44 protein-coding genes are annotated in these 56097 nt (G+C 43.3%); 18 read left to right on the top strand and 26 right to left on the bottom strand.

The genetic code is table 11. The annotated features are described in order from the left end of the window. The first annotated feature begins 1153 nt into the window (after positions 1 to 1153). The gene (locus tag MICAI_RS11905; protein ID WP_008202090.1) at positions 1154 to 1336 is read left to right on the top strand and encodes a type II toxin-antitoxin system HicB family antitoxin; all 183 of its coding nucleotides are present in this window, start codon (positions 1154 to 1156) and stop codon (positions 1334 to 1336) included. A 28-nt stretch (positions 1337 to 1364) separates the two neighbouring features. Here MICAI_RS11905 and MICAI_RS11900 read toward each other — a convergent pair whose 3' ends face one another. Beyond that, complete coding sequence (locus tag MICAI_RS11900) at positions 1365 to 3443, bottom strand: thioredoxin domain-containing protein (protein WP_008202089.1); 2079 nt, start codon at positions 3441 to 3443, stop codon at positions 1365 to 1367. 77 nt (positions 3444 to 3520) lie between these two features. Here MICAI_RS11900 and MICAI_RS11895 point away from each other — a divergent pair, with 77 nt between their 5' ends. After that, positions 3521 to 4129 carry a chromophore lyase CpcT/CpeT gene (locus MICAI_RS11895; protein ID WP_008202088.1) on the top strand — a complete coding sequence of 203 codons (609 nt, stop codon included), beginning with the start codon at positions 3521 to 3523 and terminating at the stop codon, positions 4127 to 4129. On the opposite strand, the gene hemB is transcribed toward MICAI_RS11895, so the two are convergent. From hemB to def, 3 genes are all read right to left on the bottom strand, one after another. Further along, the gene (gene hemB, locus MICAI_RS11890) at positions 4126 to 5106 is read right to left on the bottom strand and encodes a porphobilinogen synthase (protein WP_008202087.1); all 981 of its coding nucleotides are present in this window, start codon (positions 5104 to 5106) and stop codon (positions 4126 to 4128) included. The genes MICAI_RS11895 and hemB overlap by 4 nt on opposite strands. A 235-nt stretch (positions 5107 to 5341) precedes the next feature. Further along, positions 5342 to 5998, bottom strand: a complete 657-nt coding sequence (gene folE / locus MICAI_RS11885) for a GTP cyclohydrolase I FolE (RefSeq protein WP_008202086.1) — start codon at positions 5996 to 5998, stop codon at positions 5342 to 5344. A 423-nt stretch (positions 5999 to 6421) separates the two neighbouring features. After that, the gene (gene def / locus MICAI_RS11880; RefSeq protein ID WP_008202083.1) at positions 6422 to 6964 is read right to left on the bottom strand and encodes a peptide deformylase; all 543 of its coding nucleotides are present in this window, start codon (positions 6962 to 6964) and stop codon (positions 6422 to 6424) included. Between the two features lie 120 nt (positions 6965 to 7084). Here def and dnaA point away from each other — a divergent pair, with 120 nt between their 5' ends. After that, the gene (gene dnaA / locus MICAI_RS11875; RefSeq protein ID WP_008202069.1) at positions 7085 to 8419 is read left to right on the top strand and encodes a chromosomal replication initiator protein DnaA; all 1335 of its coding nucleotides are present in this window, start codon (positions 7085 to 7087) and stop codon (positions 8417 to 8419) included. Positions 8420 to 8649: 230 nt separating this feature from the next. On the opposite strand, the gene MICAI_RS11870 is transcribed toward dnaA, so the two are convergent. Further along, positions 8650 to 9600 carry a heme o synthase gene (locus MICAI_RS11870; protein ID WP_008202059.1) on the bottom strand — a complete coding sequence of 317 codons (951 nt, stop codon included), beginning with the start codon at positions 9598 to 9600 and terminating at the stop codon, positions 8650 to 8652. A 126-nt stretch (positions 9601 to 9726) separates the two neighbouring features. Then, a complete protein-coding gene (locus tag MICAI_RS11865; RefSeq protein ID WP_008202058.1) occupies positions 9727 to 10638 on the bottom strand; it encodes a COX15/CtaA family protein in 912 nt (303 codons plus the stop codon). 314 nt (positions 10639 to 10952) lie between these two features. Here MICAI_RS11865 and MICAI_RS11860 point away from each other — a divergent pair, with 314 nt between their 5' ends. The 3 genes from MICAI_RS11860 (at position 10953) to MICAI_RS11850 (ending at position 14405) form a co-directional block, all read left to right on the top strand. After that, positions 10953 to 11918, top strand: a complete 966-nt coding sequence (locus MICAI_RS11860) for a cytochrome c oxidase subunit II (protein WP_008202057.1) — start codon at positions 10953 to 10955, stop codon at positions 11916 to 11918. Between the two features lie 29 nt (positions 11919 to 11947). Then, the gene (gene ctaD / locus MICAI_RS11855; protein ID WP_008202056.1) at positions 11948 to 13624 is read left to right on the top strand and encodes a cytochrome c oxidase subunit I; all 1677 of its coding nucleotides are present in this window, start codon (positions 11948 to 11950) and stop codon (positions 13622 to 13624) included. Positions 13625 to 13781: 157 nt separating this feature from the next. Beyond that, positions 13782 to 14405 (top strand): cytochrome c oxidase subunit 3, encoded by a 624-nt coding sequence (locus MICAI_RS11850; protein WP_002738397.1) that lies wholly within the window; start codon positions 13782 to 13784, stop codon positions 14403 to 14405. Positions 14406 to 14742: 337 nt separating this feature from the next. On the opposite strand, the gene MICAI_RS11845 is transcribed toward MICAI_RS11850, so the two are convergent. Beyond that, positions 14743 to 15933 (bottom strand): WG repeat-containing protein, encoded by a 1191-nt coding sequence (locus tag MICAI_RS11845; protein WP_008202055.1) that lies wholly within the window; start codon positions 15931 to 15933, stop codon positions 14743 to 14745. 235 nt (positions 15934 to 16168) lie between these two features. Between MICAI_RS11845 and MICAI_RS11840 the strand changes: the two genes are divergently transcribed. After that, the gene (locus MICAI_RS11840; protein ID WP_008202054.1) at positions 16169 to 17041 is read left to right on the top strand and encodes an FkbM family methyltransferase; all 873 of its coding nucleotides are present in this window, start codon (positions 16169 to 16171) and stop codon (positions 17039 to 17041) included. Positions 17042 to 17401: 360 nt separating this feature from the next. Further along, positions 17402 to 18472, top strand: a complete 1071-nt coding sequence (locus tag MICAI_RS11835) for a hypothetical protein (protein WP_008202052.1) — start codon at positions 17402 to 17404, stop codon at positions 18470 to 18472. A 364-nt stretch (positions 18473 to 18836) separates the two neighbouring features. Here the strand turns inward: MICAI_RS11835 and MICAI_RS11830 are convergent, their stop codons facing one another. The 5 genes from MICAI_RS11830 to sufB all read right to left on the bottom strand — a co-directional run bounded on the left by MICAI_RS11830 (position 18837) and on the right by sufB (position 25800). Then, positions 18837 to 20342: an RluA family pseudouridine synthase gene (locus MICAI_RS11830; RefSeq protein ID WP_008202050.1), complete on the bottom strand. Its 1506-nt coding sequence runs from the start codon at positions 20340 to 20342 to the stop codon at positions 18837 to 18839. Positions 20343 to 20375: 33 nt separating this feature from the next. Further along, positions 20376 to 21638: a SufS family cysteine desulfurase gene (locus MICAI_RS11825; protein WP_008202048.1), complete on the bottom strand. Its 1263-nt coding sequence runs from the start codon at positions 21636 to 21638 to the stop codon at positions 20376 to 20378. A gap of 55 nt (positions 21639 to 21693) precedes the next feature. Further along, the gene (gene sufD, locus MICAI_RS11820; protein ID WP_008202045.1) at positions 21694 to 23019 is read right to left on the bottom strand and encodes a Fe-S cluster assembly protein SufD; all 1326 of its coding nucleotides are present in this window, start codon (positions 23017 to 23019) and stop codon (positions 21694 to 21696) included. A 378-nt stretch (positions 23020 to 23397) separates the two neighbouring features. Continuing rightward, positions 23398 to 24168: a Fe-S cluster assembly ATPase SufC gene (gene sufC, locus MICAI_RS11815; RefSeq protein ID WP_008202043.1), complete on the bottom strand. Its 771-nt coding sequence runs from the start codon at positions 24166 to 24168 to the stop codon at positions 23398 to 23400. Positions 24169 to 24357: 189 nt separating this feature from the next. After that, positions 24358 to 25800 carry a Fe-S cluster assembly protein SufB gene (sufB, locus tag MICAI_RS11810; protein ID WP_008202041.1) on the bottom strand — a complete coding sequence of 481 codons (1443 nt, stop codon included), beginning with the start codon at positions 25798 to 25800 and terminating at the stop codon, positions 24358 to 24360. Positions 25801 to 26023: 223 nt separating this feature from the next. On the opposite strand from sufB, the gene sufR reads away from it, so the two are divergent. Beyond that, a complete protein-coding gene (gene sufR / locus MICAI_RS11805; RefSeq protein ID WP_008202039.1) occupies positions 26024 to 26662 on the top strand; it encodes an iron-sulfur cluster biosynthesis transcriptional regulator SufR in 639 nt (212 codons plus the stop codon). 10 nt (positions 26663 to 26672) lie between these two features. Here the strand turns inward: sufR and MICAI_RS11800 are convergent, their stop codons facing one another. The 5 genes from MICAI_RS11800 to MICAI_RS11780 form a co-directional block, all read right to left on the bottom strand. Beyond that, positions 26673 to 27383 carry a Uma2 family endonuclease gene (locus MICAI_RS11800; protein WP_008202036.1) on the bottom strand — a complete coding sequence of 237 codons (711 nt, stop codon included), beginning with the start codon at positions 27381 to 27383 and terminating at the stop codon, positions 26673 to 26675. 360 nt (positions 27384 to 27743) lie between these two features. Beyond that, a complete protein-coding gene (locus tag MICAI_RS11795; RefSeq protein ID WP_008202035.1) occupies positions 27744 to 29300 on the bottom strand; it encodes a type II CAAX endopeptidase family protein in 1557 nt (518 codons plus the stop codon). 125 nt (positions 29301 to 29425) lie between these two features. Then, positions 29426 to 30652 (bottom strand): glycosyltransferase family 4 protein, encoded by a 1227-nt coding sequence (locus MICAI_RS11790; protein ID WP_008202032.1) that lies wholly within the window; start codon positions 30650 to 30652, stop codon positions 29426 to 29428. 210 nt (positions 30653 to 30862) lie between these two features. Next, entirely contained in the window at positions 30863 to 32128 is a 1266-nt protein-coding gene (gene purD / locus MICAI_RS11785; RefSeq protein WP_008202030.1) for a phosphoribosylamine--glycine ligase, read from the bottom strand. 227 nt (positions 32129 to 32355) lie between these two features. Further along, positions 32356 to 33624 (bottom strand): hypothetical protein, encoded by a 1269-nt coding sequence (locus MICAI_RS11780; RefSeq protein ID WP_008202028.1) that lies wholly within the window; start codon positions 33622 to 33624, stop codon positions 32356 to 32358. A 350-nt stretch (positions 33625 to 33974) separates the two neighbouring features. Here MICAI_RS11780 and murF point away from each other — a divergent pair, with 350 nt between their 5' ends. The 5 genes from murF (at position 33975) to nusB (ending at position 40214) form a co-directional block, all read left to right on the top strand. After that, the gene (gene murF, locus MICAI_RS11775) at positions 33975 to 35345 is read left to right on the top strand and encodes a UDP-N-acetylmuramoyl-tripeptide--D-alanyl-D-alanine ligase (protein ID WP_008202026.1); all 1371 of its coding nucleotides are present in this window, start codon (positions 33975 to 33977) and stop codon (positions 35343 to 35345) included. 114 nt (positions 35346 to 35459) lie between these two features. Continuing rightward, positions 35460 to 36410, top strand: coding sequence for a hypothetical protein (locus MICAI_RS11770; RefSeq protein ID WP_008202024.1), 951 nt, complete (start codon positions 35460 to 35462; stop codon positions 36408 to 36410). Positions 36411 to 37096: 686 nt separating this feature from the next. Then, entirely contained in the window at positions 37097 to 37684 is a 588-nt protein-coding gene (gene hemJ, locus MICAI_RS11765) for a protoporphyrinogen oxidase HemJ (RefSeq protein ID WP_008202023.1), read from the top strand. Positions 37685 to 37959: 275 nt separating this feature from the next. Next, a complete protein-coding gene (locus tag MICAI_RS11760; RefSeq protein ID WP_008202022.1) occupies positions 37960 to 39423 on the top strand; it encodes a DNA phosphorothioation system restriction enzyme in 1464 nt (487 codons plus the stop codon). Positions 39424 to 39560: 137 nt separating this feature from the next. Next, complete coding sequence (gene nusB, locus MICAI_RS11755) at positions 39561 to 40214, top strand: transcription antitermination factor NusB (protein WP_002789075.1); 654 nt, start codon at positions 39561 to 39563, stop codon at positions 40212 to 40214. A gap of 18 nt (positions 40215 to 40232) precedes the next feature. Here the strand turns inward: nusB and MICAI_RS11750 are convergent, their stop codons facing one another. Together MICAI_RS11750 and gloA are read right to left on the bottom strand one after the other, a co-directional pair. Further along, on the bottom strand, positions 40233 to 40706 hold the full coding sequence (locus MICAI_RS11750; protein WP_008202019.1) for a CYTH domain-containing protein: 474 nt from the start codon (positions 40704 to 40706) through the stop codon (positions 40233 to 40235). Positions 40707 to 40716: 10 nt separating this feature from the next. Beyond that, complete coding sequence (gene gloA / locus MICAI_RS11745) at positions 40717 to 41127, bottom strand: lactoylglutathione lyase (RefSeq protein WP_008202018.1); 411 nt, start codon at positions 41125 to 41127, stop codon at positions 40717 to 40719. Positions 41128 to 42378: 1251 nt separating this feature from the next. On the opposite strand from gloA, the gene MICAI_RS11740 reads away from it, so the two are divergent. Continuing rightward, positions 42379 to 43635, top strand: a complete 1257-nt coding sequence (locus tag MICAI_RS11740; protein WP_008202016.1) for a PulJ/GspJ family protein — start codon at positions 42379 to 42381, stop codon at positions 43633 to 43635. A 106-nt stretch (positions 43636 to 43741) separates the two neighbouring features. On the opposite strand, the gene trpE is transcribed toward MICAI_RS11740, so the two are convergent. Further along, positions 43742 to 45262, bottom strand: a complete 1521-nt coding sequence (trpE, locus tag MICAI_RS11735; RefSeq protein ID WP_039900045.1) for an anthranilate synthase component I — start codon at positions 45260 to 45262, stop codon at positions 43742 to 43744. A gap of 51 nt (positions 45263 to 45313) precedes the next feature. Here trpE and MICAI_RS26425 point away from each other — a divergent pair, with 51 nt between their 5' ends. Next, positions 45314 to 45460, top strand: coding sequence for a hypothetical protein (locus MICAI_RS26425; protein ID WP_172969748.1), 147 nt, complete (start codon positions 45314 to 45316; stop codon positions 45458 to 45460). A gap of 298 nt (positions 45461 to 45758) precedes the next feature. On the opposite strand, the gene MICAI_RS11730 is transcribed toward MICAI_RS26425, so the two are convergent. The 6 genes from MICAI_RS11730 to MICAI_RS11705 form a co-directional block, all read right to left on the bottom strand. After that, positions 45759 to 46184 carry a photosystem I reaction center subunit II PsaD gene (locus tag MICAI_RS11730; protein ID WP_002740397.1) on the bottom strand — a complete coding sequence of 142 codons (426 nt, stop codon included), beginning with the start codon at positions 46182 to 46184 and terminating at the stop codon, positions 45759 to 45761. A 168-nt stretch (positions 46185 to 46352) separates the two neighbouring features. Beyond that, on the bottom strand, positions 46353 to 47990 hold the full coding sequence (locus tag MICAI_RS11725) for an ABC transporter permease (RefSeq protein WP_008202010.1): 1638 nt from the start codon (positions 47988 to 47990) through the stop codon (positions 46353 to 46355). A gap of 79 nt (positions 47991 to 48069) precedes the next feature. Then, positions 48070 to 48879, bottom strand: coding sequence for an MBL fold metallo-hydrolase (locus tag MICAI_RS11720; protein ID WP_008202008.1), 810 nt, complete (start codon positions 48877 to 48879; stop codon positions 48070 to 48072). Between the two features lie 61 nt (positions 48880 to 48940). Continuing rightward, complete coding sequence (locus MICAI_RS11715) at positions 48941 to 49528, bottom strand: anthranilate synthase component II (RefSeq protein ID WP_039900043.1); 588 nt, start codon at positions 49526 to 49528, stop codon at positions 48941 to 48943. Between the two features lie 127 nt (positions 49529 to 49655). Beyond that, on the bottom strand, positions 49656 to 50156 hold the full coding sequence (locus MICAI_RS11710) for a pentapeptide repeat-containing protein (RefSeq protein WP_008202006.1): 501 nt from the start codon (positions 50154 to 50156) through the stop codon (positions 49656 to 49658). 2 nt (positions 50157 to 50158) lie between these two features. Then, positions 50159 to 51547, bottom strand: a complete 1389-nt coding sequence (locus MICAI_RS11705) for an LCP family protein (protein ID WP_008202004.1) — start codon at positions 51545 to 51547, stop codon at positions 50159 to 50161. 579 nt (positions 51548 to 52126) lie between these two features. Here MICAI_RS11705 and MICAI_RS11700 point away from each other — a divergent pair. Both MICAI_RS11700 and MICAI_RS11695 read left to right on the top strand, forming a co-directional pair. Further along, on the top strand, positions 52127 to 52804 hold the full coding sequence (locus MICAI_RS11700; RefSeq protein WP_008202001.1) for a C40 family peptidase: 678 nt from the start codon (positions 52127 to 52129) through the stop codon (positions 52802 to 52804). A gap of 151 nt (positions 52805 to 52955) precedes the next feature. After that, a complete protein-coding gene (locus tag MICAI_RS11695) occupies positions 52956 to 56060 on the top strand; it encodes an efflux RND transporter permease subunit (RefSeq protein WP_008201999.1) in 3105 nt (1034 codons plus the stop codon). Positions 56061 to 56097 lie beyond the last annotated feature (37 nt).

Below are 56097 nucleotides of genomic sequence, written 5' to 3'. Positions count from 1 at the left end.
TCCTTAATTTTTTTACCTTGCAGTGTGGCACTTGTGTACCCGATAGCTATAACAATTAAGTAGGGAGGCACAATTATTTGTAGGATGGGTTAGCGGTAGCGTAACCCATGCAGGCGTTGGGTTTCATGCTTCAACCCAACCTACGTTCATCTTATATTTAATTCCACCCACCCACTTATCAGCTTTGATAAGTAAGCTATGACGCATTTAAAGTGCTTATTCTTAAGATTAGCCGAATCTCCCTCAATCCCTTTACTGTTGCCTCTTGCAAGAGTGCCTCTTGCCTCGTCTCAACAAGCAATTTAAATTACGAACAACTTAGCTAGGCAGAATTAAACTTAAAACAGTGAGTTTCGTATCCTCCTTTTTGAGCGCGAGCTTCGATCCCTTGTTTAACAGCGATCGCTAAATCGGACTCATCGGGAAAAATTTGACCTGCCAGTTCATGCGTTTTTCATTGATGCCATTCAATTTCAATAAGATTCATTTCAGAGGAATATTTGGGCAGTTGAAAGAAAAATCATCCTTGCTGCTGCCACTTATCCCAATATTCTCTGACTTGCTTGCTCCTATGAATGGGATGATTATCTTGAACGATGACGGTAATCTCCCCCGTCTTTTCAAAATGTTGGGCAGCGAGTTGGGCTTGCCATTCGAGAAGCTTAATATAAGTACCTAAGCAAAATTAATTACACATATCTAACCGCCTTTTGCCTTTTGCCTATCTTCACTAGGAAATTAATTTTGCACGACTACTTAGTTGGAATCCCAGAGTTTGCAAAAAAGTTGTATCAAAAAAAGTTGATGGATTAGCTTTTGGTAATGCTTTTAGCAATTTTACTTGAGAGTCAGTCGCGAAAAAAAACAACAGTTGAGAAAAAAAGTTTCAAGTTAGCCCGAAATAGTTTCAACTTAAAAAACGTATCAAAATATACAGATTGACTGCATAAAATAGGAATTTGTCTAAAGTGGCAAAATTTTGCCCGAAAAATAACCCCTGATTTTTTGTCCCAGATCGATTCTTGACACTCCCCAGTCACGAGTAGGGTGCGTTCCCTGAGGCCATCCTTGTTACTGCATTTTCTGATGATGGGGAACGCACCATCCTTAAGTTAAAATTTGGGCAGACAAATAAAGCTAAGTCAAGAAAGCAATGAAAATCAAAGCCATTATCGATCCAGCCCAAGAAGAAGGTTACTGGGCGGAAGTTCCTGCACTCCCCGGTTGCATAACAGAAGGGGATAGTATTTATGAACTCATCAATAACCTTCAAGAGGCCATCCAAGGCTGGTTAGAAGTTGCCAACGAAAGCCAAACACCAGAGCCTATTTCCTAGTAGAGCGGGGAGCAGAGAGAAAAAAACCTTAACCGAGTAGTATTGACGGCCCCGCCATCACCCCGGCAATTTGTCGGTCTAACTGTTCTAAATTTTCCGCCGGTTCAAGGCAGCATAACCCTTGACAAATTAACCCAAATGTGCTAGACGGCAAACTGCCATCGACGCGATACACCGCAGTGGGCAAATAGCGACCTAACAACGGCTCGATCGAGCTTTCCGGGGCCCGCAGACAGAAACCGTGACGATAGTGATCGAGGGCAACAAATAAACTGGGGCAAGCGGTGGGGGACTGTTCTAAGATGGTAGTAAAAGATTGCAAGGCCTTTTCGGCCCGATCGAGATATTCTAGATTTTCCGTCAATCGCGACAGACGCAATAAATTAGCGATCGCAATTCCGTTAGCCGAAGGGGTGGCATTATCCGTATAACCTCGCTCCCGCACGATCAGATCGAGACTATGATCGGAAGCAGTATTAAAATATCCCCCCTCATCCTCGGCCCAAAACCAGCGATCGAATTCCCCCTGTAGATCGATAGCCGCCTCTAACCAGCCAGTTTCTTGGGGATTAGCCGTTTGCAAGTCCAGTAAAGCCTTAATAAAATAGGCAAAATCCTCCGATTGGGCTAAAACCGAGGCCTGACCCTGATAATTCAAGCGCTGAAAACGTCCATCTAACCACTGATGCTTGAGAATAAACTCGGCCGCGACCGTAGCCATTTGCCAGTACAAAGGTTCGCCAAAGACGGCAAAGGCCCGGGCTAAACCGGAAATCATCAAACTATTCCAAGCGACGATCATTTTCGTATCCGTTACCGCCGGAATTCGTCCCGGCCAAGAGACGGTTTTCGCCTCCTGATTGTCTCTGGCCGGGGGAAAAAGAGCTAATTGGGACTGAGAACTGCCATAACGCCGAATAAATAACTTATCGAGCATATTTTCTATCTCCTTCCCTAATTTTCCCCCTTGCCGACGTTGCAGCACATTACGACCCTCAAAATTCCCCTCCGCAGTAACGGTAAAATTAGCCTGCAGCAGCCCCAATTCCTCGGTCGAGAGATAATCCCTTAACGACCGATCCGACCAGACATAAAAGGCCCCTTCCTCCGGTTCCCCATCCGTGGCCTTCTCAAAACTATCGGCATCTTGGGCCGCATAAAAATAACCTTCTGGGGCGGTCATTTCCCGTTTTAGCCAGTTAACCGTGCCTTTAATCCCTCTCTCAAAGGCCGCCTCTCGATTACCCGCACTCCACAAATTGGCTAAATATTCGACAATTTGCCCGTTATCGTAGAGCATTTTTTCAAAATGGGGAACTGTCCACGTCGAATCCACTGTATAACGATGGAATCCTCCCCCCACATGGTCATAGATTCCCCCCAGGGCCAGATCTTCCCCCCGTTGATAGGCCGCTTGCCGGAGGGAATCGTCAAAATCGTCACCAAAGCGACTACCCTGCAAAGCCAGATGAGAATATGGAATCATCGGAAAACTGGGCCGACCGTAGTTATTGGGATTAACCCGAATCACCTTTGTATTTGTCTCGATTCCTGTGGCTAAAAGGGAAGGTTCGGCTAAATTGGTCTCTGCTCGCGGTAAAATAGCTGATTGACGCAGTGCGCCCAGCATTTCGGCCGTGAATTTGCTTAATTTCTCCTTTTCCTCGTCATAATAACGACGTACCGATTGCAACACTTGCAGAAAACCGGGCCGGTTAAAGCGCGGTTGCACGGGAAAATAGGTGCCACCATAGAAGGGAATTAAACTATCGGGTGTTAGGAAGACATTCAGCGGCCAACCCCCTTGACCGACCATCATCTGCAATGCTTGCATATAGATGCTATCGATGTCTGGTCTTTCCTCGCGATCAACTTTGATCGGCAAAAAATACTGATTGAGATAATCGGCAATGGCCCGATCGGAAAACGCTTCTCCTTCCATAACCGTACACCAATGACAGCTAGAATAACCGATCGACAGAAAGATCGGTTTATCTTCTCTCCTGGCAATTTCTAGGGCGCTGTCACACCAATACCACCAATCGATCGGGTTTTCGGCGTGTTTTCGCAGATAAAGACTTTCGGATGCAGCCAGATGATTAGCCATGGGAAAAGGGGTATTTTTGCTCTTGCTGCTTATTAGTTTAAGCTAATTAGAGACTAACCGGAATCAAGCCTCTGCTCATGCTGAAAACTTCGATCGCCCTAGGATTTTTTCTCACTCAATCTTTGCCCCTTAATCCGCAAGTGCAGGGGGTGGCTAATCATTTAATTGGGGTGATGGATACGACGCAACAAGCGCAGACTAACCCCCGCATTGCTAAGGTGCAAATGACCACCTGTGCCGTGGATTTTTCCCCCAAACAGGATAGTATTTATCTTTATCAGGAACAGGCAATTATCGATCGCTTAAATCAACCCTATCGTCAAAGAATTTTAGTCATTCAACCTAGCCCCGATAATTCCACTGTGGAATCAAAAGCTTATAAGTTAAATAATGCCGCCAACTTTATTAATTTTTGTAACAAAGACTTGACAGAAAGAAAATTAAATGTATCAGATTTGGGCGAGTCGGTGTGTACTGTGTTTTTAAAACCGATAGCGGGGGGGTATCGGGGAGAAACTCCCCCCCAGGGTTGTTCCACTAATGCCAGAGGTGCGGTGAAAATAACTAATACAATTATTCTACATTCCCAGGGCATGGATACCAGCGATCGAGGTTATGATAGCCTTGGTCGGCAGGTATGGGGAGCGCAGGATAATGTCTATCAATTTCGCTGGCAAAAACCCTAAAATCGGCTTTCCTGTTTCATTAATGCCACATCGAGAGCAAAATAGGTCAAAATCAAATCGGCCCCCGCTCGTTTCATACTGATTAAAGTTTCCAAAATCAGACTTTTTTCGTCAATCCAGCCCTGTTTTGCCGCCGCTTTAATCATTGCGTATTCACCACTGACGTTGTAAGCGGCGACGGGAAGATGACTACTATCGCGCAGACGACGGATAATATCGAGGTAGGCCAGAGCGGGCTTAACCATAATAATATCTGCCCCTTCTGTTATATCTAAACTGGCTTCCCGTAACGCTTCCCGACTATTAGCCCCATCCATTTGATAGGTTTTCTTATCACCAAATTTTGGTGCTGATTCTAAGGCATCTCGGAAGGGACCATAATAAGCAGAGGCATATTTAGCCGTATAAGCGAGAATTCCCACATCTAAATAGCCAGCCGCATCTAAAGCTCGACGGATCGCCCCAACCCTACCATCCATCATATCGGAAGGAGCGACGAAATTAGCCCCGGCTGCCGCTTGTGAGAGCGACATTTTCACTAAAACTTCTAGGGTTTCATCGTTGAGAATTTTACCGTCCTCCACAATACCATCATGACCATAAATCGAAAAAGGATCGAGGGCTACATCGGTGATAATAATTATTTCAGGGACTTCTTTTTTGATCGCTTTCACTGCCCTTGGCACTAAACCATCGGGATTATAACTTTCTCTGCCGAAATTATCTTTTTTATCTTCGGCAATCAAGGGGAAAAGAGCGATGGCATTAATGCCTAAGTTATAGGCATTAACCACTTCTTTGAGCAATAAATCGAGGGAATAACGATAACAATCGGGCATAGAAGGAATAGCCACCTTTTGATTTTCTCCCTCCATGATAAAGAGGGGATAAATCAAGTCATTAACGGTTAATTCGGTTTCACGAACAAGACGGCGAATCGCTGGAGTATAACGAAGACGACGGGGACGAATCAGCATGATAAGTAGTTGAACAAAAGTAAAGTTAACCGTGGGGTAAGGAGTCGGTCGTCAGGAGTCAGTAAGAATTGCGGCAATTTACATTTCTTAAGATAGACAACAGAATTTATGTCCGACTACTTAACAGCGCGTCAAAAATAAAAAGTAAACAGTAAATAGCTGCCTTGACTCTGGTTTTTTACCTAGGAAAAAACTGGGGATAGGATGATCAAATAATCCCAATCCCCCTGAGTAATTAGTGAAAATCGGGACTATGACGAATCAAACTCATAAACTCTTGACGAGTCTTAGCAGAATCGGCAAAAATACCGCGCACGGCACTCGTAGAAGTCCAAGAACCGGGTTTTTCAACCCCGCGCATTACCATACACATATGAGTCGCTTCAATCACCACAGCTACCCCTTGAGGTTGTAGTAATCCTTGCAAAGCATCGGCAATTTGTGCGGTTAAACGTTCCTGTACTTGCAGTCGTCTGGCGTACATTTCACAGATGCGGGCAATTTTCGATAAACCGATCACTTTCCCGTTAGGAATATAGGCAACATGAGCGCGGCCGATTATCGGTAAAATATGGTGTTCACAGGAGCTAAAAATATCGATGTCTCGGATTAAAACCATCTCGTTAGCCTCCTCATGAAAAACTGCCCCATTCAGCAATTCATCGAGGGATTGCTGATAACCAGAAGTGAGAAATTTTAGGGCTTTTACTACTCGTTTAGGAGTGTCTCGTAAACCTTCGCGATCGGGATCTTCTCCTAATCCTAACAGCAGTGTTCTTACCGCTTGCATCATCTCGGCTTCCGATACCGGCGATTTAGGTTCGGTAATCACTTCGGGAAAGTGATTGTAGTCATCATTGTCGAAAATTGCTTTGGACTTAGCTAAGGTCATAGATATTTTTACAGACTGCAATAGTTAATTGATCGGCCAAGTTTTCTGATTTTACCAATGTTAATAAATACCCTTTGCTAGAGTATTTATTTTTCTGGGCATCTAGACGATAACTAATGAAAGCTATCGGGTTATTCCCTCGTCTTTGGGGTTATCTCCGTGGCGAAACTTGGAAAAATTGATTTTCCTAGTCACCGAAAAAGTCTTGAGTATCTCCCTAGTTAATTGAGGGTAGAATTCCAAACCACAATTAGTTTATTTTGTCAAGTAGTTCATTTGTTTGCTTGGTCGTCCTACCTAAAATGATAATCGTTATCATTTTAACAAAAAATTTAGATTTACCAACAAAAATTTTGTCGCGAGATAAAATATTCCCGTTAGGTTATTTAACTTATTTTGAAGAGATAGGCAGATTTTGCGATTTTATCGCTTATATTCAGCAATATTCCTGATTTTTTGGTATTCTTCCTCCGAGTATAAATCCGCCGGAGAAGCAAGGCGATTGAGAAAGAGGATTCCTTCCAGATGATCGTATTCGTGTTGAAAGATGCGCGCCACAAAATCCCCGAAAACTTGACGGATTTCCTGACCATTGCGATCATAATAGGCCACCTCGATCCACTGATGACGGGGGACAAAACCGCGCCAATTGGGGACACTGAGGCAACCTTCCCAACCCTTGACCATTTCCTCGCTCACCTGCAAAATGCGAGGATTAATCATGGCAGTGGCCGGCATGATCGGAGCGTCGGGATAACGAGGATTGGGACCAGAAGCAACGATAAACAGACGTAGAGACCGAGCAACTTGGGGCGCGGCAATTCCCACCCCGTGGGCAGCTTGTACGGTGGTAATCAGGGAATCGATCAAATTTTGACAGTCAGCATCGAGAAAATTATCGATCTCCGGTGCTTTTTGCTGTAAAATTGGATTTCCTAATTGGGTGATCGTTAAAACTTGTGTCATCTGTCTAAAGATTAATTGTTTCCCTCTGAAAAATATTTTATCGTCAACGGCAAAATCTCGCTAAACTGATAAGGTTTCCCCACAGCAGCACTAGAGCAACTTTGTTAATCAAAATTAATCGTGGATAGCAGCGCCCAACAACTTTGGCATAATCTCCTAGAGCGTCTAAAATTACTATTAACCCGTCCCGCTTTCGAGACTTGGTTTCAAACGGCGACGGTTAAAGAATGGCAAAACGATCGCTTAGTAATTCAGGCTGCCAATCCTTTTATTCTTAACCATCTTCAGAAAAATTATCTGTCAACAATTGCCGAAGTAGTGGAGGATATCGTCGGTTATCCCGTCGAGATTCAACTAACGGCAGAACAGGGCGATTCGATTGCTATTTTCCAGCCTAACAGTAGCTTAGAATCAGAATTACCCCCCAGTAATCAACTTAACCCTAAATATAATTTTTCCCGTTTTGTTGTCGGTCCAACTAATCGCATGGCCCACGCGGCTGCTTTAGCGGTGGCGGAATTACCCGGACGCGAATTTAACCCGCTTTTTCTCTGTGGTGGGGTGGGATTGGGTAAAACCCATTTAATGCAGGCCATCGGTCATTATCGTCTGGAATTATATCCTCAATCTAGGGTTTTTTATGTATCGACGGAACAATTTACGAATGATTTAATCACCGCTATTCGTCAAGATAGTATGGAAAGTTTTCGTAATCATTATCGCCATGCTGACATATTATTAGTAGATGATCTGCAATTTATTGAAGGAAAAGAATACACTCAAGAAGAATTTTTTCATACCTTTAATACCCTGCACGAAGCGGGAAAACAGGTGGTTTTAGCCTCCGATCGCCTGCCCAAACAGATTCCCAGTTTACAGGATCGTTTAATTTCTCGCTTTTCTATGGGATTAGTCGCCGATATCCAAGCACCGGATATCGAAACTCGTATGGCAATTTTACAAAAAAAGGCCGAGTACGAAAATCTGCGTCTCCCACGAGAAGTTATCGAATATATTGCCGTTAATTATACTTCTAATATTCGCGAATTAGAGGGGGCATTAATCCGGGCTACTACTTATATTTCTATCTCCGGATTGCCGATGACGGTGGAAAATATCGCGCCGGTTTTAAATCCACCAATGGCCAAAATTTCCACTTCTCCTGAGATTATTATGGCGGTAGTAGCGGAAAAGTTTCAACTCTCGATCGCCGATCTAAAGGGAAATTCCCGCCGACGAGAAATTAGTTTTGCCCGACAGATTGGGATGTATTTAATGCGTCAACACACGGATTTAAGCTTACCGCGCATTGGCGAAGAATTTGGCGGCAAAGATCACACCACCGTTATTTATAGCTGTGATAAAATTAACCTTTCCCAGCATCAAGACCGACAATTACAAGACATCTTAGCCCAAGTAATCGAGCGAATTAACTCCCTGAGTCGCAATCAATAGTCGGGGGTAATTATGAATTATGAATTATGAATTATGAATTGGGGAGATGGGAGAATTATGAATTATGAATTATGAATTATGAATTGGGGAGATGGGAGAATTATGAATTATGAATTATGAATTATGAATTATGAATTGGGGAGATGGGGTTTTTCAGTAAACAGTAATCAGTGAACTGAAAACTCACATCTGATAACTGATAACTGATAACTGATAACTGATAACTGAGATTAACTACAGGAGAATAAACTGGCAATTGTAGCGAGGAGACGAGAGGTCATGGGTAAACTATCGATCACCATAGCTGTACATAATAACATCATGTAAAGAATGGAATATTTAAACAGCGATCGAGCCATGTCCCGGTCAAAAGGATTCTGTTTTAATCGCCAAGCTTTTTTCAGGAAAACAAACCCTAAAATTAAAGCCGCTACACCATAAACCACACCACAGGCAGCCAAGGGATAAATCAGGAGGAAAGTGAAAGGAACGACGATTAAAGTATAGAGCCAAATCTGCTCGCTAGTGGCTTCTTCCCCTTTAACCACGGGCATCATCGGGATATCCACTTCTGCATAATCATCCTTGATCATTAAAGCTAAAGCCCAAAAATGGGGAGGAGTCCAAAGGAAAATAATGGCGAATAAAATCCAAGGAATCCAACCGAGATCGCCCGTTACTGCCGCCCAACCGACGAGGGGAGGAATCGAGCCAGCCGCACCGCCGATAACAATATTTTGGACACTATGACGCTTGAGCAGATGAGTATAAATCAGCATATAAAATGCGATGCCGGTCATTGCTAAAAATCCGCTCAAAGTATTGACAAAAAAGACAAAAAGTGCTAAGGAAAGGGAGGCTAAAACGAGGGCAAAAATGAGGGCGTGGAGGGGTTGCACGCGACCGGAGGGAATAGGACGGGCGCGGGTGCGAAGCATGGTGTGATCGATGTCGCGATCATAGATGCAGTTTAAGGTTTGAGCGGCGGCGGCGGCGAGAGTGCCACCGAGGAGGGTAAGAAAGAGTAAGAGGGGGGAAACCTGACCTTTAGAGGCGATTTCCATAGAAGCGGCCGTAGTAATCAGCAGTAGAGGAATAATTCGGGGTTTGGTGAGTTGATAATAACTTTTAGCGACTTGTAAAAAATTATCGTGGTGGCGAAGGGCTTGAGTTCCAGTCATCGTGATTAAATCCTTAGAGATGGCTTATAAGTAATGGGACAAAATTAACTTCTTGGTTAGGATGGGCAAAAGGCAAGAGGCACTCATGCAAGAGGTGGTTAGATATGTGCAATTAATTGTGTCTGGTTACTTAGGCGCGAAAGAACGATCGCGAAGGGCGAAAGTGGTAAAAGCGACGAGGGTTGCCACCAATAGCGCACCGATGCTATGGTGGGTAATGGTTAAGGGTTCCACCTGTAGATGCAGTTTCAGGGTGGCAACGCCCAAAAATACCTGTAGGGCGACTAATCCCCCGGCACTAAAAGCTAGTTTTCTGAGGAGAGGATGGATAGCGGCAGTTCGCCAAGCGAAGAAAACTAGGGTTAAAACCGAGATAGTGGCGGGAAAAACCCCGATAATGTGGCTATTCATCACGGTGCAGAGTTGGGAAACCGTTAAACACTGATGGGCAGCCCAACGGGAACCGACGAGACCGCCGAGGAGACATTGCAGATAAACTAGACCGGTGGCGACCATTCCCATCCCGGTTAGTTTTCCGACCGTACCTGTGCCACGGTAGGGAGTCAGACCGATAGCAATGACGATTAGGGTGGCAAAAAAGAGCAAAGCTGTGGCTAAATGGGCCGTTACGATGTCAAATCGCAGTAATTGGGTGACGGTTAATCCTCCCAGGACTCCTTGCAGGAGAATTAAAGACAAGGCAGCGATCGCCGAGGGCAACAGCCAAGGGGGAAGATGGCGACGATACCACCAAGACAGACCGACGAGAGCGAGCGTACTAAACCCGATCAAAGAGGCATCGAGACGATGAAACCACTCCAGAAATACCTGTAGATTCATCTGCTGACTGGGAATCCATTGACCGTAACAGAGAGGCCAATCGGGACAAGCTAAACCGGCGTTCATAACTCTGGTGGCAGCGCCCACCACCATGAGGGCGAAAGTAGCGATCGCAATTTTCCAGACTAAGCGGCGCATCCACACCTGAATATTGCCGGTTTCTCTTAGGGGTGTCGGGTTAAAAACAGATTCGGTCATCGGTTTGCCTGTTCTCCAGGAGTCTGTCATCAAAGATCATGGCTTTGTTTGCCAGTTAGTTATCACTGTGAATGAGTTTTTTTACGACCGGTAAAACCTTTTAGATATTCTTTAGATTTCTGGCCATTTCCGTTACATTTGTTTACATAAACTCAGAATAAGATATAAAAATTAGTTATTTAAAATACTTTCCCCGAAAACGATCCCAAAGAAAAGATGAAATTCTCAGAAGATGCCGGTTAAATTTCCCATCTATAGGGGAATCATGTTTTAGCCTTGAATAAGTAGCCACTATTGAAAATATTGAAAAGACCGTGAAAATTCCCAGCAGTATCCTGACGCTCGTACTCGGGATCACCCTAACCTTAATTAGTCTCTGGTATGGCCAAAATCATGGCTTAATGCCTGTGGCCGCTTCCGAAGATGCTCAGGAGATAGATAATATCTTTAATCTGATGATGACCATCGCCACGGGACTATTTTTAATAGTTGAAGGCGTGATTATCTATATAGTGATTCGCTTTCGCCGTAAACCGGGGGATCAAACCGACGGACCGGCAGTGGAGGGCAATGTCCCCCTAGAAATCTTCTGGACAGCCATCCCGACGGTAATCGTTTTTATCCTTGCCGTCTATAGCTTCGAGATTTATAACAATATCGGCGGTCTCGATCCCTTGATTTCCAAGGGTGGCAAAGGAGAAATCGCCCACCACGGTCATCACCACGGCACGATGATGGCCATGGGCGGCGATCGCAGAGTAGCCCTAGGTATCGGCAATTCCTACGATGGTGAAGGAGTTCCCCCCCTAGTGGTCAATGTTAAAGGTATTCAATACGCTTGGATCTTCACCTATCCCGAAACTGGCATTGTTTCTGGGGAACTGCACGCTCCCGTCAATCGCCCCGTGCAACTGAATATGGAAGCGGGAGATGTGATCCATGCTTTCTGGGTTCCCCAATTGCGTCTAAAACAGGACGTTATCCCCGGACAGGAAACGGTGTTATCGTTCACATCCAACCAAATTGGTCAATATCCGATCATTTGTGCGGAACTTTGCGGGGCTTATCACGGCGGTATGAAATCTAGCTTTGTGGTTCACTCCCAAGGGGATTACGACCAATGGGTGCAGGATAACACGATCGCCGAAGTTGACAGCGATCAAACCGTAGCTATGACCGCTAAAGATCGCTCTGATAGTCAATATTTGACCCCCTACACCGAAGAAATGGGCATAAATGGTGAAATCCTCGCCCAAGTTGCCCATCAGCAGCAAATGTAATTTTTCTTGTCATCTAAAATCTTGGTATTATGACAGCATCAACGGAAATAACCACCCCAGCAACCGTTCCCGAGGTGATCCATCACCGCAAGTGGACCGATTACTTTACTTTCTGCACCGATCATAAAGTCATCGGGATTCAATATCTGGTGACTGCCTTTCTTTTCTTCTTTATTGGCGGTGCTTTCGCGGAAGTGCTGCGGACGGAATTAGCCACTCCTGACCCCGATTTTGTCTCCCCGGAACTATATAACCAATTCATGACCATGCACGGAACGATCATGATCTTTCTTTGGATCGTTCCGGTTGGGGCAGGTTTTGCCAATTATCTCATTCCCCTGATGATTGGGGCGGAAGATATGGCTTTTCCTCGTCTTAACGCTGTGGCTTTCTGGCTTAACCCCCCCGGCGGGCTGCTATTATTATCCAGTTTCTTTGTCGGCGCACCCCAGTCCGGTTGGACTTCCTACCCACCTTTGAGCTTAATTAGCGGCAAATGGGGGGAGGAATTGTGGATTTTGAGCCTTTTATTGATCGGGACTTCTTCGATTTTAGGCTCGATTAATTTCATCACCACGATCCTGAAAATGCGGATTCCTGAGATGGATTTGTACAGTATGCCGCTATTTTGTTGGGCAATGCTGGCCACCTCGACTCTGGTACTGCTTTCCACCCCCGTTCTCGCTTCTGCTCTTGTTCTCTTGTCCTTTGATTTAATCGCCGGCACGAGCTTTTTTAATCCCGCTGGCGGCGGCGATCCGGTGGTTTATCAGCATATGTTCTGGTTTTACTCCCATCCTGCCGTTTATATCATGATCTTGCCCTTTTTCGGCACGATATCGGAGATATTACCGGTTCATGCGCGTAAACCGATTTTTGGTTATCGAGCGATCGCCTATTCCAGTCTCACCATCTGTTTCTTGGGTTTAATCGTTTGGGCCCACCATATGTTCACCAGCGGCACCCCCGGCTGGTTACGGATGTTTTTCATGGCGGCAACCATGTTAATCGCCGTTCCCACGGGCATTAAAATCTTTAGTTGGTGTGCCACCCTTTGGGGGGGTAAACTTAGTCTCAATACGTCTTTATTATTTGGGATCGGTTTCCTGTCTTCTTTCCTCATCGGTGGTTTGACCGGGATTATGTTGGCTTCCGTTCCCTTCGATATCCACGTCCACGATACCTATTTTGTCGTCGGTCACTTCCACTATGTACTATTTGGTGGTACGGCAATGGCCCTATTTGCTGCCGTTTACCATTGGTTCCCGAAAATGACCGGACGGATGTATAACGAAACTCTCGGTCGTATCCACTTTGTTCTCACTTTTATCGGTTTGAATTTAACTTTCATGCCGATGCACGAATTGGGATTATTGGGTATGAACCGTCGTATTGCTCTGTATGATGTGCAGTTTCAGGGTTTAAATGTTCTTAGTACCGCAGGGGCTTATATTCTCGGTATATCGAGTATTCCCTTCGCTATTAATATGGTCTGGAGTGCCTTTAAAGGTCAACCCGCCGGCCGTAATCCTTGGCGCGCTTTAACCCTAGAATGGCAAACCTCCTCTCCCCCAATTATCGAGAATTTCGAGGAAATGCCGATTCTTTGGTCCGGCCCCTACGATTACGGTATTGATATGGAGGAATCGGAAGAAGAGGAATCAGTACAAGATCTGCTGGCCGAAGTGGGCGCAGAATCGCAATAATCAGTTATCAGTTATCAGTTATCAGTTATCAGTTATCAGTTCACTGATTGCTGTTTACCGAAAAAAAGCTTCCCACTTCCCACTTCCCACTTCCCACTTCCCACTGATCACTGAAAAAAAGCTTCCCGTCTCCCGTGTAAACTAAGGATATTCAATTATGCAAGGTTCAACGCTCGAAGATTCTCAACTCTCTGTCAATTATCATCAGGAAACGGTGGAACACGGACATCATGGCCACCCAGATCATCGCTTATTCGGTGTGGTTTTGTTTCTAGTGGCGGAAAGTTCCATCTTTTTAGGCTTATTTGCCGCTTTCTTGTTCTACCGTACCATGTTACCCGTTTGGCCCCCCGCCGGCACGCCAGAATTAGAGTTAACCCTACCGACAATTAACACGATTATTCTGGTGTCCAGTAGTTTTGTTATGCACATAGGACAAAAGGCGATTAAACAAAACAATAATGCCGGTTTACAATTGTGGTTCGGCATTACTGCTCTGATGGGAATTATCTTCCTTTGTGGTCAAGGATACGAATATTATCACGCTGAATTCGGTCTGACAACTAATGTTTTCACCAGCGCTTTTTATGCCTTAACCGGATTCCACGGTCTCCACGTTACTTTTGGTTTAGTGCTGATTCTATCTGTTCTCTGGCGTTCTCGTCAAAAAGACCACTATTCTAGTCAATCTCACTTTGGTGTGGAAGCAGCAGAATTATACTGGCATTTCGTCGATGTGGTCTGGATTATCCTGTTTTTACTGGTGTATATCTTGAGATAATTTTGGTTATTTAGTAGGAGAAAAGGGCGATCACTTGATCGCCCTTTTTTGTATATGAGGATCGCCTAAGTCTTTTTCCAGTGCTTCAGCAGTCCAGTATTGCTTAAGCTTTTTCATAGTGCCTCTAGGACAGATACAATGTGTTTTTCGTCAATGCCTTCGGTTAGAAGACCCGACCATGCACAAAAATTAATGACCATTCTAGACGTTTGGTTGTAGAATGGCAACAATTCTTAATTTCCCCTTTACCTTAAATGTGCTAGAAGCTGCTCGGTTGGGGTGCTAGACTACCCTCTGCGGTAATTATGCCCAAATTGAGGTGATTAAACCGCCCTAGTTAAGGGGGTGGAGGACACTTTTTATCAATACAGTATTTTACTACTTTGTCAATTTTGAGAATTCTTGCCCCAAGAGCAATATAACCGTACTTCCCTTCAATTTTTACTGGTGCTAGACCTTCAGCAAAACTGCCCGCATCATCAAATTGGGGGGAAATAACAAATTTGCCGTTTCTGTCGAGATAACCCCAATTAGTAGCAGGATACCAGCCGCCGGCATCTCTACCTCCACCACTGGTGGCTACAGCAGCTAACCCTTCAGAAAAACTCTGCGTCCCTGTCAAATCTACATCATCTTCGGGATCATCTTCGGGCGATTTAATAACTACATTCCCAGTTTTATCGATATAGCTATAATCGCAATAGTTGGCAGCCGAGCAAGCTCCCTCATTCAGTTCTACAGAGGCTAATCCTGATGAGAAATTTCCCGAAACAAAAGTATCAAAATCAGGACGATTAATGACAAATTTGCCTTCTTGATTAATATATCCATTACCAGATTGAGATTGTGCGGCGGCTAAGTCTTCAGAAAAGTTATAAGCAATAGAGAATTTAAAAGGAAGCACTAGCTCTCCTTTTTGGTTAATATAACCGTACTTTTGTTGGTAAGAATAATCTGGTTCTTCTGTCTCTTTTCCTACCACAGCTAACCCTTGAGCAAATTCTGAGGCTGAATCAAACTGAGGGGAAATCATTATCTTCCCTTGCTTGTTAATATAGCCCCATTTATTATCAATTTTCACTGGTGCTAATCCCGATGAAAAGTTACCAGCGTCCTCAAATTGTGGCTCAATTACAGTTTTTCCTGTTTGATTTATGTAACCATATCGCTCTACACTTCCATTCCCATCAGAATCTATGCCAATCCAAGCCAAACCTGATGAAAAATCCCCCGCTTGTTTGAATTGGAGGGGAATTACTATTTTACCTTTTAAGTCAATATAACCATAGTTATCGATCTCTTTGAAACCATAATATGTATCTATATCTAAGGGTTTTCCTGTTCCGACCTTAGCTAATCCTTCCGAAAAAGAGCCAGCATCATCAAACTGTGGAGCAATGACAATTTTCCAATTTATTGGCTGCTGTGTTGCCAAGTTCGTTGTCGCAAGTGAGAACACAGAATAAACAATAGTTAACAATAAGGCTGTCAACAACAATCGGAAGAAAAGCCTAACATTCTTTAACATGACATTTAACGATTCATAACTATAGTCATTTTAATTAAAATCGAGAATATCAATGCCATAGTTCATAAGTACCTAGGCATCGATAGTGATTAGACCCCACAGTGCGGTATTGGGTTTTATTGAGGGGGTGTCGGACCGATGGGGTAGGATAGTAGGACAGAGGAGGAGGCTCGACCGCAGAGAGCGGTATAATTAATATTTAGATGCCTCCATGGCTAACTTGAAGTGAGAGTATATGTTTAAAGAAACTACTTATTTGCATAAGTTCAGTTATTTTCTTGGATTGGTTCGAGAGATTGGCGGCTGGGATTTCCTATCCCGCTATGTAGTACGAGCATTTTATAAAATAACCAAGCTCAACCAGAAAATGGTTCTATTTAATAATGTAGAAATGACTCTGCCCTATAATAGTCGATTCGGAACGGAAATTTTCCTCGAGGGAAGCAAGTTAGATTGGGGATATGAAATTATCCTTCATCGGTTCTTAGATATTAATAAAGACTTTATTGATGTTGGGGCTAATATTGGTTATTACAGTTTACTGGCTGCTCCTTCATCTAATCAGGTTTATGCCTTTGAACCCGATCCGAGAATGGTTGAACACTTAAAGAGAAATCTTTCCCAGTTTCCCAATTGTCATGTTCTAGAAGAAGCACTTTTTCCCGAGCCTGGCACTATGGATCTTAATTTGAACTCAATACCTGAACTAAATTCGCTGGTTAGGCATAGTACCCAAGAGAACAAGGTGACAGTCAAGGTAAATACTTTAGATCAATTGATGTCTGATTATCCGTCACTGAGTGTTTCCTGTATCAAAACAGATGCTGAAGGGGCAGACTTCGATATACTAATTGGTGGCAAAAATCTTCTAATTCGAGATCAACCTTTGGTCTTGTCGGAAATTTATCCGACAAACAAGCTCCTTGAATTCCTTAAATCTATTGAATTTACCTGTTTTGCTTTCGTCAAATCTAAGGATGAGAATGGAGATAATTTCCAACCAAAATTCATCAAGATTGAAACAAAACCGATCAACTCTCGCATTAAAATGATTTTCTTAGTTCCTCCTAGGCTCTTGTCAAGGTTTGAAGAGCTAAAAGATGTCTAACACTGCTTATTCCTAGGAGTGCGATTGCCATAGCTGTAGAGTGCCTTCCCTGATGTGGCTCCTACTGCCGCACCGATAGTTTTTTGGGAATGCACCATGCTCATTCATTCGAGCAATTGAGCGAAAAAATCGGGTCGAAAACCTCACCTTAAGGCGAAAAGTTTTTGAAGCAGGGCATAAATCCCCGTTACAAAAACTGACCCCTGCCCCCTGCCTTCGTTAACCGTTCTGTTGAAGTTATCAAGGAGTCAAAAATATGAAGATTTGCCAACCATTGAATCAAAGGAGGTAAAGGGCATAATTGAACCTAAAACCCCATACATCGCTCCAGTTTTAGCCAGGAAAAAGAGGTGAATAACAATGAAAAAATCAATTGTTAAATCGATACTTGCTGTATTATTAGCTACTGTTTTTCTGACTTTTCCCTATGGATTAGTTAACAGTGCCTTAGCCCAAACTCTCCCCCCAACTGTTACTATAACACCTTCCCCTCAAACTACCTCCCCAACTGTTACGACAACACCTTCCCCTCAAATTCAATGTGGGACTGGTGCAAAGTTTTCTCTCTTCCCGTTCCTCATAGCATTAGGGGGTGTTTTGGGTTTCTATACAATTACTGTTTTGTCGGTAAGCTTGGACAACAACTATAATTTTAGCAAATTATGGGTTAAGCCTGTAGCTTTGACAGCAGGACAGTTTGGTCAAGCTAGTCTTTCCAATTTTCAAATTTTTGGTTTCACCTTAGTGGTGCTATTTCGACTTCTATACACCCTGGCCAGTTGTGGAGCGCTGAGTGGGCTATCAGATGACATTCTTTTACTACTAGGTATCAGTGCCGTTGGCACAACTGGTTCCAAGGTTATCGCATTGGGAAATAAACGACTGACATTCTCTAATTGGGCCTGGTTGCGAAATCATCAATGGCTGACCATTGGTGAAAAAGGTTACGAGGGGGGAAAACCAAAATTAGACGATGCAAAATGGAGCGACTTAATCAAAAGTGGTGGATCATTGGATGTTTACAGCTTTCAACTATCAGGTTTTAGCTTGTTGGTGGCTGCTAGCTTATTGGTCGGTATTGGTTCAGATCTGGCGAATTTTACTTTACCATCAAACTTTCTTTCTATTCTTGGACTGAGCAACGCTGTCTATCTAGGAGGAAAAGTTACAGAGCCAAATTCTTACGAAGAACTCAACCAAAAAATCGATGAATTACGGACGGAAGAAACCGACTTAATTTCTCAACACCCTAATATTCAACCCGAAAGTTATGGAAAGTATATTGCCAAAGCGCGTATTGTTGCAGCGATGCTCAGGTCATTTTACGGTCAGCAAGGAACTTTTAGTGGTAATCCTACCATTGACCTTAGTAACCTGATGCCATATATTCCTCAAGAAGATCAGAAGTTTCAGTCAGCGATCCCTAAATGACCAAATTGCGCTCCCTAGGGAGCTTGCCCTATTTATTGTCTGGCTGACCTTGTACCCATGTCAGTAAGTGGCTGGTTATAATTAGGGGCTGCTGAATAATGGTAAAACCCTTTTAAAATAAGGCTTTTGACCTGTTAAAGTCCGATGTTAGTGCTGCGAAAATAGGATTGGGACTTTCAAAAACCTTGCATTATCCTTCTTGTGGTACATCGCTTGGTACAAAAAACAAGGGCAACAAAGCCTGAAACGACCGGCCACTGACTCCTGACTCCTGACTCCTACCCCCACCAACAAACTTTTTGCCGCAAACCCTACTTAAATCGGGTTATTATAGCTAGTTTTTGGCTGTTAGCAATTATAGCTCTCAAAAGGGGGTGGGAATGATTAGATCAATTTTAGTTTCGGTCTGAGGATGACGAAAAGATAATTGTTTAGCGTGTAGGTATAAACGGTCAGACTGCTTACCATTATACAAAAGATCGCCTAAAATTCCTATCCCTAATCCCGCTTGACTATGAACGCGAATTTGATGGGTTCTTCCCGTATAGGGAATAAATTCGAGGCGAGAATAATTGCCTTCTTTACCGACAACTTTAAAATAGGTTTGACTAGCTTTCCCCCTTTGCCAATCCACAGTTTGATAGGGTCGATTTTGCGGATTTCCCCAGAGAGGTAGGTCAATTATACCCGATTCTCGCTCAATAATTTCTGATAGTATAGCTTCGTAGATTTTCTCCACTTCTCGCCGTTGAAATTGTTGGGATAAACAACGATAAATATCTAAACTTTTAGCCAGTAATAATATACCAGAAGTTTCTCGATCTAAACGATGAACGGGAATGAGATTTTTTCCCTGACGACGAAAACGATTGACCACGGCATCTTGACTATCTTGATAACGTCCTGCTACCGATAATAATCCCGCAGGTTTATTAATAGCAATTATTCCCTCGTCTTCGTAGATAATTTCTAGGGATGAACGTAAACCAGAGAGTAAAAAACCCATGAGAGGTTGACATCTTTCTTGACAAGCGCCATAAAATTCTCCCTGTTTTCTATCTCGATTCGATTCTCCCCACCAAAATTCGGCCATAGCGATGGGTTTTAATCCTTTCATAGCGGCATAATTTAATAATTTTGGGGCGCAACATTCTCCTGTTCCTGTTGGTAACAAATTACTGCCCATCAATTTAGCCAAGGAGAGAGATTGTCCAGAAAAGTTATTTAAACAGTAGGATTGATACAGCAATTCCTGTAACTGTTTGGAGAGGTTCCTCCGCTGTTGCTTAAGTTCAATAATTCTCTGATTGGCGAAGTTTATTTTCTCAATTAAGGGTTTTAAAACTTGTTTTTGTTCCTGTTTTAATTGCTTTCTTGCTCTTTTTTCCTGACGACTGATATTATTTAAATTTTCTAATTCTTCTGGGTTTAAATCTCCTAAATTTCTTAACCTATATCGTTCCTGTTTATGGTTTTGATGTTGTTGCTGTAAAGCTTGTATTTTGCACTCAAAATTTGCTTGATTGAGTCGATATAAATTAAGTTCGGGAATTGATTGTAGGTCAATAATTTCCTGTTTAATTGTTTCTAAAAGTTGCAAAACTCGCTTTTCTTCCAGCACAATTTTTTCTCTACCCACCAGAGACGGAACCCAGCCATCGGCTTCTCCCTGTCCAGAAAAAGCTTTTAAAACTTCTATTTCGCCAGCGGCATTTTCTCCTAACAAAATTCCATACATTTTACCTTGAGGATTGGTGATAGTTGTCATCAAATCTTGGGCTATTTTTTCAGCCAAAAGAGTGCGGGGCAAGCGCAATAACTCGCCCGTTTCGGGACAAATTCCTTGATAATAATAGGTAACTTCCTTCACTCTTTAAGAACGGGAAAAGGGCTAGAGATACCCCTAAGAAAAACAATTGGCAAAGAAATCGATAGTTTCCTGTAAAGCGACAATAAAGCTATCAATTTCTTCGCGGGTATTATAAAAATATAGACTTGCCCGAGCGCTGCCGGAAGCATCAAAAAGGCGGTGTAGAGGTTGGGTACAGTGATGACCGGAACGAATAGCAATTCCTTCGTGGTCTAATAAAGTGGCTAAATCACTAGCATGAATCCCTTCCACATTAAAGGCGGCTAAACTAGCCCGACCCTGGCCCGTTAAACTAGGTGATGGCCCGTAAATTCTTAAACCCTCAATTTCTCCTAATTTTTTGAACAAATGGGCGGTTAATTCTTCCTCGTAGGCATGAATATTATCCATCCCTAAACCCATTAAATATTCTACCGCAGCACCGAGAGCAATCGCTTCGCCAATAGCGGGGGTTCCCGCTTCAAATTTGTGGGGCAGTTCGGCACAGGTAAAATGGTCTAAATAGACTTCTGCAATCATTTCGCCACCACCAAAAAAGGGCGGCATTGCCTCTAAAATGGCCTCTTTGCCGTACAAAAATCCAATACCGGTGGGGGCGCACATTTTATGACCACTAGCCACCAACCAATCACAATCCATGGACTGCACATCAATGGCTAAATGGGGGACACTTTGACAGGCATCAATTAATACTTTCGCCCCGACTTGATGGGCAAGGCTGACTATTTCGGCAACGGGATTAATACAGCCTAATGTATTAGAAACATGGAGGACAGCCACTAATTTAGTTTTGTCCGACAATAAGGATTTATATTGTTCTAAATCAAAGCTTTCTTCGCTAGTTAACTGCACATATTTAATCACTGCCCCCGTCTTTTGGCAGACAATTTGCCAGGGGATTAAATTACTGTGGTGTTCCATCACCGAGAGAATAATTTCATCCCCTGCTTTCAGGGTATTTAACGCCCAACTGTAGGCGACTAAATTAATCGCTTCCGTGGCGTTGCGAGTATAGACAATTTCCTGACGAGAAGCGGCATTAATAAACCTAGCCACCTTATCTCTGGCCCCTTCGTAGGCTTCCGTTGCCCGGACACTTAAAGTATGCGCCCCCCGATGCACATTGGCGTTATCTTTTTCGTAATAGTTTCGCAGGGTTTCTAATACTTGAATGGGTTTTTGAGAAGTGGCGGCACTATCGAGATAGATAAGGGGTTTATCGTGTACGTTTTGATGGAGGATAGGGAAATCGGCGCGGACTTTTTGGGCGAGGGTTTTTTCTTGGATAATTGTCATTTTAGTCAGGAGTCAGAGGGGTACTTTGGGCAGGTTGACACCCACCCCGGCAGAGTTATTCCACACTGCGACAGGCGACACATTGCCCCAATCTTTGGCGGAGGGATTCTAGAGGAATTTTAGCTAAAATCTCGGCCGAGAAAGCATCAATTAACAAACTGCGGGCAGTGTCGGCACTTAAGCCCCGGCTTTGCAGATAGAATAAATCATCTGCTTCCAGTTGGCTAACGGTTGCCCCGTGGGAACATTTGACGTTATCGGCGGTAATTTGTAATTCCGGTTTGGTGTTGACTCGTGCCTTGTTAGAAATTAACAAATTCCGATTTAACTGGGAGGCGTTGGTTAATTGGGCAGGTTTGGGAACAAACACTTTACCATTAAAGATGGCGTGAGCGCTACCATCAACGATACATTTATGCAGTTGGTTGGCGATGCCGTGGGGATGGTTGAGATAGATGGCGCTGTGGGTATCGGCGGTTTGTTGTCCGGTAATCATGGCTAATCCGTGCAGATTTGTCTCGGTTTGTTCCCCTTTTTGCAGGATATCGAGGTTATGACGGCAGAGTTTAGCTCCTAGATTTATCTCGTTGAGAGTGTAACGGCTATCGCGTCCTTGTTCAATTATCGTGCGTCCGATGTGAAAACCATCTCCCGATTCCCGTTGTACTCTGGTATGGATGACCTCGGCGTTGGCTTCGAGGTAAATTTCTGTGACAGCGTTGGTAAAATAAGAGTAATTTACAGGTAAATCGGAGCAATGTTCGGCTAAAGCCCCGTAATTCTCGATAATATTGACACTAGCTCCTGTTTCCGCCACGATTAGGCTATGGGGCTGATAAAAGCGGGGAATTTCCTCCACAACGGTGATAAATAGGAGATGTATCGGGGTTGTGACGACGGTGTTAGCGGTGACGTGAATTACTGCCCCATCGCTTAGTCCAGCTTGGTTGAGTGCGGTAAAAAATTCGGGGGTTTTTTCTTTCCCTAGATAGTTGACAAGAACATCTTTTTGTGCATTGGCGAGATTGCTGACGCTGACACCGGGGGGTAAAGCGGAGATATCGGACAATTCAGGCTGATAAATGCCGTTAACGAAGACTAGGTGGCTGTTTTTGGCTTCGGGCAGTAAAAAAACAGCTAGGGCATTTTTATCGATTGTAACGGTTTGGGGGGCGCGAAAATCGATCGCCCAGAGTTGACTTAAATCGGTGAATTGCCATTCTTCGTCTTTTCTGCCAGGAATGGCTAATTCTTGAGCTTTACTGGCTCCCGATTCTCTTAATTCGAGAATTTTACCGTTATCGATAGTGGGAACCGTTTCTCGCGACAATTTTAACAATAATTCTCCTGATTGTTCAGGTTTCGTGATTATGGCTGTCATTGGTAGGTGGGGGTGGGGGTTGGGGTGTGGGAATTATGAATTATGAATTATGAATTATGAATTGGGGAGAGGGTAGAGAGGAGAGGGGGAGAATAAGTAAAAATAATCTCCTGACTTGAAAGAGGGTGTAGGGTGTGGGGTGTGGGGTGTGGGGTGTGGGGTAGTGGGGTAGTGGGGTAGTGGGGTAGTGGAGCATTTGGCTGAAATTTCCCTAAACCCCTAAATCCCCCCGTAACGCGCACGCAGTGACCACCCTATCTCCCGACTCCTGAATACTGAATACTGAATACTGAATACTGAATACTGAATACTGAATACTGATAACTGATAACTGAATACTGATAACTGGTAACTGGTAACTGATAACTGATAGCTAGATTATTTAACGGCTAATACTTGTTCATCGAGGAAATCGTAGCCAGTTCTTTCTAATTCGAGGGCTAATTCTTTACCGCCACTGGTGACAATGCGCCCATCGTACATAACATGAATAACATCGGGTTCAATGTAGTTGAGCAGACGCTGATAGTGAGTGATAAGTAAAAAAGCGTTATCGGGAGTAGCTAAGTGATTGACTCCCTGGGCAACAATTCGCAAAGCATCGATGTCTAAACCGGAGTCAATTTCATCGAGAATTCCTAAAGTAGGTTCTAATAAAGCCATTTGTAGGATTTCATTACGTTTTTTCTCACCACCGGAGAAACCTTCGTTTAAACTTCTGCCAAGAAAGCTAGGATTCATCTGGACAACTTCTAGTTTTTTCTCGACTAATTCCTCAAAGTCAAAACTATCTAATTCTTCCGAGCCTAGATGTTTTTGTCTGGCATTATAGGCAACGCGAAGAAAATCGAGGTTACTAACGCCGGGGATTTCTAAGGGATATTGGAAAGCGAGAAAGATACCCATAAGCGCTCGTTCATCGGGTTCTTTGTCTAAAAGATTTTCACCTTTATAAATTATTTCTCCCCCAGTTACTTCATAATCGGGATGTCCAGCGATTACTTTGGAAAAGGTACTTTTTCCTGAGCCATTGCGCCCCATAATTGCGTGGGTTTCCCCTGCTTTAATTTCTAGGTTAACTCCTTTGAGAATCTGGTTTCCGTCAATACTAGCGGTCAGATTTTTTACCGATAAAATTACTTCACTCATGAGATGTTTTTCTAGAACAAAAATATTAGTTTTGGTGGTTGACGGCGAATCATCAATTGATGGATAAATTGTCTTAGCTTTTGGTGGGTTACGGCTATCGCCTAACTTAGCTTTTGGTGGGTTACGGCTATCGCCTAACTTAGCTTTTGGTGGGTTACGGCTATCGCCTAACCCACCCTACTTTATTGATTATCCGACGGTTCCTTCTAGCTTGAGACTGAGGAGTTTATCAGCTTCGGCGGCGAATTCCATCGGTAATTTACTGAGGACATCTTTACAGAAACCACTGACTAACATAGAGACAGCATCTTCCTCGGAAATGCCCCGTTGTGCGAAGTAGAATAATTGGTCTTCACCGATTTTAGAAGTAGAAGCTTCGTGTTCTACTTTAGCACTGTTGTTATCCACCTGAATATAGGGAAAAGTGTTAGCTTCGGCATTATCTCCAATCAGCATAGAATCACACTGGGAGTAATTTCTTGCTCCCTTGGCTTTCGGTCCCATTTTCACTAACCCGCGATAACTATTTTGGGAATTACCCGCCGAAATTCCCTTAGAAATAATGGTACTCTTGGTGTTGCGGCCAATGTGAATCATTTTCGTCCCTGTATCGGCCTGTTGTTTGTTATTAGTTAGGGCAATTGAGTAGAATTCCCCGACGGAATTATCGCCGACTAAGACACAACTGGGATACTTCCAAGTAATCGCTGAACCAGTTTCCACCTGCGTCCAAGAAATTTTAGAATTAACTCCTTTACAAAGACCCCGTTTAGTGACGAAATTGTAAATACCTCCCTTACCATTGGCATCGCCAGCGTACCAATTTTGCACCGTCGAATATTTAATATCCGCATTATCGAGGGCGACTAATTCCACGACGGCGGCATGAAGTTGATTACTATCGTACATCGGAGCGGTGCAACCCTCTAAATAACTTACCGATGCCCCTTCTTCAGCGACAATTAAAGTTCTTTCAAATTGTCCGGTCTCACCGTTATTAATCCGAAAATAGGTGGACAATTCCATCGGACAGACGACACCTTTGGGTATAAAAACAAAGGAACCATCGCTAAAAACGGCCGAATTAAGAGCGGCAAAATAATTATCACCCACGGGGACTACACTGCCGAGATATTTTTGTACTAATTCGGGATGTTCCTGTAAAGCTTCCGAAATAGAACAGAAAATAACCCCTTGTTCTGCTAGTTTTTCTTTAAAAGTTGTGGCGATAGAAACGCTGTCAAAGATAGCATCGACGGCCACGTTAGAAAGGCGTTTTTGTTCCGAAAGGGGAATGCCTAATTTTTCAAAGGTTTCGATTAAAGTGGGGTCAACTTCTTCAAGACTGTTGAGTTTTTCTTTTTTCTGTTTGGGTGCAGAGTAGTAGATAATATTTTGATAATCAATGGCAGGATAGGAAACGTGCGGCCAACTGGGTTCGGTCATCTTTTGCCATTGATGGTAGGCCCGGAGACGAAAATCGAGCATGAATTCCGGTTCCTTTTTTTTCGCCGAAATTAGGCGAATAATCTCCTCATTCAAACCGCGAGGGATGGTTTCCGATTCGATATCGGTGATGAAACCGTACTTGTAGGGTTGGTTAACGAGGTTTTTAACGGTGGTTGCACTCATGGGGGTTAGTGTTCTCTCTACGCGGTAGGCAGGGGAGGCAGTTAAACAACTTTCTTGTTGTTTAAATTGATTATATAATAGATTAACAACAAAGCTGTTGTCAAAGTCACGGAAAATTTGAGAGGATGCTGGTAAACCTCTGTTATTCAGGTTACTCTGGAAGGGTAATTGGCCGCTCCTTGACCCTCAGCAATTGTACGCTAAAGCCTCTGTTTTTGGTATCATGACCACGACTCAACCCGCCTCGACGAAAGACGATATTCTACAATATTTGCTCAAAAACGGTCAATCTACCGCCCAAGACTTGGCTGAAGAGTTAAGTATTAGTCCGCAAGCGACGCGCCGCCATCTTAAGGATTTGGAGGGGGAAGGACTGATCGAATATTTTGCGGTACAAAATAAGATAGGACGGCCTCAGCACATTTATCGTCTCAGTCGTCAAGGTCGTAGCCGTTTTCCCCATAATTACGATAATTTCGCCGTTTCTTTCCTCAATACTCTCGTGGAGACGGTGGGAGAGCAACAGGTGGGGGAAATTCTCAAAAAACAGTGGCAACGCAAAGCGGCAGAATATCAATTACGCCTCGGTAAGGGGTCTTTAGGGGAAAGAATGAGAAAATTGCTAGAAATTCGCCAAGAGGAGGGTTATATGGCAGAATTAGTGGCACTGGAAGCAGAAAATAGTTATGTCCTGGCCGAGCATCATTGCGCTATTGCTGAGGTGGCTGGTTCCTATCCCAGTATCTGTGGCCATGAATTAGAAATGTTTGCCATGCTGCTGCCCGATTGTACGATCGAACGGACTCACTGGATCAATCAAGGTGAGCAACGATGTGGTTATCTAATTAAGTGCAAGGGTTGAAAGGGGGAGATTAGAGATTTTCATCGGGATTTATGCCCAATTCCCGCAGTTTAGCCGCTAATTTTGCGGATTTCTGCCTTTCGTGTTCAACTTGGGTTTCTGCCTGTTGTGCCGCTTCTGCGGGAGTGGGTACTAATTCGCCTTCGGGGGTAAAATAGCGCAATTTATTGGCGAATAAACCCAAATATAAGCCTAATTGTTGACTCCAGAGCCGTCCCTGAGCATTGGGGGTAATCGGTTGATATTGACCGCTAATTAGAGTAAATCCTTCAAATTCTAAGCTTTCTGGGTCAAACCAAAAATAATCGGGAGTGCGAAATATATCTTGATAAATTTGTTTTTTCTCCTCTCGGTCAACTTTGGCGGTACTATCGGAGAGAATTTCGATAATTAAATTGGGATATTTGCCCTCTTCTTGCCAAACTACCCAACTTCTGCGGTTAGGATTGGGATTTGTCCCCAAAACCACGAAAAAATCAGGACCACGGCAGAATTCTGACTTTTTCTGGTTGGGACTGTAATAAATGGTTAAATTGCCGGCGGTAAAATAATCTTCTCGCTCGCGCCACCACCATTCTAAACACTGAATTAATAAAATAATTTGTTGTAGATTTAGGTTACTTTCCCAGGGTGGTTCATCACTCCAAAATTCGCCTTCTGGGAAGATTATCTCAGGGTTGACATGGGACTCGACTAGGGGTAAGCTTTCAGCGATAGTCATGGTTTGTCCAACAGAGATAGGTTGATAATTAGGGTCTGCTGAAAAAGTTTTTCCTGGGGGTAGGAGTCAGGAGTTAGGAGTCAGGAGTCAGTAGCCGGTCGTTTCAGGCTTTGTTGCCCTTGTTTTTTGTACCAAGCGATGTACCACAAGAAGGATAATGCAAGGTTTTTGAAAGTCCCAATCCTATTTTCGCAGCATGAACATCGGACTTTAACAGGTCAAAAGCCTTATTTTAAAAGGTTTTTACCATTATTCAGCAAACCCTAATTATAAATTACAGTGTTTCTCATAGAAATGAAGTACGGCGGTATTTGTCATCATCTCTAGACTACCCCGAAAACCAGAGACTTTTGACCTCACCTAACCCGCACCGCTGCCCAATAAAAATAAACTTAACAGGGTGCCACCATTCCAGAGACTATGAACCAACATCGAGGATAATAAATTTTTCGAGCGGGTGTAAACAAAGCCAAGAACACAACCTAGGACAGTTAAAGGCAGCACTTCTGACAAATTTTGGTGAGCAAGGGCGAAAATCAAACTACTAAGCGCAATTGCACCCCAGACGGGTAGATAACGAGTCAAAGAAGCTAGTAAAAAGCCGCGAAAGACGATTTCCTCGAAAAAAGGAGCGGCAAGGGAAGCAGTAAAGCCAAAACAGAGCAAAGCGAAGGTATTCTGTGATTCTAGGGCTAAAGTCAGCAGCGGATTACTACCCCCTTGTCCTTGCCAAATTAGTTGATTGAGCAAAGAAACGATAATAACCAGGGGTAAAGCGACGAAATAGCCAGCTAACCCCCAGAGAAGCCAAGGACTAAAGAGGTTAAAACGAAACCAATCGGGAGGTAAAGGGCGAAAAGGCTTGATTGCTAGATATAAAACCGATAAACTGCTCACTGTTAAGGCTAAATAACTAACTACAACGTATATTGCTTTAGCTTCTAGGTTAAATTTTTCGGGATTGAGACTCAAGAAACTCGATAAAATCCCGAAAATTACCGGTAAAACAATTTGTCCGACGAAAAAGAAACCAATAATTATTCCCCACCAGAGGGTTTCTCCTCCCCACTTAGTTTGCCAAGCGAGACTATCATCTAAAAAGAGCAGCGATTGCCGTTTGCGGAGCAGCCACTGCACTAATAAAAAGACCAACAGCAGAAAACCGATTAAACCGCCGATAAGAGGCAACACAGCCAGTAAAATTAGTTTAATTAAGGCATTAGCCGCCACTTCACTCTGTTCTTCCTCTAAAGCGAGTAAATCCTCTTGACGATTTTCGAGACTATATAATTTTTCCAGAATGGTATAACGAAACCATCCTTGAAAATTGCGCTCGATTCTCGCTTCAGCATCGGGGGCAATTTGGGGGGGTTCACTGTACAATCCCTCTAACAGCAGCGCATTTTTTAAAACAGCAGGTTTATAGTTCTCAAATTCTGATTTTTCCTTGATGTTTTGCCAGATTTGCCTTGCCGCATCCAAGTCACCTTGACTAGCTTGAATGAGACTTAATTTTAGCTCTAAATCCTTTAGGGAATTGATTTCCCGCTCAAGGGATTTTTTTTGTTCGGGATTAACTGCTGATTTTTTTAGTTCGGTGATTGTTTTTTTGGTACTTTTCTGGGCTGATAAATACTGTTCCTCGGCAGTGATATAAGGCTCTTCACCGATCAGGGAAGTTTGAATTAGTTTAAGATTAGCAAATTCCTCGCTATTAGGATCAGCATCGCTGCTTAGAGTCGTAGCTTGTAGATTGAGATTGGTTTGATACAGTTGAATATTCGATTGGATTTGAGGCTGATTAACACTAGAAATTAAAGCTGTAACCACTGGAGTTAAAGCAATAATTGTTAAGACAAAAGCGATCACTTGTTTGAGACTTTGCCAGGGGAGTTTTTTTGAAAAATTATCGAACATGAAAATAGGGAATTGGGAGTTAGGGATTAGATGGTGGGGTTTTAGGGTTTTAGGGTTTTGGGGTTTTGGGGTTCTAGGGTTTTAGTTGAATTTCCCCATTTCCCCATTCCCCTATTCCCTAATTATTAACTAACTACTTGAGAAAAAAGCTTTTCGTATTGATCCAAAGTCTTTTCAAAGGCATAATTTTCCTCCGCGTATTGTCGTCCCTTTTCTCCTAGTATAGTTGCTAAATCTGGGTTTTTGTATAGCTTTAAAATAGCTGTAGCTAATGCCTCCGGATCTTCAGGATTAACCACCAAACCACCACCACTACGCTCGATCGCCCTAGCAGCAGTTCCATCGGCGGGAACAGAAGCAATAATAGCACGACCACTAGCTAATAATACCTGAATTTTGGACGGCATATTAAAGGAAATAACGTTATGTTTTTGCATCACCATACCCACATCAGCAGCGGCTAACATTTCTGGTAATTTTTCCCGGGGTTGAAAGGGTAATAAAAGCACATTACTGGCCCCCTGTTGTTGGCGATACTTTTCTAGGCGATCGAGGGCTTCTTTTTTACCAACAATTACCACTTTAATCTCAGGAATATTAACTAATTGAACTGCGGCATCGATCAGGGTTTCTAAGGGTTGAGTTAGGGCAATATTGCCAGAATATAAAACAATAAACTTGCCCTCAAGATGATTTTCTTGGCGGAAATAATTATGGTTTTTCGGCAAAGGTTTAATAAAGCTGACATCCACCCAATTAGGAATTTCAATAATTTTCTGACTCGGCACATTTTTAGTGAGGAGATTTTTGGTAAAACCATCGGCAATAACTGAGATTTTGCTGGCAGTTTTGTAGGCAAATTTTTCGAGACGACTAAAAACTTTAATCATTTTCTGATTAGTTAATAATCCCACATGAACTGCCGCATCAGGCAGAATATCCTGCAAATTTAGAATGATCGGTACCCCGTATAATTTACTCAATAAAGCGGCGGGAACGCAAACGGGTAATCCGGGGACAGTTAAGAAAATTAGATCGGGTTTTTCGCCTTTGAGAGCCTGAAAGAAACTCAAAAAAACAAAGCTCAATTCAAAGAAAATTCGATTTTTTAAACTTCTTTGGGGACGGGCCCAGACGTAGGAACGTTGAATTTTAACACCATTTCGTTCTTCTTCTAGATAGATTTTTCCTCGGTATTCGGGATCGATTTCACTATTAGGATACCAAGGAAAAGCGGTTAAAACCCTGACTTGATGACCTCTTTTAACCAATCCCTCCGCCAATTCTGTCATTAGGGGAGCAATGCCGATCGGTTCGGGATAATAGTTATAAGAATAGAGCAAAATTCGCATAGGGATGGCAATTTGGTTGGGCGATTCAGTTTCATGATTTTATCAATAGTTACTGGTTTTTTGACAAATCGGATTCGCCTTTGTCAGGGATTACCCTAGAAAGAGGTGAGGATTAGCGGTGGGAGATGCGGAAAAAAAGGGAAATTAGCTGATCAATTAATGCTCAAAACCCCTAACTATTCCTCCTTACCCCGGCCTAAATACTGACCCTTATTTTTCTCGTACCCGGTGGCCGATATCACGACGATAATAAATGCCCTGAAAGTGTATCCTTTTCACCGATTGATAGACAAGTTCGATCGCCTGATTAAAATTAGACCCCATAGCCGTGACACCCAAAACCCGGCCGCCATCGGTGAAGATATCGCCGTGTTTTAAAACCGTGCCGGCGTGGAAAACGAGCGCTCCTGCGGTTTCAGCGGCCTTAATTCCCGTGATTAACTGGCCTTTTTCGTAGTGGTCGGGATAACCGGCAGACGCAGCCACCACACAAACGGCACTACCGGAGCGCCATTGTAAAGAGGGGAAGTCAGTTAACTTTTGTTGAGCGCAAGCCAGCAGCAGCGGTGCCAGGGGAGTTTCCAGTAGGGGTAAAACCGCTTGGGTTTCGGGATCGCCAAAACGACAGTTAAATTCGAGAACTTTTGGCTCTCCGGCGGGGGAAATCATTAAACCCGCATAGAGGACTCCCCGATAGTCAATGCCGCGTTTTTGCAGGGTAGCGACGATGGGAGCAAGGATGTCTCGGTCCACCGCTTCGATAATGGCGGCGGTGGCTATGGGTGCGGGGGCATAAACTCCCATACCGCCGGTATTTTTGCCGGTATCGCCTTCACCGATGCGCTTATGATCTTGGGCGGGTAGCAGGGAACGAAAGCTGATCCCATCGGTGAGGGTGAGGATGGACACTTCTTCCCCCTCTAGGAATTCTTCCACCACGACTTTAGTAAAGCCACTGGTAAAAAGATCATCGATCGCTTCTAGGGCCATATCTACGGTTTCGGCGACAATTACTCCTTTTCCTGCGGCTAATCCGTCGGCTTTCACCACGATGGGCGCTCCTTGCTCTCGGATATAAGTTTTTGCTAATTCTGCATCGGTAAAGGTTTCCGAGGCGGCGGTGATCACTCCGGCTTCGCTCATTAATTCTTTGGCCCAGGATTTGCTCGATTCAATTAGGGCCCCAGTTTGCGTGGGGCCAAAAACGGCAATTTCTTGGGCGAGAAGATGATCGGTAATGCCGAGGGAGAGGGGATATTCTGGCCCGACAACCACCAAATCGACGCTATTTTCCTGGGCAAAACGGCTAATTTCGGCAAAAGCCTCCATTGCTAGGGGGATATTTTCACATTGAGGCAAAATTGCCGTTCCCCCATTACCTGGAATACAGAACACTTGTTCTACTTGAGGCGATTGCAGCAGTTTCCAAGCTAGAGCGTGTTCTCGACCACCACTGCCGATAACGATAATTTTCACGGATAAACGCAGCCTAAATGACGATGGTTCAATTATCCCCTAGCTCTGGGGTGCCATGGGCTAGAAGTTGAGATTACTTAACTTTTTTCGATTTGACGGATTCAGGAGTCAGGAGATAGGAGTCAGGAGATAGGAGATTATTTTATTTATTCTCCCCACTCCCCCACACCCCACACCCTGCACCCACGAAAAACTTTTTCAGCAGACCCTAGATAGGGAACAGCTGATCACTGGATTTGACGGAGACAGGACAAATCAACTTGGCCGAAATGAATACTAAAAGCTACTTGCAGATTTTCTAGGGATTTAACCAACCAAGGCACCCGATCGCAAGAATAACTCTCGTAGTGGTTAAACAGAATCGAAAAACGTTTATCTAAGTGGGGTTTTGCCTGGGGACAGATCAAAACCAACTTGAGCAATAACCCCACAGTGCGAGTTACCCCCATATTGGTGATCATATCCATAAAAAGGTAATGATCGGGTTTTTGGCCGCTTTCCACCACCAGATAATTTAACAGTTGGCTAGAAGTACGCAGCATCAGAAATTGACTCGGTTTTTGTTGATCGCAATGGGGTAGGGTATTTTGCAGGATATCGTCGAGTTTTTGGTTAAATTGCCCCTTACCGTAGTCTAAGCAGGTAATCAGATAATCGTAGAGATCATTTTTAAAATCTTTATAGGTGCGGGTATAAACTGTATTCGCCAGAAAATTTTGCGAGAGAGCTTTATAAGTATAATTTCCTGCTACCTTCCCCAGATAATGCTTGAGGGCCCGATTTAGTTCCTTATCATTGAGCAGGGTGGGATTTTCTACCGGTTGAATGATTCTCACCGCTTCTTCCCTGATTTTTGGGCTATGGGCCGCCTGTGCCAAACGTACCTGATAGGTGACATAACGAGAGAGATTGACCTCGAAACGGTCCTCGGTTTTTACTTTAATACGTCTAACGGTTTGTCGCTGTTCTCGGGGGCTGTCATCACCGAGTAAATAGTAATCATAGAGGTCGGGATAACGATTAATCAGGGTTCCCAGGGAAGCGGCGGTGTTTTCGCTGTATTTGCCGCTAATAATTCTCGCCAGACGCTGCAGCTTAACGTAGTCATCCGAGAGGGTAAAATTTTTGACCAGATGGCGCAAAGTATTGGGGCTGCTGTAATGTCCCAGACGTGCGGAGGGCAAATTCTCCAGCAGCGATAGCAATTCGGGAATTGCCGGCTGATGGGTGGGCTGGGTTTGCCATCGATTCACTAAAATATGACAGCAGCGGTTAAAGAAATGATCAAAACGAATTTCGGCATCTTTGCCCTTGACAAGACGCTCTAGGGCTAAATAAATAGGAGCTTCTCGATGGCCCCCACCTTCGATAAACAGACGGCGAAAATCCTCGATTAATTGCTCGGGGGAATCGGTCCTGGCGCGGTCGAGCCAATAATCGCACAGTAGCTCTTCTTCGTCTCTTGTTTGTCTTTGTTCAGTGTTTAGACTAGCCATGGTTATTTGATTTAGCCCTCCTAAATCAGTAAGCGGATGGATTTTAGGGCTAGGACCATAAAGGGGTCAATTGTGATTAGATAGTAGATGGTCCCTTCTGATGATGCCCCTTTTTGGGTCATTATACTGATTGAGTCGATCGATTTTAGCTTGGCAAGTTTGGGAAAATTCCCTTTGGCTTACCTAGCCCAGCTTGCGGACTATGCCCAGATTAATAAAATTTTCGGCAGCGTCCCCTACTAATTAAGTTAACAAAAAGAAACCCCGACTAGATGTGATCTAAGTTACCGTTAAACCAAAATCCATGCTCTAGATCATTCGGAATTTACTCCTAAGTATTTTTATTGTCTATGCCCTGTCATTTATCCCTCAATCAACTAGATCAATTATTGTCCTTACAAGATAATTGTGACATAAGTTTTAGTCCCGATAGTTTAGTATCTGGCATTAATACCGATAGTCGTAGTATTAAGTCTGGACAAGCATTTTTGGCATTAAAGGGTGATAATTTTAATGGTCATGATTTTATCGATATGGCTATCGAAAAAGGAGCGGCGACCTTGATTGTCGATCAGCCAGTTTCGGTAAATTCCTCTAAAAATATTCCCGTATTCCTAGTCCAGAATACCCTAGAAACCTATCAGCAATTAGCCCATTGGTGGCGGAATCAATTTACTATACCCGTGATTGCTATTACGGGATCGGTGGGGAAAACCACCACTAAAGAATTAATCGCCTCCCTACTAGCCTCCCGGGGAAAGGTACACAAAACCCTGGCTAATTATAACAATGAGATCGGAGTGCCGAAAACTCTCCTGGAACTGGATGAAACTCACGATAGTGCCGTAATCGAGATGGGAATGCGCGGACCGGGAGAAATTGCCCTGCTCGCTCAAATCGCCCAACCGACGATCGCGGTGATTACTAATGTGGGAACCGCTCACATCGGTCGTTTAGGCTCAGAAGCGGCGATCGCCGAGGCTAAATGCGAGTTATTGGCCGAGTCTCCTTCTAGTAGTATAGCTGTTCTTAACCACGATCACCCTTTACTTACTGAAACGGCTAAACGGGTATGGCAGGGGGAAACAATTACCTATGGCTTCTCTGGCGGCGATATAGTCGGAGAATTACTCGATTTAACTACTTTACGAGTCAATGGACTAGATTTTAACTTACCTTTATCTGGTCGTCATCATGCTTTAAATTTTATGGCGGCCTTGGCTGTAGCGAAAATTTTAGGCATCGATTGGACTTCTTTGCAAGAGGGAATTAAGGTTAATTTACCCGGTGGTCGGGCCAAACGTTACCAATTAGAGCCAGATATCCTACTCCTCGATGAAACCTATAACGCGGGTCTAGAATCAATGTTAGCGGCCTTGGATTTACTGAAAGCTACCCCCGGTCAGCGTCATATTGCTGTTTTAGGCACGATGAAGGAGTTAGGGTCTTTTTCGGAGCAATTACATCGCCAAGTGGGTGAGAGGGTGCAAAAACTAGGCATAGATCGCTTGTTTGTCTTGGTAGATGACCCAGAAGCTAAGTTTATTGCTGAGGCCGCTACTGGGGTCGCTTGCGAATGTTTTCAAACTCACGCAGATTTAATTAATCGTTTAAAGGAAGTGATCGCTTCTGGCGATCGCATTTTATGCAAGGCTTCCCATTCCGTCGGGTTAAATCGGGTGGTGGAGGAGTTAATCAGTGATAAGCTGTTCGTAATTTAAATTGCCTGTTGAGATGAGGCAAGAGGCAACACCCCCCCTTGCCCCCCCGACGTCGGGGGGGTGTGCTAATCTAAGAATAAGCGGTTTCTTAGCTGATTGGGGGTTAGGGAATAGGTGTTAGATAATAGAGCATTTTTTAGCAAGAATAGCCGATTAAAAACTGTTTTTTCAGGGATTTTAGGGCTAGTTTTCTTTTTTTCGGCCGTGCAAGTCTCTTTTGCTCAACAATCGAGACGACTGGAGACTTATCTCCCGGATCTCAGTGGTTTAGCTTGGGTAGAAGCGGATATTTTTCTAGGGGTTCACGATGCCAAAAATAAGGGCAAAAACAGAGAGCCATCTCAACCAAGACTGAGTCTTTTACAGCTACCTACGCAGGAAAAACCGCTATTATGGCAGGTTTTAAGGGTAGATTGGCCAAATCCAGAGGGATTGAGTAACGATCTCGAAAGTATTACTCATATCCCAGAAACTAATTTATTTTTGTTGGCTGAAAGTGGCGAGAAAAAACCTTTTCAAAGACTATTTTTACTAGCATATAACCAGCAAAAAGTCAAGATAGTTGAGCAAATAAATTGGCCCACTGCGGTGGAAAATGTAGAGGCGATCGCTGTTAGTCGCCAAGGCGATCGTTATCTATTTATCTACGCAGAACGGGCCGATAGTCAAGAGAGTACAAAAATTCGCTGGACGGATATCTCGTTCAATCCCTTAAAATTCGGGGAATTTCAGTCGGTAACTTTTCGGAGTCCTTTTGGTAGCGGTAAAAATATTCGCCCCATCTCCGATTTAGCCGTAGATAAGCAAGGTAATATCTACATAGCTTCTGCTGACGATCCAGATAATGCGGGAGTGTTTAGAAGTGCTGTTTACCGTATTGGTCAAGTTACAGCCGATAATAGTCTAATTATTGCCCCTAATCCCCTAAAAATCGCAGAAATCGACGGCTCCAAAGTGGAAGCGGTGACCACCAGAGAATCTCCTAGAGGTAAAATAGAAGTCTTTATCGGTACGGATGACGAGAATTATGGCGGTTTTCTGCGACCTTTGCTCTTAGATAATTAGCTATGGGTCGTCAGTATTCTCCGAGTAAGGAGTCGGTCGTCAGGAGATTATTTTTATTTATTCTTCCCACTTCATAATTCATAATTCATAATTCATAATTCATACTTTGTGCTTTTTGTCAAAAAAACTTTTTTTTTGCAATAAAACTACACAAAAAAAAGATCATCGTTGTGGGTGAAATTGACTCATTTACCTGTCTTAATTAGGATCACCTTCTAGATGTGGCAAGGGTTTCAGACATTGCTGGCCAAAAAAGCACAGGACAACCCATTATGAAATTCAGTAAAATCGCTGTAACTAGCATAACATCGTTGTTAAATAAAAATCTTTCTCAATTAATTTTTAAGAATTTATAAATATTGCGGAATGTTAATTTAAATATTCTCAAGTTTTTGGAGTCAATCAATAGTTTTTGCTTATCTTTGTCCAACATTGGGTTAGGAGACAGTTATCAGTTATCAGTTATCAGTTATCAGTTATCAGTTATCAGTTATCAGTTATCAGATGTGAGTTTTTAGTTTATTGTTTACTGAAAAAGCTCCCCACACCCCACACCCTACACCCCTCTCCCTTCTCCCTGCTCCCCAATCCCCATTTTCCGTCTAAACTTTTGTATAGGGATGGTCTGGGAAAGCATGGATAACTCTTAGACTAATTAATTCGGGACTCACATCACAATATAGACTATGGCTTACTATTGGTTTAAAGCATTTCACCTGATTGGGGTAGTTGTTTGGTTTGCGGGACTATTTTATTTAGTACGTTTGTTTGTCTATCATGCGGAGGCAGCAACACAAACCGAACCAGCACAAGCTATTCTGAAAGCACAATACGAGATCATGGAGAAGCGACTCTACAATATCATCACCACACCTGGGATGATTGTCACCGTGGCCATGGCGATCGGTTTAATCTCCACAGAACCGGAAATTTTAAAATCGGGATGGTTACATATTAAATTATCCTTTGTGGCTCTTTTACTGCTCTATCATTTCTACTGTGGTCGCATCATGAAAAAGCTAGAAAAAGGGGAATGTAATTGGACGGGACAGCAATTTCGGGCTTTAAATGAAGCACCAACCCTGTTATTGGTAGTTATTGTCCTTTTGGCAGTATTTAAGAATCAATTACCCCTCGATTTGACCACTTGGTTAATTGTAGCTTTAGTGGTATTAATGGCAGTGACAATCCAACTTTATGCTAAAAAACGTCGCAAAGATCAAGAAAAACTTCGGCAAAATACTCCCCAAAAAGAAGAAGTAGCAACCATGTAAATTATCCTAATCCTTGCCTAGGTTTCTAGGATAACAGTTAAGAGTGGTTTGATAGCTGTGGGATGGTCTTTTTAGTCCATCCCAATTGTATAGGTAGCAACCTTTAGCCTTTAGATTTTTGGCTTTCTGCTATTTTTGAGCTTATACCAAAACTATTTGTAATAGTGTGATGAACTGCCAAGCTATGGATTGTTTCTCGCTGCTGCCGCGCTCCCTTCTCCTGTCTCGGAGTCTCCTAACCCTAACAACAATTTTTGATTTTTACAAGAGGTCCTATGAATAGTTGCTGGATAGATTGGGAAAAAATAACTAGAGATTTTCTTAATTCCCGCAAGCTCAGACAAGTTGCTGAATTGCGAGGATTCTATCGAGTTAATCCCTCTGGTATTCCTAGAATTCCTCCCGATTTGGAATTGAGAGACTACCAAAATACAGCGATTATCAGTTGGTTTCGTAATCGGGGACGAGGAACTTTAAAAATGGCCACCGGCAGCGGTAAAACTATTACTGCTTTAGCTATTGCCATGGAGCTTTACCAAGCGATAGAACTGCAAGTATTATTAGTAATTTGTCCCTATCGTCACCTAGTTAATCAATGGCAACGAGAAGCGGAAAAATTTAATCTTAAACCGATTTTAGCCTACGAAAGTGTCCATACATGGCAAAGTCAACTATCCACAGAGTTATACAATGTGCAAGCGGGTAATCAAAAATTTGTCACTATTTTAACTACTAACTCAACTTTTATTAGCGAGGGTTTTCAATCACAAATAAAATTTTTTCCCGATAAAACTTTAATCGTTGGTGATGAAGCACATAATTTAGGTTCCCCCCGATTAGAGGAATTATTACCCCGTTCTTTAGGTCTAAGGTTGGCTTTATCCGCCACTCCTGAAAGATATTTTGATGAGGAAGGAACTGACGCTATTCTTGAATATTTTGGACAAATTCTACAACCAGAATTTACCTTAGCTGATGCTATTAACAAAGGAGCTTTAGTCAATTATTTTTATTATCCAGTCTTGGTTGAGTTAACCGACGGTGAGGCTTTATTGTACGCAAAATTAACCCAAAGAATCGGCTGGACTTTGCAGAAAAATAGTAATTTAAATGGCAATGAAAATTTAACAGCACTGTTAATGCAAAGATCGCGATTAATTGGTTCAGCAAGTAATAAATTACAGGCTTTACAACAACTGATGCAAGAGCGTTTAGATACGGATCATACTTTATTTTATTGTGGGGATGGTTATGTGGAAAATTATACGGCTAATTATCGTCGTCAAGTAGAGGCAGTTACTCATTTATTGGGCAATCAATTAGGTTATCGAGTTGCTACCTACACCGCAGAAACTTCCCTAGAAGAACGAGAAAAAATTCGCCAACAATTTGAAGAGGGTTATCTGCAAGGATTAGTGGCAATTAGATGTTTAGATGAAGGAGTAGATCTGCCATCAATTCAAAACGCAGTCATTCTGGCTAGTAGCGGTAATCCTCGCCAATTTATTCAGCGTCGCGGGCGAATATTGCGCCCCCATCCCGATAAAAAACAGGCCACTTTATTTGATATGATCGTTATGCCACCGACCTTAGATCGAGAAACTTGGGAAGTAGAAAGGAATTTATTACGCAGGGAATTAAAACGCTTTCTAGAGTTTGCCCAATTAGCTATTAATGCTCAAGAAGCTGAGACTAAATTAGGGGAGATTCAAGATAGATATTGTCTTTTGTCTAATTAAAAGTTAAAAATTCATATTTTTGAAGCTTTTATGCTAGAATAGAAGTTAGTCAAGAATTGATCGCCGAGAAAAATTAACCCAACCGGATAGCGATCAATAAAGTTGTATAATTTTCTTTCCTCTCCTTCTAAATTTCTATGCCTCCCCGTCAACAACCCCGCCGCATTGCTCGAGAACTTGCCCTTTTGAGTTTAAGTCAGATTAAAGGCAATCCTGAAAACCTAGAACAGCAAACTTTAAATGATTTAATTTTAGTCGCAGTTAGAACCTTAACCCTGGAAATTCAAGAAACCTTAGAAACCGCTGCTGCTGAAATTAGTCGTGGTAATGAAAGGATTCTCGCTAGTGATACTAAGGCGACAAATCTAAAAAGCGCTCAAACTATGGTAAAAGAGGCAATTTCTCTTACCCACAATGCCATTAATCGTTTAGGAACCGTGATAGATTTTCCCGAAATTGTCCAGTTATCCAGTCAGTACGAAGTGCGGGAATATGCCCTAGAATTAATCGGTACAGTCTATCGTCGTCGTGCGGAAATCGAACAGGAATTAACCAGCGCTTTAGTGGATTGGCAACTACATCGTTTACCAAGAATCGATCGGGATATCCTGCAAATTGCCGTGGCAGAAATGCTCTATCTCGATATACCTCAAAAAGTAGCAATTAATGAGGCGATCGAATTAGCCAAACGTTATTCTGATGATGAAGGTTATCGTTTTATTAATGGCGTTCTCCGACGGGTAACGAATAAGCTAAACGAAGCAGAAAAAGCCGTATCTACCCAGAGTTAAACTGGTAGGAAATTAATACTACAATGACCAGATTTTATAGGGAAATTTCTGTAAATTGCTATTGTAGTATCGCTCATCTCCCGTGACTTCTTCGCCGATCCAATCAGGAATAGTAATGACTTGATCCTCTTGTTCCAACTCAATTTCAGCCATAATCAAGCCTTGATTGTCTCCCAAAAATTCATCAACTTCCCAAGTAAAATTATCCAGAGAAATGCGATGACGAATCTTTTCGACTAAAGGTTTTTCGCAGAGGTTTTCTAACATGAGTGCCGCATCTTCTAGGGGAATTGCATACTCGAATTCCTGACGACTAATGCCCTCAGTCTTGCCTTTAATGGTTAAATAACCCCGATCTCCAACTACACGAACTCGCACAGTTGTCAATCCATCTTGGGTAGGAATATATCCCTGACGATACAACTTGCCCGCAGCCAGCGATCGCCAGTGATCCCCTTTAACCAGAAACTTCCGTTCAATTTCAACAGTCATAGGTTTTTGATTAAGCCGTAACCACGGCAGCCCCCTGGGTTCCTAGTTGAATTAACTCGATCTTGTAGCCATTAGGATCTTCCACGAAAGCAATCACCGTAGAACCGTGTTTCATCGGGCCTGGCTCCCGGGTGACATTGCCACCAAGGGCTTTAATTTTCTCACAGGTGCTATAGATATCATCCACGCCTAGGGCAATATGACCGTAAGCATTACCGACTTCGTAGTGATCGACTCCCCAATTATAGGTCAGTTCGATGACAGCATGATTAGCTTCATCGCCATAACCGACGAAAGCGAGGGTAAATTGACCATTGGGATAGTCTTTCTGGCGCAATAACTTCATTCCTAGCACGTCGCAGTAAAATTGTAGAGATTCCTGCAAGTTATTGACCCGGAGCATGGTGTGTAAGAGACGCATGATTATTTTGAGATGACATCGATCGAAAAATTACTTATCCTTGATTGTAACCAGTCCTTGGGCCTTCTTATCTCCTTGAGGGTCAACAATTATACTAATACAAATGTACGGCTAACCAGTAAAACCACTTACTCCCAAAAGCGATTAAGTAAGTAGTCGTGCAAAATTAATTTCCTAGTCGAGACGGGAGACTCCGAGACAGCTATCAGTTATCAGATTTGAGTTTTAAGTGTGCAGTATTCAATCCGACATTCCGCACATCTTCATATATCTTTATATATTTTTACATTCCCCAAGATGTTTTGACGAAAAACCTTCATTGTAGAAACTACTATTGAGAACATTTTCAATAATTGATTTTTTCTGAGAAAACAAATTACAATCCTTCCCCTTGATGAAAATCGATCATTGTAGCTACAATCCTTACTGGCAAAAGGTTGTAATCAATGTATTAGTAAAAATTATCAATTGAATGTTAAGTACCTAAGCAAAATTAATTACACATATCTAAACACCTCTTGCCTCTTGCCTCTTGCCTCTTGCCTCTTGCCTATCTTCACTAGGAAATTAATTTTGCACGACTACTTAAGAAGTGCGGAAGGTGGGTGGCTCTCTTAGGTTTGGTGGGCAAAATGTATTCTAAGATACATTCTTCCTAGCGAGCGAGTGGAAGGAACCACAAAGACACAAAGGACACAAAGATTGATCGATCCTATATAAGTTAAACTTATCACACAGAACCTAGAAGAGCCGGTGGGTTCAATAGAAGTTTCCTACTGTCTTTTCACTGATTACTGATTACTGTTTACCGATCACAGCAAAAGGCTGACGGCTTAGATGTGTAATTAATTTTGCTTAGGTACTGAGAGCAATTTGCAGATCGCACAAGTACAACTACTAGGGTTGAAGTGCTTATGCAGTAAGCTTTTCGTTGATTGCATGGGATGATCCGTCTCGGAAAGGGCTGTAATAGCTGTGATCAAAATCACTCATCGGATCAGATCTAAATCACAATCTCGAAGATTTTCTTGGTCTATCCTGTATTTAGTGATACAGTTAATTAGGTCAAAATATTCTTGATCGGGATTTTTCTAGGGGAATTGTGAAGGAAGTAGGTAGTAGCAAATTTTCACTGGTTTCCGAAAACCCCTTTCGGCTTGATTGACCGATGGTTTAATAAATCTCTGCGACTGCAATAAATGTCAAGTGTCTAAGAAGTATATAAAATGGGAATTGGGACGGGTTAAGACCATGCGTTTTTATTTAGAGTACATCAATCACTTAGGTAGTTTACAGAAAAAATCCCCTAGGTTGGTGAGCCTGTCGAACCAGTTGGTGAGCCTGCCGAACCAGAGTCCTTTGCAAGCGGGTTTCACGATTACAGAAGTTTTACTGGCGGGTTTGATCATGCTGATTGCCGTCTTGGTGTCGGGAATTGGCTTGATTAACCTGCTCAGAAGTAACTATCGAGCTAATGCCGATAGTGAAATCCAAAATAATCTTAATCGTACTCTAGAGTTTGTTTCAGATGACGTGAGACGAGCAAGAATTATCGCTGATACTGACGTTGGGATCAACAGCACTCAAGTCCCCATAGGAGCGCGAGCGGTTCTAGCTTTTCAAATTCCTGATCCCGGCGATCCACGTCTGCTGCTCCCCAACCAGATCGTTTACTATACCAAAGACCCTGAAAATAGTTTGACCGGTCCGCGGGTCTTGTGGCGCTATGGTCCGAACTTGGACGAAAATGGCAACTACGATATTAATTCCGATTGGATACCTTCCCCCGTCACCGATATGTTGGCGGCTGCTAGTAACCCCAATTGTCCTGAGGATTTTAACCTAATCGCCGCCGATCCTAACGCTGTGGACGGTTTTTATGCCTGTGTTCACGAGGATGGTAATCAAGTGATTTTGAATGCCGAGGCTCAGGTAGAGATGACCACTGGAGATGAAGCTAACTATTCTGTCAGCACCAGAGTTTTCCCCAGAGCGGCTTGTGAAATATTTTGTCTCGCAGGCGGCCCTGATGATGGTAGTCCCCCTGATGGTGGTGGTCCCCCTGATGGTCCCCCTGATGGTCCCCCTGATGGTGGTGGTCCCTCTTTTGAGCTGCCGGTTGAAGGTGGGGACACTGATAAGGCAGTTGTACCCATCCTTACCGTGGCAGCAAATGTTAAAGCTGAAGTTATTCAAGGAAATTGTTCCTCCTGTTCTGTTACTACAGGTACCCAAGCGGATCGTTGGCTTGATAGAGGAGGCCCTGCTATTGGACAAGGGATAACTGTTCCGGCAAATGCTGGAGATAGCATTAGGATTGATGTGGATGAGGGGATGTCTAATTTCGATTGGGATGATATTGATCTGGATCAAAACGTAGAGGTATATACCTCTGATAGCACCACTTTACCTGAAAACATCAACAGTCTTAATAATAACCAAGTTTTATTAGTGTTTACGAGTCCGACAAACTCCTATCAGGTTTTAGTAACTATTACCCCTCGCTAAACTTATGGCCATAAGCTGTAACCTTGATGTTATCCTGGTTAGTTAACCCTATTCCTTCTCGGAAATCATGGCCAAATCCCCTTAACTGGCTCCCAACCTAAAAAATCTAACTTAAACAGCGAATTGCCTCTAATAAACCCCTGGCTTTGTTGAGGGTTTCTTCATACTCTTTCTCCGGCTCAGAATCGGCTACTAACCCGGCTCCCGCTTGCACGGAAACCAGATAATTTTGATTACCTTGGGGACGAACAATCATAGTGCGAATCGTGATGGCACTATTTAACTGTCCCTCAAAATCGTAGTAACCATAAACCCCTGAATAGGGACCGCGACGACAGGGTTCTAATTCATGAATAATTTCCATGGCGCGAATTTTCGGGGCCCCACTGACGGTTCCGGCGGGAAAACAAGCTTTTAATAAATCCCAAGCAGTTTTATCGGTTGCTAAATCCCCCACCACATTACTAACAATGTGCATAACGTGGGAATAACGTTCAATGATCATTAATTCATCCACTTTGACCGTACCTTGATCGCAGACCCGGCCTAGATCATTTCTCCCCAAATCCACTAACATAATATGCTCGGCAATTTCTTTGGGATCTTGCAATAAATCCGTTGCTAAAGCCTGATCTTCACTCAAGTTTTGTCCCCGGCGACGGGTGCCAGCAATTGGTCTGACCGTAGCCTTTATTTTACCTAATTCATCCCGTTCTGCCTTAACCATCACTTCAGGACTAGAGCCAATAATCTGCCAATCCTTAAAGTTATAAAAAGCCATGTAGGGAGAAGGATTAATCAGACGCAAGGAACGGTATAAATCGAAGGGATGACCCTGATAATTGGCATTTAAACGCTGGGAAATAACCACCTGAAAGATATCACCCGCTTTGATATAATCCTTGGCTTTTAGGACATTTTCACAGAATTTTTCCTGAGTTGTATTGCTTTCATAGACCAATTCTTTTCCCTGACCAACCGGTAATAATTCTAGGGTTTTGGCATTAGTTGGTAGGGGTAATCGTAACTTCAGAACTAACTGTGTCACTCGATCGCAGGCCGCTTGATAAGCAGCCGCTAAATCGGGATTTTTACCCCGGATATCGGCATAGGCGATCGCCCAAATTTTCCGTTTAACTTGATCGAAAATAATCAGATTATCCACCTGCATCCAAATACCATCTGGTAGATCGGCATCGGTAGCGGGATAAATAGGCACTCGCGGTTCGATCCAATTAATTAATTCATAACCCCAAAAACCAAATAAACCCCCTATTCCTGCGGGTAATTGCGGCAATTTAACCGGTACGATCGGGGCTAAACATTGGGTTAAAATCTCGAAAGGATCCCCCGAAAAAATCTCTTGAGAACCATCGCGAAAAGTTTGGGTGGTGGTGTTTCCCCGCGCTTCCAATACCCAGACGGGATCGCCGCCTAAAAAGCTGTAGCGTCCCAAGGTTTCGCCGCCTTCCACCGACTCTAATAAAAAATTGTAGGCTTGATCGGCACAAATTTTATACCAGGCCGAAACCGGCGTTTCTAGGTCAGCGATCCATTCTTGATAGACGGGAATAAAGTTACCTTGGCCGGCGAGTTGACGAAAGCGATCAAAGTCGGGGAAGATCATATTTTGATGGTTCAGGAAACGGAAGGAATTATGAATTATGAATTATAAATTATGAATTATGAAGGAGTGGGGGAGTGGGGGAATGGGGAAGTGGGGAAGTGGGGAAGTGGGGAAGTGGGGGAATGGGGAAGTTGTCTCATCACCCTAACACCCCAAAACCCCCCGCAAAGCGCACGCAGTGACCACCCCGACTCCTGACTCCTGACTTTACGAAACCTTTTTCAGCAAACCCTAACTAGCAATTGATTGCCGATTGCGATCAGAGAAATCGGCTCTTCTAGGTTCTGTGTGATCAGTTTAACTTACAATATGATCGATCAATCTTTGTGTCCTTTGTGTCTTTGTGGTTCGTTCCACTCACTCGCCAGCAGGACTGTATCCTAGAATACATTTTACCCACCAAACCTGGGAGAGCCAGAAATCGAGAGTCAGAAGTTAAATCTTAGGGCCAAATAGCTTCTAAATCTAACTCCCCTCTCTCGATTTTAGGGATTATTTATGCTTCGTAGGGAGTGACACCAGAGAACTTAATTGTCGCCGGTTCCGGGTTTTTGCCGATATTGCGGTCTTTTTTGCCGAAAAATTCACGACCAGCGTTAACTTTTTCGGGGAAGACACCATCAGCAGGGTGGAGATACTGCACTTCACCACTGGGGTAAATCCGATAGATTTTGTAATCTTCGATTTTGGGTTTGAATTTCGTCCGGAATTGGGTACCAAGAGCGAGCGCGTGTTCTTTGCGGGCCAAATAGAGGAGATTTTCGCCTTCGTTCATGATAGCGGCGCCACCGGTGGGCATTTCAAAGACTTGTTCTTTGCTGCTTGTCCAGGTGATGGCGTACTTTTCTTCTAGATCGGCTTTGGCGAGTAAACCGCCTGTGCTGCCACCGAACTTAGGAGCTTTTCCAGAAAGTTCTGTCATAGGGTTTTGTTCTCTCTACAAAAATAAAGAAAAGGGGTTTTAGGGAATCCTATCACTGACACCCCCCCTCTCTAGTAGTCTTGTCAAGAACTGTAACATTATTTTGTACTAGACTATAGAACTAAGCTGCTGGCCGATCGCCAACTGGTCTAGGAATCGGCCACCACTTTAATCGATCGCCCGTCGGGAAATTTGCCAACTTAAAAAAATTACCGGAATTAATCCCACTAGGACAATGGCCAGGGCCGGGGCCGCCGCTTCCACCAAACGTTCATCGCTGGCGTATTGATAAACGCGCACCGCTAGGGTATCAAAATTAAAAGGTCTTAGGACCAAAGTGGCTGGTAATTCCTTCATCACATCGACAAAAACTAACATAGCCGCTGTCAATAATCCCCCCGACAAAAGAGGAATATGCACTTTCATTAAAGTGGCACCAGTGCCATAGCCAAGGCTGCGAGAAGCATCATCTAAACTAGGTTTAATTTTACTTAAACTCGATTCTAGTGTGGAGAAAGCTACGGCTAAAAACCGGACAATATAGGCAAAAATCACACAGAAAATCGTGCCGCTCAGAATTAAATTGATATTTAATCCTTGATTGAAAAAGTTATCTAATTTGCCGATAGGAATTAAAACCCCCACCGCGATAACAATGCCGGGTATAGCATAACCAGCGGCCGCAATCCGCACAGATCCCTTAAGAGTTTTATTCGGATTAAGTCTTTCCCCGTAGGCGAGAATTAAAGCTAAAACTACCGCAATAATTGCGCTTAAACTAGCCAGAAAAAAACTGTTTAGTGACAAACTAAAAAAGTCATTATTAAAAGTTTCTTGGGCATGATTAAAGGCTAGATAGGTCAGATAGAAAGCAGGGGCAATAAACCCAAGAAATACTGGTAAAAAACAGGAGATTATTGCCAAAAAACTGCGAACAAATCCTAGTTCGTACTTAGTCGGTGACTGGAAACGATTGGTCATTTCATAGTAACGAGCTTGACGACGGGAGGATTGTTCAAGGAAAACTAAAACGAGGATAAATACCATTAAAACTGTTGATAACTGCCCCGCCGCTATGCGATCGCCCATGCCGAACCAAGTATTATAAATCCCCGTGGTAAAAGCATTAATGCCGAAATACTGCACCGTACCAAAATCGTTCAGAGTTTCCATTAAAGCTAGGGCCAATCCCGCCATAATTGCTGGTCTTGCTAGGGGTAAAGCAACGGTAAAAAAACCGCGCCAAGGATTACATCCCAAGGAGCGACTTGCCTCCACCGTGCAGACAGATTGTTCTAAAAAACCGACCCTTGCTAACAGATAAACGTAGGGATAAAGCACCAGTATTAACATCAGAATCCCCCCCCAAAGAGAACGGATATTAGGAAACCAATAATCTTCGACACTATTCCAACCGAAAACGCTTCTTAAGAAGGTCTGCACCGGACCAAAATAGTCCATCATATTGGTATAAGTATAGGCCAAGAGATAGGCGGGAGCGGCAAGGGGTAGTAGTAATAACCATTGAAATTGTTGACGACCGGGAAATTGACACATCGTTGTTAACCAAGCGGTCCCGACACCGATGATTAAAACGCCGCTGCCCACCCCGCACATTAACCAAAAAGAATTAACTAGATAATCCCAGAGAACAGTTTCGATCAGATGTTGCCAAACTTGACTGGAATTAGTTAATAAACTACTGGCCACCGATAAAATTGGCAGGGAAACAAGCAGGGCAATTAGTAAAACCGCAATTGTCCATCCCTGTCTAAAAAAAGAGCGAGATTCTTTCAGCAAAAACATTTTTAATAAGATTGTTAAAGCAATTTTTAGAGAACTAGGAGATGATCTACAGCAGTACTAGGTTATTGGCTCCTAAAAGTTAGGATTTCTGTAACAGATTGCGGTAGTCAAACACGCGAATGAGAGTCCCTTTTTTGGGTAAATCGGCGGCACGAATCCGTAATTTATTGTCCTCGATTAAACGGATATTTTTATCCTTGACCAACTTGAGAAATTCATCTACAGACACCAATTCACAGGCCTTTTTATCGGCGGCACTGGTAAAATATTGCGTCGGGACAGCAATTCGCGGCTGTAAAACTTCGATCGCCTGTTTTGCTTCTTGGGGATTATAATTTTTTGGACCCCCTCCCACGGGAATAAAAGCTAAATCCGGCGAACCTAGCAGAATTCTTTGTTCTAATTCGATTGGGGCCGCTGCCCCCCCTAAATGGACAATACTAATCCCCGCCTGGGTCCAACGCCAGGCCACATTCATGCCGAAACGTTTGCCACCTACGCGATCATGGGCGATACTAATGCCCTGGAATTTTAATTTACCCAGATCGTAGGCCCCCGGCTCAAACAAAATTTTCGGATTACCTGGTAAACCCTCGGCCGCCCCTTCATCCCAGAGTTGACTACTAATTAAAACGATATCTGCTTCTACTTTTGGCAAAGGAAAACCCGCCGTACAACCGATCGCCCGGAAGGGATTAACGAGGACTCTTTGACCTCCTCCGGTGAATAAAAAGCAACTATGACCCAACCATTGAACTAAGAGGGAATTATCGGGTTTTTGGGGGGAAGTGGGGTTAGGGGGTTTCGGTTTAGTTTCCGCTAAAACTGAGCTTACTGCCACGGTTAAGAAACTTGTCCCCGCCGATAAGATAAAATCTCGCCTTTTCATAAATATAGATGCAGAATTAATCAAGTTAAGGTTAATTTCAGGGGTTGGCGATTAGTAAACACTAGAGGGATCGCAGAAAGTTTCTTAAAAGTTCCTTGCCAGCAGTGGTTAAAATACTTTCGGGATGAAATTGTACTCCTTGAATGTGGGGGTAATCCCGATGACGGACCCCCATGACCGTGCCATCTTCCACCCAGGCCGTGATCTCTAAATTATCCGGCATGGTGGAGCGCTCGATCACTAAACTATGGTAACGGGTGGCAGTAAAAGGATTTTCTAAGCCTTGAAATACCCCTTCATTGTTGTGATAGATTGGCGAAGTTTTGCCGTGCATCAAGACCGTGGCCCGGACCACATCCCCTCCGAATACCTGACCGATACTTTGATGACCGAGACAGACCCCCAAAATTGGCAGATAGTGGCCAAATTTGGCGATTAATTCCAGAGATATGCCCGCATCGACCGGACGACCGGGACCGGGGGAAATCACAATCCCATCCGGCCGCATTTGTTCGATCATGGCCAGATCGATTTTATCATTACGATAGACCTCGATCGGCACGGCGATCGGAAACTCAGTCGCTAATTCTCCTAAATACTGGACTAAATTGTAGGTAAAACTATCATAGTTATCGATGACGATTATCAAGAGTCTCTCTCCTTTCTTTAGCCTCGCTCAGTATTTTCATTCTACACCCCGGCTGTCTCGATCGAGATAGCTGGAGTGTAGGGGGTAGGCTATTTTTGAGCAGTCAGCCAGAATCTGCCCAGAATTGCTAATTACAGCCTAAACTATCCCTCGTGGCCACTCCCGTGACCGGATTAATCCCATCGGCCCGTTCACACATTAACTTGACCTGATAGGCATCAATTACCGCGTTAGTGAAATCGGCCCCGGTAATAATTGTGTCATAAAAACGGCTGCGACTAGCGATCGCATCGGTAAAAATAGTATTGGTTAAATCGGCAAAATCGAGGGTAACTCTATCTACCAAAGAGGCGGTTAAATCGGCCCCTTTTAAGTTAGCTTTTAAGAGGACAGCCTCGGTGAGAATGCTATAGGATAAATCGGCCCCTTCTAGGTTAACTCCCCGCATTGCGGCGGCGGCGAAAACTCCTCCGCGCAAATCCTGATGGGAAAAATCCCGATCTTGCAGCTGGGCAAAACTATAGTTAATCGTTTTATCTTGGGCCAAAGCCACTGGACGGGCTGCGAAAAGTAGCCCAAGAATCGCCAGCAAAATAATTAAAACCAGACTGAAAAAATTTTTCAACATTGTTACTGTTGAGCGTCGAGAAACTGGGCCACATCATCACCCACCCGAATGGTTAGGTCTGAGTCTAAAGCACCAGTGGAGGATGATTCTACTTTACCGATTCCCAATTGATTTTTCAAGACGTTAGCGGACTGAACATCACCTTTTTGGGCAATAATTGCCGTGGTTTCTAGCTTTTGGGAGGAGTCATCGCTAATATAAACATTTGTATAGCCCCGTTTGGCCAGATAATTACGAGTGCGACGGGCTAAACCTTTGGTATGGGTGGCATTTTGAATGGCAATCCGCAGACTATAAACGGAGGTTTCTCCCCCGGAATAGTTATCGGTAAAATTGTTAGCCACAATGGTTCTGATTTCGCGACGGTTCAAAATCCAATAACTGCGACCATCGTATTCCTCAAGGCTATTAAACCGGCCGGGGAGTAGGATCATTCTCAAGTCATCCTGTTTAATTTCCCGGCCAAAATTAGCGATAGCCAGCATTTCCTCGACGGTTAAATTCGTATCGATATATTGTTGTAAAACCTGTACTGCTTTCGGGAGACTGGGGAGAATTGTCGGACTAAAAATCTTTTGCTGTAGTGCTTTTAATAAAATTTGTTGTCTTTGTACGCGACCGACATCGCCGTATTGGGGGTTACGAAAACGGGCAAATTGTTCGGCCTGGTCGCCGTTGAGATTTTGCCAACCCTCTTGTAAATCAATTTCTAATTTTTGGGTGACATCTTTATGATACATTCGTTCGGGGACATAAACCTCTACACCCCCAACTAAATCGACTAATTCCTTAAAGGCATCGGTAGTCACCCGCACATAGCGATCAACGGTGACATCCCCTAAAGTATTACTGACCACTTCCGCCGCTAGAGTTGGTCCACCGTGAACATTGGCATCGTTGATTTTAGTGAAACCGTGGCCGGGGATTCTGACACGGCTATCGCGAGGGATAGACAGCATTCTCACGGTTTTATCGCTAGGATCGAAGCGCACTAGGAGCATGGTGTCGCTGCGACCTTTAAATACATCGTCGCTGTTTTTGGCATCTAAAACTCGATCGATGCCCATAACTAAAATATTAACAGGACGAGAAAGCTGCTGATTGATTAAGCTATTCCAAGCTTGAGCCTCAAGGATGTCTGTTTGGGTGGGAAAAGTCGTTTTTTGGAAGATGGCCCCAATTGGTGCGGGTAAGGGACTAATTAAAGCGACGGCAGCCCCGAGAGTAGCGGAAACTAGGGCGGTAAAACTGAGGGTTATTCCCCAAAATAAGCCCTTTTGCAGGGGAGATGCTTTTTTTAACCCGGACATGACTGAACTGACCACCGTGACGGTATTTTGTGAGTTTTGGCTGTATTCTTGCTTTTCAAACCGCCCGGAAACATTGGCCATGGACTAACCTCAACATCTGATTAAAAGCTTACTCTAGGAGGTGACTGCTGATCCCTAGAATCTATCTCTAGCCCAAAAGTTCCAGATATTGGCCACCCCCCTCTCGCCGGTTATTGTAACATATTGTTAAGGAACCGGCTATCATAGACCTGTGGTAAAAATCAAAATTTGTCTTGGTTGGTTAGGAGTCGGTCGTCAGTAGTCAGTAGTCAGTAGTCAGGAGAGTTAAGATAGAAGATATATTTTGCCTTCGATCCCCCCTTAATCCCCCCTTGATAAGGGGGGTATCTGACAATTTTTAACACCTACCTACTTAATAGTCAATTAAATGCTCTATTTACCGATTTTATGCCATTTAATCCTTATTTTTGCCGTTTTTGAACCCTGAAAAGTTAATTATGCCAGAGGTTAAATAATTTTTCAGGGATTCGGTTCAGTTATAGATTATATCTGTAACCAAGAATTAAGAGAGGTGGAAACTTGAAGATAACAGAACTAAGGTTATTCTCCTTGTTTTTATTCCTTAGCTTTTGGCTAGTCTGGCAGTTTTTTTTGTCAATAAATTCTGATCTATTTTTTATGCAAATCATCTCCCTTCCCCCATCATCCACTCAGGAATATCTCTGTATAAGAGACTTAAATCTCTACAATTCTCCCAGTTGTCAAGAGTTAGCTACCCAAGCACAACGGGGAAGACAATTAAAATTTATTTCCCTAGAAATTACCGAAAAAGGGCTACAAATTCAGCTAAGAGAAGATAATTATTTAGCTTGGTTATCCCTAGAAGATTTAGATGCAATTGCGGCAGCCACCACAGCTTATCAAAAAATTCCTTTAAGTCGTTTGGACATAGAAAAATATATTCCTGAGATTATCACTTTTACTCAGGAAGCAAGGAACCGTACCAATCATTATCTCTGGGGTGGAACCCTTGCACCTAATTATGATTGTTCGGGATTAATCCAGGCCGCTTTTGCCAGCTTTGACATTTGGTTGCCGAGGGATTCCTATCAACAGGAGGCTTTTTGTCAAAAAATAAACCGAGAGGAATTACTCCCAGGAGATTTAATTTTCTTTGGTGATAAAAGAGTTAATCATGTGGCTTTATATCTAGGCAATAATCAATATATCCACAGTTCAGGTAAAGAAACAGGTAATAATGGTATCGCTATCAATTTCCTCACCGATGATCAGGATAGCATCAGTCGTCATTATTATCAAAAATTATGGAGTTTCGGTCGAGTTATGCACAATTAATCAGTTATCAGTGGTAATTATGAATTATGAATTATGAATTATGAATTATGAAGTGGGAAGAATAGATAAAAATAATCTCCTGACTCCTAACTCCTAACTCCTGACTCCTGACTTCTGTCTCCTGTCTCCTCACTCTCCCCCATAGGTAATCATGTTAGAAAACATCTCCCTAAGCGGTCTATCAATTCGTCGTCACATAGGAGTATTGACGTTAACTATAGCAGTTATCATCATCGGTCTTTTTTTTCTAAATCGTTTACAAGTAGATTTGCTTCCTTCTATCACTTATCCCCGCATTAGTTTAAGGATGAATGTCCCCGGAGTGTCCCCAGAAGTTATTCTCGAAGAAGTAACTAAACCCCTAGAAGAGGGAATGAGTGCCACCGAGGGAGTAGTGCAAGTTTATTCAGAAACTCGCGAGGGAAGGATGCGAGTAGATTTATTTTTTCAACCCGGGGGAGACTTAAACGTTGCTTTAAACGAAGCTACCGAAAGTTTTAATCGTGTCCGACAAAATTTACCCGATATTATTGAGGAACCGCGCTTAAATAAATTTGAACCCTCTCGTTTACCCGTCTATGAATTCGCTCTCGTTTCCGATACCCTACCCCTAAAAGATTTAAGATTATTTGCCGATGAAGAATTAGGGAGAGAATTAGGGTTTGTGGGAGGAGTGGCAGTGGTGGATGTGATTGGGGGAGTTAGAGAAGAAATTCAAGTTAATATTGACCTGCAGCGATTACAATTTTTAGGAGTGGGATTAAATCAGGTTTTAGACACCCTAAAAAGACGCAATCAGGACATCTCTGGGGGCCGACTAGAGGGAGAAACAGGGGAACCTTTAACCCGAGCGGTGGGGAAATTTAAAAACGTAGCGGACATTCAAGATTTAGCACTGACCGATAGTAATAATCCCGAAGAAAAAATCTACCTGCGGGATGTGGCCAGAGTTATCGATGGGACAGAAGAACAAAGAATTTTTGTCACCCTAAATGGAAAAAATGCCGTCAGGGTTAGCGTCCAAAAACAACCGAATGCGAATACGATTGCTGTGGTAGAAGGGGTAAAAAAACGCATTGCCGAATTAAAAAAATCTGGGTTAATGACCGGGGGAATGCAAGTCGTCCCCACTACCGATGAGTCTGTATTTATCCAAAACGCAGTCAATAACGTGGTTTCTTCGGGACTAGCGGGGACAATTCTAGCAGGATTGACTGTATTCGTCTTTCTCGGTTCCCTGCGACAGACTTTTATCATTACCCTAGCGATTCCTCTTTCTACCCTCGTCGCAATCATCTGTATGAAGTTATTCGGGTTATCGATAAATGTGTTTAGTTTGGGAGGATTGGCCCTAGGGGTGGGTATCGTGGTAGATAATTCCATTGTCATGCTGGAAAATATTGCCCTCAAAGTTAATCAAAACCAAAATAAGCGAGATTTTTTAGAAATTGCCCGTAATAGCAGCCAAGAGGTAGAATCTGCTTTAGTGGCCTCCACTGCGACTAATCTCGTCTCTATCCTGCCATTTTTATTATTGGGTGGTTTTATTTCCCTGCTGTTTAACGAGATTATCCTCACTATCAGTTTTGCTGTGGCTGCTTCTCTGCTGTGTGCGTTAACCGTTGTTCCCATGTTGGCCAGTCGTTTGTTAAATATGCGGGTTTCTAGTGGTATCCATCGGTTTTGGCTCTTAAGAGTCTTTAGTCAACGTCTAGAAGGTTTAACCATTCTCTACGGTCGTTTTTTAGCTAAAATCATCCACTACAGAATACCTGTTATCCTGCTGGCCTTTTTAATTTTAGGGGGAAGTAGTTTCTATCTCTGGCAATATATCCCCCAGGAAGTCTTTAGTCGTATTCAAACCGGACAGGTGAACCTTTTTGCTCAATTTCCTCCTGGTACCAATTTAAACACTAACCGTCAGGTGATGGGGGAAGTAGAAAAGATTTTATTATCACAACCAGAAACTGAGTATGTTTTTACTACCAGTGGCGGTTCTCTTTTTGGCACAACTACCAATGAAAATATTTTGCGCGCTTCTAGTACGATTAATCTCAAAAAAGGCACTAATACAGAAGCATATATCGAACGCATGAGCAAAGCACTAGAGCAATTAAACCTCGTTAACGTGCGTTTGCGTCTCACTCCCGGTCAAGTGCGCGGTATTATTCTTAATAACTCTCCCTCCGTCGGTGCCGATGTGGATGTGATGTTACAGGGACCCGATGGGAAAACTTTAGAGCAAGCTGGTGAAGAAATCCTCGGTATTCTCGATGAAAAAGTCCCTAGTGCGCGTTTTCGTGCCGATGCTGACCCCAGACAACCAGAAATTCAGATTAAACCCGATTGGACCCGCTTAAATAGTTTGGGATTGAGTACCCTGGAAGTGGGACAAACGCTACGGACCGCTATTCAAGGATCGATCCCCACCCAGCTGCAACGGGGAGAAAGATTAATCGATATCCGAGTGCAATTAGACCCCAACTCGCGGCAAAAAATTAGTGACATATCACAAATACCTATTTTTGTCAATAGGCAAGAAGACTTAAAATTAGCAGATATCGCTAGGATTGAAGGGGGAAAAACCCCCGGAGTCATCCAGAGAATTAATCAGCGTCAAGTTTTTATTATTATCGGCAGTTTAGTCGAGGGAGCGAAATTAAGTGACGCACTCGCGGGGGTACAATCGGTTTTAAACGCTACTCCCTTACCCGATGGTGTCAGCATTTTACCCAGTGCTGCTGCCATATCTAATCAAGAAATTCAGGGTTCTTTGGGGTTATTAGCGGGTTTATCGGTATTTTTAGTCTTTGTGGTCATGGCCGTGCAGTATAACTCGCTTATAGACCCTTTGGTGATTATGTTAACCGTTCCTTTAGCCCTAGCGGGGGGGATTTTTGGGCTATATTGGACTAAAACCCCGATTAATGCCATTGTCATCGTCGGGGTGGTGTTGTTGGTGGGGATTGTGGTTAATAATGCGATTATTATGGTGGAATTGGCGAATCAATTGCGGCAAGAATTCGCTTTTACTCGACTACAAGCTATTTTAAAGGCCGCTCCCCAACGTTTACGACCGATTTTAATGACTACCGTGACCACGGTTTTAGGTTTATTTCCCCTTGCTTTAGGATTGGGAGAGGGGGGAGAATTCCTGCAACCTTTAGGAATTGTCGTTTTTTCGGGTTTGTCTTTGGCAACTCTGTTAACTCTGTTTATTATTCCCTGTTTTTACGTTTTATTCTCTAGAAAATAATCTTCTTGGCAATTATGAATTATGAATTATGAATTAT

Source organism: Microcystis sp. T1-4 (genome assembly GCF_000297435.1).
Taxonomy (GTDB): Bacteria; Cyanobacteriota; Cyanobacteriia; order Cyanobacteriales; family Microcystaceae; genus Microcystis.
Note: the sequence above shows the minus strand (reverse complement) of the source record. Positions and strands in the feature narration are given on the sequence as shown.

What these genes read in the sequence shown, in the direction of transcription:
- folE (WP_008202086.1), bottom strand. Translation starts at nt 5,998, where the DNA reads ATGACCTTAGCTAAGTCCAAAGCAATTTTCGACAATGATGACTACAAT.
- MICAI_RS11740 (WP_008202016.1), top strand. Translation starts at nt 42,379, where the DNA reads ATGCGTTTTTATTTAGAGTACATCAATCACTTAGGTAGTTTACAGAAA.
- MICAI_RS11720 (WP_008202008.1), bottom strand. Translation starts at nt 48,879, where the DNA reads ATGAAAAGGCGAGATTTTATCTTATCGGCGGGGACAAGTTTCTTAACC.
- sufC (WP_008202043.1), bottom strand. Translation starts at nt 24,168, where the DNA reads ATGAGTGAAGTAATTTTATCGGTAAAAAATCTGACCGCTAGTATTGAC.
- MICAI_RS11845 (WP_008202055.1), bottom strand. Translation starts at nt 15,933, where the DNA reads ATGTTAAAGAATGTTAGGCTTTTCTTCCGATTGTTGTTGACAGCCTTA.
- MICAI_RS11905 (WP_008202090.1), top strand. Translation starts at nt 1,154, where the DNA reads ATGAAAATCAAAGCCATTATCGATCCAGCCCAAGAAGAAGGTTACTGG.
- MICAI_RS11725 (WP_008202010.1), bottom strand. Translation starts at nt 47,990, where the DNA reads ATGTTTTTGCTGAAAGAATCTCGCTCTTTTTTTAGACAGGGATGGACA.
- MICAI_RS11695 (WP_008201999.1), top strand. Translation starts at nt 52,956, where the DNA reads ATGTTAGAAAACATCTCCCTAAGCGGTCTATCAATTCGTCGTCACATA.
- MICAI_RS11825 (WP_008202048.1), bottom strand. Translation starts at nt 21,638, where the DNA reads ATGACAATTATCCAAGAAAAAACCCTCGCCCAAAAAGTCCGCGCCGAT.
- MICAI_RS11705 (WP_008202004.1), bottom strand. Translation starts at nt 51,547, where the DNA reads ATGGCCAATGTTTCCGGGCGGTTTGAAAAGCAAGAATACAGCCAAAAC.
- MICAI_RS11780 (WP_008202028.1), bottom strand. Translation starts at nt 33,624, where the DNA reads ATGGCTAGTCTAAACACTGAACAAAGACAAACAAGAGACGAAGAAGAG.
- sufB (WP_008202041.1), bottom strand. Translation starts at nt 25,800, where the DNA reads ATGAGTGCAACCACCGTTAAAAACCTCGTTAACCAACCCTACAAGTAC.
- murF (WP_008202026.1), top strand. Translation starts at nt 33,975, where the DNA reads ATGCCCTGTCATTTATCCCTCAATCAACTAGATCAATTATTGTCCTTA.
- sufD (WP_008202045.1), bottom strand. Translation starts at nt 23,019, where the DNA reads ATGACAGCCATAATCACGAAACCTGAACAATCAGGAGAATTATTGTTA.
- MICAI_RS26425 (WP_172969748.1), top strand. Translation starts at nt 45,314, where the DNA reads ATGAATTATGAAGGAGTGGGGGAGTGGGGGAATGGGGAAGTGGGGAAG.
- hemJ (WP_008202023.1), top strand. Translation starts at nt 37,097, where the DNA reads ATGGCTTACTATTGGTTTAAAGCATTTCACCTGATTGGGGTAGTTGTT.
- MICAI_RS11850 (WP_002738397.1), top strand. Translation starts at nt 13,782, where the DNA reads ATGCAAGGTTCAACGCTCGAAGATTCTCAACTCTCTGTCAATTATCAT.
- MICAI_RS11795 (WP_008202035.1), bottom strand. Translation starts at nt 29,300, where the DNA reads ATGTTCGATAATTTTTCAAAAAAACTCCCCTGGCAAAGTCTCAAACAA.
- MICAI_RS11895 (WP_008202088.1), top strand. Translation starts at nt 3,521, where the DNA reads ATGCTGAAAACTTCGATCGCCCTAGGATTTTTTCTCACTCAATCTTTG.
- MICAI_RS11760 (WP_008202022.1), top strand. Translation starts at nt 37,960, where the DNA reads ATGAATAGTTGCTGGATAGATTGGGAAAAAATAACTAGAGATTTTCTT.
- MICAI_RS11865 (WP_008202058.1), bottom strand. Translation starts at nt 10,638, where the DNA reads ATGACCGAATCTGTTTTTAACCCGACACCCCTAAGAGAAACCGGCAAT.
- hemB (WP_008202087.1), bottom strand. Translation starts at nt 5,106, where the DNA reads ATGCTGATTCGTCCCCGTCGTCTTCGTTATACTCCAGCGATTCGCCGT.
- ctaD (WP_008202056.1), top strand. Translation starts at nt 11,948, where the DNA reads ATGACAGCATCAACGGAAATAACCACCCCAGCAACCGTTCCCGAGGTG.
- trpE (WP_039900045.1), bottom strand. Translation starts at nt 45,262, where the DNA reads ATGATCTTCCCCGACTTTGATCGCTTTCGTCAACTCGCCGGCCAAGGT.
- def (WP_008202083.1), bottom strand. Translation starts at nt 6,964, where the DNA reads ATGACACAAGTTTTAACGATCACCCAATTAGGAAATCCAATTTTACAG.
- MICAI_RS11800 (WP_008202036.1), bottom strand. Translation starts at nt 27,383, where the DNA reads ATGACTATCGCTGAAAGCTTACCCCTAGTCGAGTCCCATGTCAACCCT.
- nusB (WP_002789075.1), top strand. Translation starts at nt 39,561, where the DNA reads ATGCCTCCCCGTCAACAACCCCGCCGCATTGCTCGAGAACTTGCCCTT.
- MICAI_RS11710 (WP_008202006.1), bottom strand. Translation starts at nt 50,156, where the DNA reads ATGTTGAAAAATTTTTTCAGTCTGGTTTTAATTATTTTGCTGGCGATT.
- MICAI_RS11870 (WP_008202059.1), bottom strand. Translation starts at nt 9,600, where the DNA reads ATGACTGGAACTCAAGCCCTTCGCCACCACGATAATTTTTTACAAGTC.
- MICAI_RS11900 (WP_008202089.1), bottom strand. Translation starts at nt 3,443, where the DNA reads ATGGCTAATCATCTGGCTGCATCCGAAAGTCTTTATCTGCGAAAACAC.
- MICAI_RS11835 (WP_008202052.1), top strand. Translation starts at nt 17,402, where the DNA reads ATGAAAAAATCAATTGTTAAATCGATACTTGCTGTATTATTAGCTACT.
- MICAI_RS11790 (WP_008202032.1), bottom strand. Translation starts at nt 30,652, where the DNA reads ATGCGAATTTTGCTCTATTCTTATAACTATTATCCCGAACCGATCGGC.
- MICAI_RS11730 (WP_002740397.1), bottom strand. Translation starts at nt 46,184, where the DNA reads ATGACAGAACTTTCTGGAAAAGCTCCTAAGTTCGGTGGCAGCACAGGC.
- MICAI_RS11840 (WP_008202054.1), top strand. Translation starts at nt 16,169, where the DNA reads ATGTTTAAAGAAACTACTTATTTGCATAAGTTCAGTTATTTTCTTGGA.
- gloA (WP_008202018.1), bottom strand. Translation starts at nt 41,127, where the DNA reads ATGCGTCTCTTACACACCATGCTCCGGGTCAATAACTTGCAGGAATCT.
- sufR (WP_008202039.1), top strand. Translation starts at nt 26,024, where the DNA reads ATGACCACGACTCAACCCGCCTCGACGAAAGACGATATTCTACAATAT.
- MICAI_RS11750 (WP_008202019.1), bottom strand. Translation starts at nt 40,706, where the DNA reads ATGACTGTTGAAATTGAACGGAAGTTTCTGGTTAAAGGGGATCACTGG.
- MICAI_RS11700 (WP_008202001.1), top strand. Translation starts at nt 52,127, where the DNA reads ATGCAAATCATCTCCCTTCCCCCATCATCCACTCAGGAATATCTCTGT.